Raw genomic sequence first — 57,671 nt, forward strand, 5'->3', positions numbered from 1 at the left:
AGACGAATGACCCGGCTATTCCTTCGACATCCAGACGAATGACCCGGCTATTCCTTCGACATCCGAGGAGATCGTGTTCTTTTCCGCGAAGGCTCTGGCCTCGACCGCGGACATCCTSAGCGGCATCGGGCTCGGAGCCCCCGACCCCACCGAAGCCGCGCTACAGACCAACCCCCTGCCGTCGTACATCGACCCTGCATCCATGAACGTCAGCACGTCCGGCATCGGCGTCGGCAACAACGTCTTCCAGGGCGATAACCTGGCGGCCATCAGCGCCGCCGATGAAAGYTTCGTGATCAATCCAGAGACCCTGCTGACGGGCATGAAGGTCTTCATCGACAACTCCGTGGCGGGTTACAACACGGCGACCGAAGACCTGTACTACAGGATCTACTACGCCGATGGCACGTTTTCGGACCGCGTCGAGGTGAACACCCTGACGCCGGAGGCTGGCGGACAGGTGTCCTTCCTCGTCGAGAAGGCGGGTGCGTCACTGATCGACGCCGTTCAGCTGACGATGGGCCGGGGCGATATCAAGATCCCGGTGATCCAGTTCATTCAGCAGAGCGAGAGTCTGGCCAGCGATGTCCAGCTGGCGTTCAGCGCGACGCTGACGGACAAGGATGGGGACTCGGCGACCAGTACATTTGACGCCAACCTGTTCGCCAACGACCCGGCCAACGCCCCCTTCGACTTCACACTGGTGGGCACGATCGGTGAGCAGGATGCGTTCAACATCGATCTGTCAGTCAATGAAAACCTGTACCAGGTCACCGGCTTCGATACGGGTTCAGGCGTGCAAGACAAGCTGGTGCTCAACGGCGACCCGAACGCCGTTGTCCAATCGATCGATAACACCGGTGCAGACGGCGTCGTGACGGTTGCCGAGACTGGCGGACAAACAACGACCATCACCGTGGTCGGGGCCCATGTCGAGAGTACCGATATCTTTTTTGGCAGTGCTTGAGGCTTTGCGCGTGAACAGATGCGAGGGAGGCCTAGGAAACCACCCTCGCATTCTTTTTGCGGTCCGATACGAGATTCGCATGATCGCATGATCGCATCCGCTAACGCAGAGAGGTGAAATGCGTCGCCCCTCAAGGTGACGGTAGATAGCCCATCACACGTGACTCGCCCATCAGCAGCGGACGATTCAGTTCCGCGCAAGCGCGCAGGTACTCGGCCACCAGGGTGACCCGCTTCAGCTTGCGCAGGTCCTCGCTGTAATACATCCAGAACTGCCGCGTGACCTCCACTTCACCCGGCAGCACTTCGCACAGGCGGGGATCGGGGCCGGCGAGGAAGCAAGGCAGGATGGCCAGCGCCCGCCCTTCCAGGGCTGCGTGGTAATGGGCGACCACGCTGGTGCTGCGCAGGCGGCTGTTGGCGCCGGGCATCAGGTCGTTCAGGTAGAGCAGCTTGAAGCTGAAGGCCAGGTCCTCGACATAGGTTACGAACGAGTGGCCGGCCAGGTCCTCGCGACAGCCGATCGGCGGATGATTGGCCAGGTACTCCGGCGTCGCATACAGGCGCAGGCGGTAGTCGCACAATCGCGAGCACACATAGGGACCGCGCTCGGGGCGTTCCAGGGTGATGGCGATGTCCGCCTCGCGCCGTGACAGGTTGATGAAATGCGGGACCGGCAAAATGTCCACCGAAATATTCGGATAGTGCTCGAGGAAGTGACTCATCTGCGCAGTGATGAAACAGGTCCCGAAGGCTTCGGTACAGCCGATGCGCAGATGCCCGGAGAGCCCCCCCGTGGTGCCGAAAACCTGCTCGCAGGCTACCAGCAGCGTACTTTCCAGGGATTCGGCGTGGCCGACCAGACGCTGCCCCTCCACGGTCAGGACAAAACCGGAAGTCCGCGATTTCTCGAACAGCAGGGCGCCCAGGCACTGCTCCAGGGCGCGGATGCGCCGTGACACCGTGGTGTAGTCCACTCCCAGGCGGCGGGCCGCACCGCTGGCGGTGCGAGCACGGGCAACTTCGAGGAAGAAGCGCAAGTCGTCCCAGTTCAGTGGGGGCTGCGTTGTGCGTTTTTGCATATCCATCGGGCTTTTCTGCCAATACATATGGGAAATATGCACTTATATACTCGCATCTCACCCAGCTTGGCCAGCGTCGTTTTCGGGCCAGGAAAGCCCCCCACCCCAATAATAAATATCGAGGGCTGACAGCATGAACGCATGGATAAAAACCGGCTTTCACGCCGGACACAAGCAGCTGCGCAACAGCGCAATCGCGGCCACGATTCTCGTCTGCCGTGGGCCCGCCCTCCTGCACCGCCCTCTCTGCACCACAAGGTCAACCGGGCGGCAATAACTCCAGCACATCAGCATTCAGGCGGCGTCCCGCATCGGGTCGCTGCCCGGGTACCCGTACGCCCCTCAAAAGGCCGAACAACAAAAACAACTAGAAATGCGGAGCCTCACCATGACGACCGACCATCCGAACCACGTCCTGACCTGTGCACTGGTCAGGGCCAACCCAAAGTTCCAGCGCCTGGCGCGCCAGCGTGCACTGCTGGCCTGGTCACTGAGCGGCGCGGTACTGGCCATCTACTACAGCTTCATCATGGTGGTGGCTTTCGCCCCTGCCTGGCTGCACCTGCCGCTGTACGACGGCAGTCACCTCAGCCTCGGCATGCCAATCGGCGTGACGATCATCCTGTTGTCCTGGCTACTCACCGCCTGGTACGTGCACAGCGCCAACACCCGCTTCGACGTACTCAGTTCGCAGATCCTGCAGGAGTCCCGCGCATGAAACGCCTGTCCGCCCTGCTCGCCCTCAGCCCTGTGCTGGCCCATGCCGAGCCCATCATTGCGCAGAAGCAACCACTCAACTTGCACGCCATCGGCATGTTTTTCGTCTTCGTCCTGGCCACCCTGCTGATCACCTGGTGGGCGGCACGACGCACCCGTTCCGCCGCCGATTTCTATAGCGCCGGTGGCGGTATCACCGGCTTCCAGAATGGCCTGGCCATCGCCGGTGACTACATGTCGGCGGCCACTCTGCTGGGCCTGTCGAGCCTGGTATTCGCCAAGGGCTACGACGGTTTCGTCTACATCATCGGCTTCTTCGTCGGCTGGCCCATCGTCACCTTCCTGATGGCCGAGCGCTTGCGCAACCTGGGGCGCTACACCTTCGCCGACATCGTCTCCTACCGCCTCGATCAAACCCGCGTGCGCAGCTTCGCCGCCCTCGGATCGCTGACCGTGGTCTGCTGCTATCTGGTGGTGCAAATGGTCGGCGCCGGTCAACTGATCAAACTGCTGTTCGGTCTCGACTACCGCACGGCGGTGGTGGTAGTCGGACTGTTGATGCTGGTCTACGTGATCTTCGGCGGCATGCTCGCCACCACATGGGTACAGATCACCAAGGCGGTCCTGCTCCTGGCGGGCGGCACCACCCTGGTGCTGATGGCCCTGAGTCGCTTCGACTTCAGCTTCGAGAACCTGGCCGCCCAGGCGGTGGCCGCGCATGCCAGCGGCGTGCAGATCATGGGCCCGGGCACCTTGCTGGCCGACCCGATCAACGCGGTGTCCCTATCCCTTGGACTGGTCTTCGGCATTGCCGGCCTGCCGCACATCCTGATGCGCTTCTTCACTGTGCCCAATGCCAAGGAGGCGCGTAAATCCGTACTGTTCGCCACGGTGTTCATCGGTTTCTTCTTCCTGGTGGTCTGCGTCCTGGGCTATACCGCCATCGTCATCGTCGGCACGGATCCTCAGTTCTACGTCGATGGCAAGATCGGCGGGGCCATGATTGGCGGCGGCAATATGGTGGCCATGCACCTGGCGAAGGCGGTGGGCGGCAACCTTTTTCTCGGTTTCCTCTCTGCCGTGGCTTTCGCCACCATTCTCGCCGTGGTGGCCGGCCTGGCCCTGGCCGGTGCCTCGGCCATCTCCCATGACCTTTACGCGTCGGTATTGAAGAAGGGCTGCGCCGACGAGAAGAAGGAAATGCGCGTGTCGCGCATCGCCACCATCTGCCTGGGCATCGTTGCGATTGCCCTCGGCATTCTGTTCGAGGGCCAGAACATCGCCTTCCTGGTCGGCCTGACGTTCGGCATCGCCGCCTCGGCGAATTTCCCGGTACTGATCATGGCGATGTACTGGGGCGGCCTGACCACCCGCGGCGCCCTCTATGGCGGCCTGACCGGCCTGATCAGCGCACTGGCCCTGGTGATCGGTTCGCCGTCGGTGTGGGTCGGTGTACTGGGGCATGCCCAGGCGCTCTTCCCTTACGACCAGCCAGCGCTGTTCTCCATGCCACTGGCCTTCCTGGTCATAGTGGTCGCTTCCAGGCTGGACCGCAGCGAACGCGCCGACCGCGAACGCGCCGCCTATGCCGACCAGTTCGTCCGTGCCCAGACCGGCCTTGGAGCTGCCATGGCCAGCAGTCACTGACGCTGCTTTTTCCGGGGCTGACACCCCGAGCGCGAGTCCGCTCCTTTGCTTCGCGCTTTTTTACGCCCGACCTGCGCCGCTCGGCGCAGGACACCCCAAAAGCGCCCTTCCCTCGCCAACTCCAAACGGCGCGGGAGCGGCTCGTCGACAACAAAAACAACAAAAGGCAACCCATGAAACCCACCACCCTCACCCTGTTCCTGGCCGGCACCGGTCTCGCCGCACAGGCTCACGCCGACTTCTTCGCAGACAGCACGGCCAGGCTGGAAACGCGCAACTTCTACTTCAACCGCGACTTCCGCCAGGCAAATGCCGCCCAGTCCAAGCAAGAAGAATGGGCCCAGGGTTTCCTGCTGCGCTACGAATCCGGTTATACCGACGGCATGATCGGCGTCGGTGTCGATGCCCTTGGCCAGCTCGGCGTCAAGCTCGACTCCAGTCCCGATCGCTCCGGCTCCGGCCTGCTCAAACGCGATAACGAGCCGCCCAAGCGTGCCAAGGACGAGTATGGCGAACTGGGCCTGACGGCCAAGTTCAAAGCGTCCAACAGCGTACTCAAGCTCGGCACCCTGACCCCGAAGTTGCCGGTACTGCTGGCCAATGACTCGCGCCTGCTGCCACAAACATTTCGCGGTGGCCAGTTGAACGTCCAGGAGATCAAAGGCCTGAGCGTCGATGCCGGGCGCGTGGATCGGGTCAACCAGCGCGACTCCTCAAACTACGAAAAAATGTCGATCACCACCACCGGCGCCAAGGGCATTGTCAGTGGCCAGGCCCGCAGCGACGCCTTCAATTTCGCCGGCCTTGCCTACCAGTGGAGCGACCGGCTGAACACCGGCTACAACTATGGCGGCCTGGACGACTTCTACCACCAGCACCAGTTCAGTCTGGTCCACGTGCTGCCGCTGGGCGCAGGCCAGACGCTCAAGAGCGACCTGCGCTACGCCCGCTCCACCGACGACGGCAACAGCAACATCGACAACAACGCCTTTGGCGCCATGTTCACCTATTCCCTCGGCGGCCATGCCTTGGGTCTGGGCTACCAACGCATGAGCGGCGACACCGGCTTTGCCTACGTCAATGGCAGCGATGCCTTCCTGGTCAACTTCGTGCAGATCAACGATTTCGCCAACAAGGACGAGCGTTCCTGGCAGGCGCGCTACGACTACAACTTCGCGGCGCTGGGCATTCCCGGCCTGACCTTCATGACCCGCTACCTGTCCGGCGACAGCATTGATCTGGGCGCCGGCAAGCCCGACGGCCGCGAATGGGAGCGCGACACCGACGTCGGCTACGTAGTGCAGAGCGGCCCGCTGAAAAACGTTGGTCTGAAGTGGCGCAACGCTACGGTGCGCAGCGCCCACTTCGGTAACGATCTCAACGAGAACCGCCTGATCCTCAGCTATACCCTGGCGCTCTGGTAAGCCCCCGCACAAGGCGGGCGCTGCTTGCATCGTTTGACGGTGCGGGCAGCGCCCGCCTTGTGCATTCCTGGCGCATCGGGGATGCCGCAAGCCTGTGCTTTTTTGCACAACGCACGGGACTTTTTGAGCATTCTTATTTGATTTATGCCTGCCTATACTCGATTCAACCGCCTGGTCATGAACCAGGTCAGTCCCAATAAAAATAAACAGGGCACCCACCGTGAAGCCATTCTTGCTTGCCGTTGTCTCCCCACTTTCAGGTACTCGCGCGCGTCTCGGGAGACTGCAATGAACAACAACTGCCAACCCTTCCTGGCCGCTCGCGACTTCCTGCTGGCCCACCGTACCGACTACGCCACCGCCGTGCGTGACTTCCGCTGGCCGCAGCTGAGCGAATTCAATTGGGCGCTGGATTACTTTGACGCCATGGCCGAGGGCAACCAGGCCAATGCCCTGTGGATCGTCGAAGAGGACGGCAGCGAACAACGCTACAGCTTCCAGCAACTGGCCGCGCGCTCCAACCAGGTGGCCAATCACCTGCGCGCCCTGGGCGTGCGCCGCGGCGAACGCATCCTGCTGATGCTCGGTAACGACGTGGCCCTGTGGGAAACCATGCTGGCCGCCTTCAAGCTCGGCGCCGTGGTCATTCCCGCCACCGCCCTGCTGACCCCCGAAGACCTGCGCGACCGCATCGAGCGTGGTCATGTTTCCCACCTGGTGGTCGGTAGCGCCCATGTCGACAAGTTCGTCGGGCTGGGTGAAGGCTGCAGCCGCATCTGCGTCGGTCCGTCACCCGCCGGCTGGACCCCGCACAGCGCCGCCAGCGAACATTCCGAGCAGTTCGAAACCGAGGGCCGCACGCTGGCCACCGACCCGATGCTGCTGTACTTCACCTCCGGCACCACCTCCAAGCCGAAGATGGTGCTGCACAGTCACCAGAGTTACCCGGTCGGCCACCTCTCGACCATGTACTGGATCGGTCTGCAGCCGGGCGACCTGCACCTGAACATTTCGTCCCCGGGCTGGGCCAAGCACGCCTGGAGTTGCCTCTTCGCACCCTGGAATGCCGGTGCCTGCATCTTCATCCACAACACCGCACGCTTCAGCGCGCCCGCCCTGCTCGGCGTGCTGGAACGCTACGGCGTTACCAGCCTGTGCGCGCCGCCAACCGTGTGGCGCATGCTGATCCAGGAAGACCTGGCCAGTTACAAGGAGCGCTTGAAACTGCGAGAACTGGTGGGCGCCGGTGAGCCGCTCAACCCGGAGATCATCGAGCAGATCCTGCATGCCTGGGGCCTGTTGCTGCGCGACGGCTTCGGTCAGTCGGAAACCACCGCCCTGGTCGGCAACACGCCTGGCCAGCGGCTCAAGCCGGGGTCCATGGGCCGTCCGCTGCCAGGCTACCGGGTGACCATGCTCGACCCTGATGGCGTGCCGGGCAACGAAGGCGAGGTGGCCCTGCCGCTGGACGTGCGTCCGCTCGGCCTGATGCTGTGCTACGAGGACAGCCCGGAAAAGACCGCCGAAGTGATGCGCGACGGCTACTACCGCACCGGCGACACCGCGCAGATCGACGAAGAGGGCTACATCACCTTCGTCGGCCGTGCCGACGACGTGTTCAAGGCTTCCGACTACCGCATCAGCCCCTTCGAGCTGGAAAGCGCGCTGATTGAGCACCCGGCGGTGATGGAAGTGGCCGTGGTGCCAAGCCCCGACCCGGTGCGCCTGGCAGTGCCCAAGGCCTATCTGATCCTGGCCCATGAAGCCCAGGGCAGCCACGAACTGGCCGGCAGCATCTTCGCGTTCGCCCGCGAGCACCTGGCGCCCTACAAGCGGGTACGGCGCATCGAATTTGTCAACGAGCTGCCCAAGACCATCTCCGGAAAGATCCGCCGGGTGGAACTGCGGCAAATGGAAATGCAGCGCCGCCAGAGCGACGCACGTGGCCCGCGGGAATACTTCGAAGAAGACTTCCCGCAACTCAAGGGCTGAACCCCGGGCCGGCACGCCGGCCCTTCCTGACCTAAACCCGACCGCTCGGCCAACCACGCCGAGGGGCCTCATTCGACCTAAAGAAAGCAGACAGGACCCGTAAATGACCTCTTCCATCATTCCCAGCGTCAAGCTTCTGATCAACGGCGAGTTCGTCGAATCGCGCAGCACCCAGTGGCGCGACGTGGTCAACCCGGCTACCCAGGAAGTCCTGGCCCGCGTCCCCTTCGCCACCGCAGAGGAAATGAACGCCGCCGTTGCCAGCGCCAAACAAGCTTTCAAGACCTGGCGCAAGACCCCGATCGGTGCCCGTGCCCGTGTCTTCCTCAAGTACCAGCAACTGATCCGCGAGAACATCAAGGAACTGGCCGCCCTGCTGACCGCCGAGCAAGGCAAGACCCTGCCGGATGCCGAAGGTGACGTGTTCCGCGGCCTCGAAGTGGTCGAGCACGCCGCCAGCATCGGTAACCTGCAGATGGGCGAACTGGCCAACAACGTGGCCAACGGCGTCGACACCTACACCCTGCTGCAACCCCTGGGAGTGTGCGCCGGCATCACCCCGTTCAACTTCCCCGCGATGATCCCGCTGTGGATGTTCCCGATGGCCATTGCCACCGGCAACACCTTCGTCCTCAAGCCGTCCGAGCAGGACCCGCTGGTGACCATGCGCCTGGTGGAACTGGCGTTGGAGGCCGGTGTGCCCAAGGGCGTGCTCAACGTCATCCACGGCGGCGTCGACGCGGTGAACCTGATCTGCGACCACCCGGACATCAAGGCCGTGTCCTTCGTCGGCTCGACCAAGGTCGGCACCCACGTCTACAACCGCGCCACCCAGAACGGCAAGCGCGCGCAGTGCATGATGGGCGCGAAGAACCACGCCATCGTCCTGCCCGATGCCAACAAACAGCAGACTCTCAACAACCTGCTGGGCGCCTCCTTCGGCGCCGCCGGCCAGCGCTGCATGGCCCTGCCGGTGGTGATCCTCGTGGGTGAAGCGCAAACCTGGCTGCCGGACCTGATCGAACGGACCAAGACCCTCAAGATCAATGGCGGCACCGAGCCGGGCACCGACATCGGCCCGGTGATTTCCTGCGCCGCCCTGGACCGCGTCAACGGCCTGATCGCCAGCGGCGTCGAAGAAGGCGCCAGGCTCGAACTGGACGGACGCAACCCGAGCGTGCCGGGCTACCAGGACGGCAACTTCGTCGGCCCGACCATTTTCTCCGGCGTCACCGCGCAAATGTCCGTGTACCGCGAAGAGATCTTCGGCCCGGTGCTGTGCGTCATGCACGCCGCCAACCTGGACGAGGCGATCGAGATCATCAATGCCAACCCGAACGGCAACGGCACTGCCCTGTTCACCCGTTCCGGCGCTGCCGCGCGTCACTTCCAGGAAGAGATCGACGTCGGCCAGGTCGGCATCAACGTGCCGATCCCGGTACCGGTCCCGCTGTTCTCCTTCTCCGGTTCGCGCGCCTCCAAGCTGGGCGACCTGGGTCCCTATGGCAAGCAAGTGGTGACCTTCTACACCCAGACCAAGACGATCACCCAGCGCTGGTTCGACGAGGACGACACCGGCGGCGCGGTGAACACCACCATCACCCTGAAATGACCTTGGCCGGCCGGCGCCCGGCGTCGGCCGACGACAAGCGTGCAGGATTTCCTGCGCCACTGCCCCCCTATCGTAAAAGGTAGCCAACATGCATATCGGATTTCTCGGCCTCGGCAACATGGGCGGCCCAATGGCCCGCAACCTGCTCAAGGCTGGCCACAGCCTGACCGTCTTCGATCCCTTCCCCCAGGCAGTCGCCGCCCTGGTGGAGGCCGGCGCCCGCGCCGCCGACTCGCCCGCCGCCGTGGCCAAGGCCGGGGTTGAGGTGATCATCACCATGCTGCCGACCGCCGACCACGTGAAGCAGGTCTATCGCGGCAAGGACGGCCTGCTGGCCAATATCGGTCCAGGCGTGTTGCTGATCGACAGTTCGACGATCGACCCGCTGAGCACCCGCGAGGTGGCCAAGTACGCCCTTGCCCAAGGCAACCCAATGCTCGACGCACCGGTTTCCGGCGGCACCGGCGGCGCCGCGGCAGGCACCCTGACCTTTATGGTCGGCGGCCCGGACAGTGTGTTCGACCAGGCCCTGCCGATCCTCTCGGCCATGGGCAAGAACATCGTGCACTGCGGCGCGGCAGGCAACGGCCAGGTGGCCAAGATCGCCAACAACATGCTGCTTGGCATCTCCATGGTCGGCGTCGCCGAAGCCATGGCCCTGGGTGTATCCCTCGGGATGGACGCCAAGGTACTGGCCGGGATCATCAATACCTCCAGCGGTCGCTGCTGGAGCTCGGAGGTCAACAACCCGTTCCCGGGCGTAATGGAAAACGCGCCGGCCTCACGCGGCTACAGCGGCGGATTTGGCAGCGACCTGATGCTCAAGGATCTGGGCCTGGCCACCGAAGCGGCCAGGCACGCGCGTCAACCGGTGGCGCTCGGTGCCGTAGCCCAGCAGCTGTACCAGACCTTCAGCCTGCAAGGTAACGGCGGCCTGGACTTCTCCGCCATCATCAACCTGTTCCGCGGGGAAGCCTGAGCATGAGCGAGCAGCAAGCCCCGGTGCTGGCCAGCGTACGCAACCGCGTCGGCCACCTGACACTGAATCGGCCAAGCGCGTTGAACACCCTGGACCTGCCCATGGTGCGCCTGCTCTGCCGGCACCTGTGGGCTTGGGAACAGGACCCGCAGATCGTCGCCGTGACCATTCGCGGCGCCGGTGAAAAGGCCTTCTGCGCCGGCGGCGACATTCGCATGCTGTACGACAGCTACAAGGCCGGCGATAACCAGCATGAGCTGTTCCTCGAGGAGGAATACGCCCTCGACGAGTACCTGCATGGCTACACCAAGCCCGTGCTGGCGCTGCTCGATGGTTTCGTCCTTGGTGGTGGCCTGGGCCTGGCCCAGGCCGCCTCGCTGCGGGTGATCACTGAGCGCACGCGGATGGGCATGCCGGAAGTCGGCATCGGCTTTTTCCCCGATGTCGGTGGCAGCTATTTCCTGCCGCGCCTGCCGGGGGAACTGGGAACCTACCTGGGTATCACCGGCTGCCAGGTGCGTGCCGCCGATGCTCTCTATGCGAACCTTGCCGACTACTACCTGCCCAGCGAACGGCTGGCCGAACTGGATGCCTGTCTCGACCACCTGAACTGGACCGCTGCGCCCGACGAAGACTTGCACGACCTGCTTGCCGACATGGCCACAGAGCGTCTTGCCGGGTCCGAGCTCAAGGCCTGTCGCCTGGCGATCGACGAATATTTCGCCTTGCCCGATGTCCCGGCCATTCGTACCGCGCTGCAGCGTGAACAACGCCCCGAGCTGCAAGACTGGGCCGAGCAGACGGTGAAACTGCTCGACAGCCGCTCGCCACTGGCGATGGCCACGACGCTTGAGTTGTTGCGCCGTGGTCGTTACCTGAGCCTGGCCGAGTGCTTCGCTCTGGAGTTGCACCTGGACTACCAGTGGTTCGACAAGGGCGACCTGATGGAGGGTGTGCGCGCCCTGATCATCGACAAGGACAAGTGCCCGCGCTGGAACCCGCCAACCCTGGCAGAGCTGGTACCTGCCAGGGTGCAGGCCTTCTTCAACGACTTTGAACGCGCCTCCGGCAAGCCCGTACGCACCGCCTGATCGGCAGGAGACTTTGCAATGCACGATATCGAATTGACCGAACTTCGCCCGCAGCGAAGTCGCGCCACATGCCCAGGCCTGGGAGAAGGCCGGCTGGATCGATGACGCCGTGGTGGCGCAGATGGGCGAGCTGGGGCTGCTGGGCATGGTCGTGCCGGACACCTGGGGCGGCAGCTACACCGACTATGTGGCCTACGCCCTGGCCGTCGAGGAAATCTCGGCTGGCGACGGTGCCCTCGGCGCGCTGATGAGCATCCACAATTCGGTGGGCTGCGGCCCCCTGCTGAAATACGGCACCCCCGCGCAACAGGACAGCTGGCTGCCGCTGCTGGTCAGTGGTCAAGCGATCGGCTGCTTCTGCCTGACCGAGCCACAGGCCGGCTCCGAAGCGCACAACCTGCGTACTCGTGCCGAACTGCGCGACGGCCAATGGGTACTCAACGGCGCCAAGCAATTCGTCAGCAACGGCAAGCGCGCCAGTCTGGCCATTGTCTTCGCCGTCACCGATGCGCAGTTGGGCAAAAAGGGGCTGTCGGCCTTCCTGGTACCCACTGACAACCCCGGGTTCGTGGTCGACCGCAGCGAACACAAGATGGGCATCAAGGCCTCCGATACCTGCGCGGTGACCCTCAACGACTGCACCATCCCCGAGGCCAACCTGCTGGGCGAACGCGGCAAAGGCCTGGCCATTGCCCTGTCGAACCTTGAAGGCGGCCGCATCGGCATCGCCGCCCAGGCCCTGGGCATCGCCCGCGCCGCCTTCGAGGCTGCCCTGGGCTATGCCCGCGAACGCGTCCAGTTCGGCAAGCCGATCATCGAGCACCAGAGCGTGTCCAACCTACTCGCCGACATGCACACCCGACTCAACGCCAGTCGCCTGCTGATCCTGCATGCGGCGCGCCTGAAAAGCGCCGGGCAACCGTGCCTGTCCGAGGCCTCCCAGGCCAAGCTATTCGCTTCGGAAATGGCCGAACGCGTGTGCTCCAGCGCCCTGCAGATCCATGGTGGCTACGGCTACCTGGAGGACTACCCGGTGGAGCGTTACTACCGCGACGCGCGCATCACCCAGATCTACGAAGGCTCCAGCGAGGTCCAGCGCCTGCTGATCGCCCGCGAACTGAGCCACTACGCGCTCTGACTCCCTCCCGCCGGACGCGACTGCCGCGTCCGGCATTTCCCTGTCTTGCCCGTTGTGGAGTTGCCCATGTTCGGCTTGCGCAATATTTCCATTAGCAGCCGTCTGTGGCTGATCTTGCTGACATCCATCCTGATGCTGATGATTCTCGCCGGCTTGATGCTCAAGCAGAGCCATGACGACCTTTATACGGCCAAGGCGCTGAAAACCCGCCACGTGGTCGAGACCGCCAGCAGCATCCTGCGCCACTTCCAAGGCCTGGAAGGCCAGGGTCTGAGTCGTGAGCAGGCCCAGCAGCAGGCCATCGCGGTCATGCGCGACTTGCGCTACGACCGTGAGGATTACTTCTGGCTCGAAGACCTCGACACGCGAATGGTCATGCACCCCAATGCCAAACTCGAGGGCAAGCGCATGGCCGGTACACTCGATCCGGACGGCAAGGCGCTATTCGACGAAATGGTCGCCACCGCCAACCGCGATGGCGCCGGCCTGGTGCACTACCGCTGGCCCAAGCCGGGTTCCGACGCGCCGGTGGAGAAAGTTTCCTACGTCGAATTGTTCAAGCCCTGGGGCTGGATTGTCGGCTCGGGCATCTACATCGACGACGTGCAAGTCGAGTTCCGCCGCCAGCTGATCCAGGCCTTCGTCATATTGGTGACGATCACCCTGCTGCTCAGTGCGCTGATCCTGCTGATTGCCCGCAGCATCGCCTCGCCACTGGCGCGGGTGGTCGATGCCATGGAGAACATCGCCAGCGGCGAGGCCGACCTGACCCGCAATCTGGATAACCGCTGGCGCGATGAACTGACAGACTTGAGCAGCCATTTCAACGTTTTCACCAACAAGCTGCGTGGCGTGATCGGCCAGTCCATACAGTCCGCTGACAGCCTCGACCAGGCTTCGAAGTCACTCGGCGAAATCGCCGCCGATAGCCAGAACCACAGCCAGCAGCAATCGCAGCAGATGGAGCTGGTGGCCGCCGCCATCCATGAGGTCTCCTACGCCGTGCAGGAAGTGGCCAGGAACGCCGAGCACGCGGCCAACGAAGTTCGCCAGGCCGAAGAACAGGCACGCCGGGGCCAGCACAACATCGACAGCAGCCTGCTCCAGATCGACCAGCTATCCGATACCATCGGCCAGGCCGTCGAGGTGATCCAGAGCCTGGCCCGGGAAAGCACTCAGATCGGCAGCGTGCTGGAAGTGATCCGCGCCATCGCCGAGCAGACCAATCTGCTCGCGCTGAACGCCGCCATCGAGGCAGCGCGCGCTGGCGAACAGGGGCGCGGCTTCGCTGTGGTAGCAGACGAAGTGCGGCTGCTGGCCCAGCGCACCCAGCAGTCCACCGCGCAAATCCAGGACATGATCGAGCGCCTGCACGGCAACTCGGAAGCCGCAGTGAATGTCATCAATGCCAGCAGCCTGGCCGCTCGACAAACCGTGGAACAGGCCCACCAAACGGCAGAAAGCCTGCACCAGGTACTCGGCGCACTGCGCAATGTCACTGAATTGAACGCCTCGATCGCCAGCGCCACCCTGGAACAGTCGCACGTGGTCGAAGACATCAACCAGAACGTGACCCTCGCCGCCTCTCTGGCCCACGAAAATGCCCAGGCAGCGGACCGGTCCAACGAGGCGAGCCAGGAACTGGGCCAACTGGCGGGTCAGCTCAATCGGCTATTGGGACAGTTTCGCGTATGAGGTGGATGAGCAACATGCAGCCCTCCAAAAACCTTTTTGCGTTGCCGGTCGACGAAGAGCGCAACACGCGTTACCTGGAAACGCGTCACAAGGCTGTCGAACTGTTCGCCAGGCATGGTTTCAGCCGAGTCAGCATGCGCGACCTGGCCACTGGCCTGGGGATCACCGCCGGCTCCCTTTACAACCACATCGACAGCAAAGAAGCACTGCTGTTGGAACTGATCGAGGAGCTCTACGAAGCGTTGCTTGACGGCGCGAGCCTGGTGACCCGGCGCAAATCCGCCCCCACTGTACGACTGCACGGCCTGCTTGAGGCGCACCTGCGGCTCCACGAGCGGATGGCCGCGCATTTCCGCCTGGCCGAGTACGACCTCCATTGTTTGAGCGGCGAACAGCAAGCCTCGATTCTGGCCCTGCGCCGGCGCTACGAGGAACATCTGGTGGAGACCCTGGAGCAACTCACCGGTAAACCGGCTGGCGCCACCCGGCGCGCGACCGTAAGCGGCATCGTTTCCCTGCTCAATCAATTGCCGGCCTGGGTCGGGCAGCCCAAGACCGGCATTGGAGCTCGCCGCAAACTGCTGCTAGAAATGGTGATGAGTACTCTGCAGGGAGCATTGCGGGCAACCGAGACCGCAGACCTGGCGGCAGTCGTTCACGGCGACGGCAGGTAGGCCATCTTGTATGACTCGCCCATCAGCAGCGCACGATTGAGCTGCGCGCAGGTGCGCAGGTAGTCGGCCACCAGGGTAATCCTCTTGAGGTTGCGCAGGTCCTCGCAGTAGTACATCCAGAACTGTCGAGTGACCTCCACTTCACCCGGCAGCACCTCGCACAGGCGCGGGTCGGGACCGGCGAGGAAGCAAGGCAGGATCGCCAGCGCGCGCCCTTCCAGTGCCGCATGGTACTGGGCGACCACGCTGGTGCTGCGCAGGCGACTGCGCGCGCCGAGCATCAAGTCGTTCAGGTAGAGCAGCTTGAAGCTGAAGGCCAGGTCATCGACGTAGGTCACGAACGGGTGAGCGGCCAGGTCCTCGCGACAGCCAATCGGCGGATGACTGGCCAGGTACTCCGGCGTCGCATACACACGCAGGCGGTAATCGCACAACCTCGAACACACGTACGGACCGCGCTCGGGCCGTTCCAGGGTGATGGCGATATCCGCCTCGCGCCGTGACAGGTTGACGAAGTGCGGGACCGGCAAAATATCCGCCGAGATATGCGGGTAGTGCTCGAGGAAGTGGCTCATCTGCGCGGCGACGAAACAGGATCCGAAGGCTTCGGTACAGCCGATGCGCAGGTGTCCGGCGAGCCCCCCTGTGGTGCCGAAAACCTGCTCGCAGGCTACCAGCAGCGTACTTTCCAGGGTTTCGGCGTGGCAGACCAGACGCTGCCCCTCCACGGTCAGCACGAAGCCTGCGGTTCGCGATTTCTCGAACAGCATGGCACCCAGGCTCTGCTCCAGGGCGCGGATGCGTCGCGCTACCGTGGTGTAGTCCACCCCCAGGCGGCGGGCTGCACCGCTGGCGGTGCGGGCACGGGCGACCTCGAGAAAGAAGCGCATGTCGTCCCAGTTCAAGTGACCTTGCGTTGTACTGGCTTGCATATTCATCAGGCTTTCCTGCCGTACGTTGAGAGGGCCAGTGAATAAAAAGCGCGGGCCAGGGCGTAGGAAGGCGCCGCGCAACACTCAATCGTCAGAACTGTTCGTCAGCAAGTCCGTACAGGGGCGCACTGCCGGCACGGATGCTGGCTTCCAGGCTCAGCGTGCGTGGCAGCAGGCGGGCGAAGTAGAACTCGGCGGTGGCCAGTTTGGCAGCGTAGAACGGCGGGTCCCGGTCGAGTCTGGAGCGGGCCACGGCGGCCATGCGCGACCACATGTAGGCGTAGGCGACATAGCCGAACAGGTGCAGGTACTCCACGGAGGCTGCGCCGACTTCGTTGGCGTTGGCTTTGGTCCGCTCCAGCAACCAGTTGCTGAGGCCCTCCAGGCGCTCCAGGGCCTGCAGCAGTTCGCTGCCATAGGCGCTTTCGTGGTGCAGGGCGAAGTGGCGGACTTCCCGGGCGAACAGGCGTAGCGCGACGCCATCGTTGGCGAGCACTTTGCGTGCGAGCAGGTCCAATGCCTGGATGCCATTGGTGCCTTCGTAGATCTGTGCAATGCGCACATCACGGACCAATTGTTCCTGGCCCCATTCGCGGATGTAGCCATGGCCGCCGAACACCTGCTGGCCGTTGATGCAGCTTTCCAGGCCGGTGTCGGTAAAAAACGCCTTGGCCACTGGCGTCAGCAGCGCAACCAGGATCTGCGCGCTGTCGCGCTCGCCGGCATCGTCGGAAAACTTCGACAGATCCAGTTGTTGCCCGACATAGCTGGCGAACGCGCGACCGCCTTCGGTCATGGCTTTCATGCCCAGCAGCATGCGCCGCACATCCGGGTGAGCGATGATCGGGTCGGCCGGTTTACCCGGGGCCAAGGCACCGCTGGGAGCCCGACCTTGAATGCGGTCGCGAGCATAGGCGACGGCGCTCTGGTAGGACGCCTCGGCGCAGCCGATGCCCTGAATGCCAATCGACAGACGTTCGTAATTCATCATGGTGAACATCGCCGCCAGGCCTTTGTTCTCCTCACCGACCAGCCAGCCACTGGCGCCGTCGAAGTTCATCACGCAGGTGGCCGAGGCCTTGATGCCCATCTTGTGTTCGATCGAGCCGCAACTCACCGCGTTGGCCGCGCCAAGGGAGCCGTCGGCATTGACCAGGACTTTAGGCACGATAAACAGCGAAATGCCTTTCGGACCGGCAGGCGCGTTCGGCAGTTTGGCCAGTACCAGATGCACGATGTTCTCGGTCAGGTCCTGATCGCCCCCGGTGATGAAAATCTTGCTGCCGGTGATCCTGTAGCTGCCGTCAGCCTCAGGTTCGGCGCGGGTGCGGATCAGCCCCAGGTCGGTACCGGCATGGGCCTCGGTGAGGCACATGGAGCCAGCCCAGCGGCCTTCATACATTGGTGGCAGATAGAGGTTTTTGAGGGCGTCGCTGGCGTGGGCGTCCAGCGCCAGGCAGGCACCGGAACTCAATGCGCTATACAGCGCAAAACTTGAGTTGGCGCCGTAGAGCATCTCTTCGAACTGCACGGCCAGCATTTTCGGCATGCCCATGCCACCGAACCCGGGGTTGCCGGACAGCCCCACCCAACCGCCTTCGATGTAGGTCGCGTAAGCCTGTTTGAAACCGATGGGGGTGGTGACCCGGCCCTCATGCCACTGCGCGCCTTCTTCGTCGCCGCTGCGATTGAGGGGCGCAATCAGGTGCGAGGTGACTTTGGCCGCCTCCTCGATTATGGCGTCAGCCGTATCGGTGTCGATGCTCTCGGCCAAGGCCGGCAGGCGCGCCCACATGGCCGGAGCGTCGAACACTTCGTGCAGCACAAAGCGCATGTCGCGCAGCGGGGCTTTGAATTGGGGCATAACGTAAACCTCGTTGGGACGGTTGTTTCATGGGCAAGGCACAGCCGGATTCGGCGTGCACGAACCCGTAGCAGCAGGTAAACACCTGCTGCTCGATGGATGCGATGTCAGATCGGGTTAGAGCGCCTTGGCCCGGTCGCGCAACACGTACTTCTGGATCTTGCCGGTGGACGTCTTCGGCAAGAGCGTGAAGACCACTGTGCGCGGTACCTTGAATCCGGCCAGGTGCTCACGGCAGAAACTGATGATGTCTGCCTCGCGAACGTCCTGGTGATCGGCCTTCAAGGTGACGAAGGCGCAGGGCGTTTCGCCCCATTTCTCATCGGGACGGGCGACCACGGCTGCTTCCAGCACACCCGGGTGACGATAGAGCACCCCTTCGAGTTCGATGGTGGAAATGTTCTCGCCGCCCGAGATGATGATGTCCTTGAGCCGGTCCTTGATTTCGACATAACCGTCGGGATGCCAGACGGCCAGGTCACCGGTGTGGAACCAGCCGCCTTCGAACGCTTCGGCAGTGGCGCTCGGGTTCTTCAGGTAACCCTTCATGACGGTGTTACCGCGCAGGAAGATCTCGCCGATGGTCTGGCCGTCGCGCGGGGTTGGCTCCAGCGTTGTGCAATCGCCGACCATCACGCCTTCCAGCGTCGGGTAGCGCACACCCTGTCGCGACTTGATCTGCGCCCTCTCCTCCAGGGAAAACTCATCCCATTCGGCGTGCCAGGCGCAGACCGTCACCGGGCCATAGGTTTCGGTCAGGCCAAACACGTGAGTGACCTTGATGCCCATCTCTTCGACGGCACCGATGACTTTGGCCGGTGGCGCAGCACCCGCGACCAGGGCATTGACCGGATGATCGATGGCCGCCTTTGCTGATTCGGGCATGTTCACCAGTGCATTGAGCACGATCGGCGCACCGCACAGGTGAGTGACCTGATGCTCGCGGATCAGCGTGAGGATTTTCTGTGGATCGACCCGGCGCAGGAAAACGTGCACACCCGCCAGGGCGGTGATGGTCCATGGGTAGCACCAGCCATTGCAATGGAACATCGGCAGGGTCCAGAGGTACACCGGATGATTGCCTATGGCCCAGGTCATCTGGTTGCCCAATGCGCTCAGATAAGCGCCGCGATGGTGGTAGACCACGCCCTTGGGGTTGCCGGTGGTGCCTGACGTGTAATTCAGCGAAATGGCCTGCCACTCGTCGCCCGGCCATTGCCAGTCGAATGCCGGGTCGCCTTCGGCCAACAACGCTTCGTAGTCCAGGTCGCTCGCGGCCTGACCTTCACCGTATTCCGGGTCATTGACGTCGATCACCAAAGGCGGGTGATCGAGCATGCCAAGCGCCGCCTGGATCACATCATGGAACTCGCGGTCGGTGATCAACACCTTGGCTTCGCCATGCTGCAGCATGAAGGCGATCGCCTCGGCATCGAGACGAACGTTGAGCGGGTTGAGCACGGCACCGATCATCGGCACACCGAAATGCACTTCAAGCATCTCGGGAATGTTGGGCAGCATCACCGCGACCGTGTCGTCCTTGCCGATACCGCGACCGGCCAGCGCCGAGGCCAGACGTCGGCAACGGGTGTAGGTCTGCGCCCAGGTGCGACGAATCGAACCGTGGATCACGGCGGGGTGATCAGGATAAGTGCTAGCGGTGCGCTCGATGAAACTGAGCGGAGACAAGGCTATGTGGTTCACAGCCGAAGGGCCTAGGCCTTGGTCATAGATAGACATGTGCGGGTACTCGATGGCTGATTGTTAGCTCTATGGTTGACCTCGCCGAGGCCACCTTCAAAGTCCGGATTACCTTATATAACATTTTGCTTTGAATATGGAAGTACAACCTATGTTATATAGTATATATACTATATTTTATTCTTTTGACTCCAAATCGCCGCCGCCAGCCCTCCAAGGCTGGTATATGCTTGGTTTCCCTGACGAAGTGGACCCGCAATGATCCTGACTCCCGTTCGATTGCACAGTTGGTTGCGCCTGCAGCGCGAGGGTGTGTCTCTGGCCGCCCGGGCCGATGCATTGTGTCGGGCGCTGCAGGATTGCCCTGAGGTGCAGCGGGCGGTTTACCTGAGCTGGCAGCCCAATGCGCGAATCTACAGCCATGAGGGCGCCGCCCAGCATTTACCGCCGGGACTTGGCGACCCGGCGCTGGCCAGTGACCAGTTGCTCTTCGAGCATCTGGTCGAGGCAGGCCGCCTGGACCTGGCTCAAGTCCGTCAACTCGATTGCTGGTTGTCCGGACGTTTGCGCCGGGCCGCGATCAGCCATGGCCAGGTATTTGATCTGGCCTTGCAGTCGGGGCAGCCGGGCTTGTTGCTGGTGGAAGTGCGCGAGGGTGTGAGTCTCGATTGGCTGGGCTGGGTTCAGGATCTATTGACGACGCTGCTGAGCAGCGTCAACGGCCTGCTGCGTGGTTCGCCGCTGCTGGGCCACGATCCGCAACCGAGCCTGTTGCTCGATGCGCAAGGTCGACCGCTGGAGTTCAACGCGGCACTGATGGCGCTGCTCGCCGAGAAGTCGCTGACCGATGTGTTGGGTTTTTTACCGGTCAATCATCGGGTGCTGGTGCGTGCCTGCCTGGACCAGCAACGCGCCGTCGAAGGTGTCGAGGCTCAGTTCGAAACGCAGATCCTGATCTGGACGTTCATTCCCGATCCCCAGGACAACCGAGTGCTCGCCCGTTGCCGCGACGCCACGGCGCAAGTGCTGGCCGAGCGTGAAGCGGCCACCGCACGACGGCTGTACCGGCTGATCATCGAAAACACCACCGACCTGATATCCCGTCACACCCCCGAAGGGCGCGTTATCGATGCATCACCGGCGTCCTGGACCCTGCTCGGTTACTGGCCCGAAGAGTTGCGCGGGCAAATGGCCCAGGGCCTGTTTCATGGCCAGGACCTGGCCGGCCTGGTGCAGCGCGCGCGCGATGCGCTGGAGCAGGATGGCTATCACACCATGACCTATCGCATCCGCCATCGTGACGGCCATTACCTGTGGTTCGAAACCGCCAGCCGGGCGATCCGCGAAACCTACACTGGGGCGGTGGTCGAAATCGTCAGCATATCCCGGGACATCACGGCCCGGGTGCAGGCCGAGGAAAACAAGCGACGCCTGGCCGAAGTGGTCGAGGCCAACATCGACCCAGTGTTGTTCATCGCTCCCGAGGGCCTGGTCACTTACCTCAATCCGGCCGCGCGACGCATCCTCGGGATCGGTGAGCAACAACCCATGCCGGCCCTGGCCGCGTTGTTCGCCAGCGGCGACTTTGCGCGCCTGCAACGCGATGGCTGGAGGCGCGCCGAGCGCGATGGTGTCTGGAGCACCGATGCGCGGTTGCAACCACCGGGTGGCGGTACATCGGTGCCAGTGTCGCTGGTACTGCTGGCGCACCGTTCCGCCGGCGGCGAGCGTTATTACTCTTTGGTCGCGCGCGACATGACCGAGCGCGAATTGCGGGAAGTGCAACAGCGCCGTCATCAGGACGAACTGGCACACACCGCACGGTTGGTCACGCTCGGTGAACTGGCCTCGGGGATCGCCCACGAAATCAACCAGCCGCTGGCTGCCGTGGTCAATTATGCGAATGCAAGCCAGCGCTATCTACAGACACTGGATTCCAATCCCCAGGCCGCTGCCAGAGTGACCCAGGGCCTGGAGCGCATTACCCATCACGCCACCCACGCCTCCGAAGTGATCCGGCGGCTACGCTCCTTTTTGCGCAAGGGACAGCGTCGCATGCAGGCGCTGAACTTGACCGACGTCGCCCGCGAAGCCGTGCGCTTGTGTGCCTGGGAGGCGAGTAATTGCCAAGTGACAATCGAGGATCGACTGCCGGATAATCTGCCACCCGTTTATGCCGACCGCGTGTTGCTGGAACAGGTGCTGCTCAATTTGTTGCGCAATGCCATCGATGCCAACCGTGAGCAACACCCCGGGCAACCCTCTGTAATCGTGATGGCCGTGGAGCATGGCAGTGACGCCTGCGTGGAAATCAGTGTGCGAGACCAGGGGCCGGGCGTCAGCGAGCCGGAGCTGGAGCAGATATTTACCCCGTTCTACACCAGCAAGGCCGATGGCCTGGGGCTCGGTCTGTCCATGAGCCGCAGCATCATCGAAGGTTTCGGTGGCGAACTGAATGCCCGGCGCCAGCCTGTCGGGCTGCTGATGGGTTGCCGCTTGCCGCTTGCCGGCCCAACAAAACAACAATAGGAATCAGGTAATGGCAGGTGTAACAGAGCACGTTGTGTACGTGGTCGATGATGACCAGGGCATGCTCGATTCGACGGTCTGGTTATTGGAGTCGGTCGGGCTCAAGGCCTTGCCGTTTACCAGTGGCGTCGCGTTCCTCGACGCCTGCGATGCAAGCCTCGATGCCTGTGTGCTGCTGGACGTGCGCATGCCCGGTATGGGCGGGTTGAACGTGCAGGAAGAAATGCGTGTGCGCCAACTGAACCTGCCGATCATCTTCGTCAGCGGGCACGCGGATGTGCCGATCGTGGTGCGTGCGTTCAAGGCCGGCGCCCATGACTTTATCGAGAAGCCCTACAACGAACAGCTGTTGCTGGACAGCGTGCAACAGGCGCTCAGCAACTGTGCCGCCAACCGTTCGGGCAACCAGGGTCACGAAGCCTTGCAGGCGCGCTTGCTGACCTTGACCCCGCGCGAGCGCGATATCCTGTTACCACTGGTGCAGGGTTACACCACCCGCGAAATCGCGGAGCAACTGGGCGTGAGTGCAAAAACCATTGATCTGTATCGCGCGCGCGTCATGAAACGCATGCAGGCCAACACACTGCCGGACCTGGTGGGCATGGCCATCGCGGCGCGGATGGTCGATCCGCTGAAGTTGCGTTGATCCCTCAGGACAGGTTCTCCAGCAGCTCCAGCGCCTGATCGAAATCGAAGCGCTCCGCTTGCCGCACAACCCGAAGCAACTGCTCGGTCATCATCGGGTCTGAAGCCAGCCCCTGCAGTTTGAGCAAGGCCGTCAGCGCCTGGGTGTCGCTCTCGGCCAGCAGAGACCGGACGTGGGCCAATTGTGCATGCCATTCGCTGCCCGCTGGCGCGCTTGATGAGCCTGCTGACGTTGTAGGCTCGCCGAGCACCGATAAGCCTTCCAATACGGTTGTCAGGCAACGCTCGACTTCCACCAGCCGGTCAGCCAGGTCCTGCTCCGCCCCATCGCTCGCCCCATCGTTCAGGCAGGCCAGTTCCAGTGCGGCGGCTGCATTCGCCACTTCAACGGCACCAATGTTGCCCGCCGTCCCGCGCAGGGTATGGGCCAGCCTGACCGTCGCCGAAGGATCGCCCTGGCCTCGGGCAGCCAGGAACTCGGCGCAAAAAGCCTGGTGGCTGGAGCGAAACTTGCGCAGCAGGCGCAGATAGAGCTCGACCTTGCCCATGCAGGTGCCCAGGCCCGCTTTCAAATCAATGCCGGGAAGGCTGGCTGGCAGGCTCGCCACCGACTCCGTGGTGACCGGCGAAACGTCGGCCGGGATCGTGCCACGGTCAGCTCGCGGATGTATCCACCTGGCCAACGTGGCGAACATGTCGTCGACGTTCAAGGGTTTGGAGATGTGGTCGTTCATGCCGCAGGCCACCGCCCGCTCACGATCCCCCGCCATGGCGTCGGCAGTCATGGCGATCACCGGCAGATTCGCCCAGCGCGGCTGCTCACGTATCTTGCGGGTCGCGGTATAACCGTCCATCACCGGCATCTGGCAGTCCATCAGCACACCGTCGAAGTCTGCGTCGCGCTCCAGTTGGTCGAGCGCTTCTGCGCCGTGAACGGCCAGGCGCAATTCGATCCCGGCGCCCTCCAGCAGTTCACAGGCCAGCTCGCGGTTCAGCTCATTGTCTTCGACCAACAGCAGTCGCGCGCCACGCAGGCTGGCCATGGCGCCGGTGCTCTGGCCCAATCGCTCACTGGCCCGGGTATCGGCCTGGGGAGTCTTACCGAGCACCCTGCCCAGCGCCTCAAGCAACGTAGACGGCGTCACCGGTTTGGTCAGTACCACCGGCAATTGAATACCCTGTCGACTAGCCTCTTCGCGGGCCTCCTCGCGCCCGAACGCCGTGACCATGATCACCGCTGGCGTTTGCACCAGTTTGGCGGCCTGCATCTGGCGCACCGTTTCCACGCCGTCCATGCCAGGCATGCGCCAATCCATCAGCACCAGATCATAGGGCAACACCTTCGCTTCGGCGTCCACCAGCATGGCCAGTGCGGCCCGGCCACTTTGCGCGACATCCACCTCCACGCCAAAACTGCGGGCCATGCTGGAGAGGATCTCGCGCGCGCTGGCGTTGTCATCGACCACCAGCACACGGCTGCCGAGCAATTCGTCGGCGGTCACCATGCGCCGCAAATGGCTGTCGCGCTGCACCCCCAGGCTCACCTCGAAATGGAAAGTGGAACCCAGGCCCGGCTCGCTCTCTACCCAAATGCGCCCGCCCATCAATTCCACCAGATGGCGGGAGATGGCCAGGCCCAACCCTGTGCCTCCGTACTTGCGGGTGGTGGTGCTGTCGGCCTGGCTGAAGGGTTGAAACAGGCGCGAGCATTGTTCGGCGTTCATGCCGATGCCGGTGTCACGTACCCAGAAATGCAACAGCGCCTGCTCTCCCGCCGAGCCCCGCTGCTCTACGCCGAGCACGATCTCGCCCTGCTCGGTGAACTTCGTCGCATTGTTGCCCAGGTTGATCAGCACCTGGCCAAGGCGCAGCGGATCGCCGATCAAGGCGGTCGGCAGCTCGGCATCGGTGCTGAACAGCAGCTCCAGGCCTTTGTCCTCGGCTTTGAGGCCGATCATGCTGGCAAAGCCGTCGAGCACGGCCTCAAGGTGGAAGGGAATCTGCTCCAGGTGCATCTTGCCGGCCTCGATCCTGGAGAAGTCGAGGATGTCGTTGATGATCACCAACAGGTATTCCGCCGAGCGATGGACTTTTTCGATGTAGTTACGCTGGCGGTGGTTGAGCTCGGTGCGCAATGCCAGGTAGCTCATGCCGATGATGGCGTTCATCGGTGTACGGATCTCGTGGCTCATGGTGGCCAGGAAGTTGCTCTTGGCCCGGGTCGCCTCTTCGGCGGCCTCCCGTGCGCGCTGTACCTCGGCCTCGGCGGTCTTGCGGTCGGTGATGTCAAAGTACCAATTGGCCCCCATGCCCCGCTCCCCCAGCGTCATCGTGACGGCCGAAACCAGTACGTCGAAGCGCTCGCCGCCGGCGCGCTGCAGGGTGGTCTCGAAATTCAGCACGGCACCTTGCGCTGCCGCTTCAAGAAAGCGCTGGTGTGCCTGCGGGTCGACCCAGAACTGCGCCGGATCCGCACCTTCGAGTTCAGCCAGGCGAGTCCCGAACAAACTGTCGAACTGCGGATTGCAGTAGGTCGGACGGCCATCGACGTCCCTGATCACCATGGCCACCGGGCTACTGTCGAGTACCGCGCGCAACTGTGCCTCGTTGGCCTTGAGTGCCGCCTGCAGATGACGCCGTTCACTCACGTCGCGCACCGACGCGCACACGCAGACGCCGCCCCCTTCCAGGCTCGGCAAGCGCGACAGGCTGATCTCCGCCGAGAACAGACTGCCGTCTTTGCGCACGCCTTGCAGATCGTCCAGGTTGGCCCCCATTTGGCGAGTGGTACCGTGGGCCATGAAGCCCTTGCGCAGCGCCTCGTGGCGCCCTCTGCTGGCCAACGGCACCAGGCGATCGATGGTCTCTCCAATCAACTCGCCGGCGTTATAGCCGAACAGCTGGTCCAGTTGGCGATTGGTGCGCAGGATCTGTCCTTCGGCATCCACCACCAGCATGCCGTCCGGCGCCGCTTCGATAATCCCGCGATACCAGGCCTCGGTGGCGCGCAACGCCGATTGCTGGCTTTCCAGTGCCTGGGCCTGCTGCTCAAGTTGCAGTGCCTGTTCGGCCATTTCATTGGCCTGGCGCCGGGTCTCCGCCAACAGGGTCTTGACCGCCTGATTACGCTCCAGAATCGCCATGGCCGCGGCCAAACGTGGGGTGGCTTCCTGCAGCAGCAATAGTTCACGCTCGCCCAAGGGTTCCAGCCCGGCCAGTTCGAGCACCCCCAGCAAGCGCTCGCCACGGACAATGGGTTGCAGTAGCAGGCAACGGGCCGGGACCTCGCCAAGGGGCGAGCGCAAACGCCAGTATTGCTCCGGCATCGACTGAAACTGACGCGGCACGCGATCCACCGCGCACTGCCCCAGCAGGCCCTCGCCGAACATGACTTGCGCCTCGGGTGGTCGCTCGGAATCGGTGGCATAACGCCCCATCAACAGCAGCGTGCCGGAATCCTCCTGCGCGCTGTACAGCACCCCCTGGCAGATTCCGTGCAGGCCGGCCATGCATTGCAGGAACACCTGCGCCAGTTCGGCCGGGGTTTCCGCCTGCTGCAGATCGACCTGCAATTGAGCGGTATGGGCCTTGATCCAACGCTGACGCTCAAGTTGTTGGGACTCGGTCTGCAATTTGGCGATGGCCCGCGCCAGATCGCCGGTTTCGTTGTTAAGGTCGGTGTGGGGAATCGGTTGATCGAGCTGCCCGGCGGCCAATTGATCTACCGCCACCCGTACTCGGTTGAGCGGATTGCGAATCGACTGGCTGACGACCCAGGACAACAGCAATGCCAGCGACAAGCCACCGAACAACAGGACGTAGGTCAGCATGGTGCTGTGTTCGGCAAACTCGGCAATGTCCTTGGCCGTGTCGCGAATCGAGGCTTCCTTGACCTGGGCGATCGCGTACAACAGGCCGTCGGCCTGCTGGGCAAGTTGTTGGAATTCACTGCTATTGAGCAGCACCAACGCCTTGTTCTGCTGGCCCTGGTCGATCAGTACAAAGGCCTGGTCGCCAAGACGCTGCAACTGTTGCAGCAACAGATCGAACTCGGAGAGACGCGCCAGATTCTCCGCACGCTTTAAGGTCACTTTGGCCTGGGCCACGGCCTGCTGCAGGCCTTCGCGGATTTCCTGCAGTTGCTGCAGGGATTCGACACGAATCTGCGCGCTGTCGGTGCCCACCGCGCGTTGCAGCGCTTGCAGCATATGGGGCAATTGCACACGTGCTTCCTGCAAGTGCTCCATGCCGACCAGTTCCTGCAGATAGAGGTTCTGCATGTCCTGCTTCAGCGATTGCTGGGTGCGCAGGCTTTGCACGCCGAGCACCAGCACCAACAGCAGCAGCGCTGAAAAACCCAGGATCAGTTTGTGAAGCAGCGCGAGGCGCTCAAGCAGGGTACGCAAACCAGCCATGACTATCCTCGTGGACCTGATGAAATTACTGACAAAGGGACAGTTGCCGGTTCACGGAGTCTGGCCGAGACGCTCCAGGGCCGCCCGCTGGACGGCCATGTCCTGGTCGGTATCGGCGAAGCGCTCGGCAATGGTCTGGAATTGTTCGAGGCAATCCAGGAAGGCATCGCAGATATCGGGGTCGAAGTGCGTGCCGCGCCCCTGACGAATAATCTCGACGGCTTGCGCGTGGGGCATCCCCGCTTTATAGACCCGACGGCTGATCAACGCGTCATAGACGTCCGCCACCGCCATCAACCGGGCGCTGATAGGGATGTCGTCACCCACCAGCCCTTGCGGATAGCCACTGCCGTCCCATTTTTCCTGGTGACTGTAGGCAATCTCCTTGGCCAGGCTGAGGAATTCGGCGCGAATGCCGAGCTGATCCTCGGCATGCTGGATGGCGTCACGCCCCAGCGTTGTATGGGTCTTCATGATCTCGAATTCTTCCTCGGTATAGCGTCCCGGCTTGAGGAGGATATGGTCGGGGATGCCGATCTTGCCGATGTCATGCAGCGGCGCCGACTTGAACAATAATGCGATGGTGGCCTCGGTGAGAAAGTGACTGAAGCGCGGATGACCGCGCAGATGCTCCGCCAGCACCTTGATGTAATGCTGGGTCCGCCGGATATGGTTGCCGGTTTCGTTATCGCGGGTCTCGGCCAGTGAAGCCATGGCCTGGATGGCCACATCCTGGATCGCAATCACTTCGCGGGTCCGGCGCGCCACTTCCTTTTCCAGATAGTCGTTGTGATCGCGAAGGAAGTCTGCCGCCGCCTTGAGCTTGAGCTGGGTATCCACCCGCGCCAGGACCAGCGCCGGCCTGATCGGTTTGGTGATGTAGTCGACGGCCCCCAGTTCCAGGCCATGAATCTCGTCTTCGGTGCCGGCCATGGCCGTCAGGAAGATGATCGGAATGTCGCGGGTACGCGGGTCGCGCTTGAGCTGCCGGGCCACTTCATGGCCGGACAGCCCGGGCATCATCACGTCCAGCAGGATCAGGTCCGGGAGGGTGTCGCCCTGCAGTACGCGCAAAGCCTTTTCACCGCTATTGGCGGCCTTGACCCGGTAGCGATCCTTGAGCAAATCCGTCATCAGCATCAGGTTGTCGGGCGTGTCATCGACCACCAGCAGGGTCGGCGGGCTGTAATGACTCTGTTCGGCGCTCATGGCGGGTGGCTCCCTTGCCGGAAATGGACCTCCCGGGGCAACGCTTGCACTGCCACCCCGGCGCAAGAGAGCTTAGCTGCTCTTTTCCATGGCTGCCCGGCGTCGAGCGGCGCAGTCATTGCCCTCATATTGTGAGTCAATAGTCTGTTTGAAGTATTACCCGGGGCTGACCTTGATTGACTATGACGCCAGGGATTTTCGGTCATCCGGATGGGCCAGACAGCACGACCGCGACCCCATCCATCAACCGCAACGAGGAGCTTGATAGCTATGGAAAAAGTCATCTATCTGCTGTGGCGTGATACCCAAGTCAGTCCTGATACCTTCGCCCATCGCCTGCGCAGCGAGGTCGCCGGGCAATTGCAGGCACTCGGTGCCCGAGGTGTGCAATTGAACCTGGCCGATGCCGATGTCCAGCCGGCCAGCGGCCTGCGCCAGGAAAACAACCGACCGTTGCCCGATGGCAGCCTGTCACTGTGGCTGGACAGTGCCAACGGCCCGGCCCGTCGCCCGTTCGACCAATTGATCAGCGCGGCAACCGCGCGCATGGCCGCCTACCTGGTCTGCGAGTCGGTCGCCATCGCCAATACCCGGTTCCCGGCAACGCCCGGTGAGCGTACCCACGGATTTGCCCAACTGGCCCTGCTGACCCGCCCTCCACGGCTGACCCCCGAGGCCTGGCTGGACATCTGGCGCAACCATCACACGGCCGTGGCCGTGGACACGCAAGCCAACTTCCAGTACGTGCAAAACCTGGTGGTGTCGGCACTGACCCACGGCGCCCCACGGATCGACGCCATCGTCGAGGAATGTTTTCCGCCAGCGGCCATGACCGATCCCATGGCCTTTTTCGATGCGGCGGGCGACGACGCGAAATTCCAGCGCAACCTGGCGGCGATGATGGACAGTTGCAGCCGCTTCATCGATTTCGACAAGATCGACGTGCTGCCCACCAGCCAGTACTGCCTGTAGGACTGGGAAATCGTAGCGTGAAGCGTGTCAGGGCCCGGCCTCCAGGCCCTGATGCTCAGGCCTGTTTCAAGGCGCCATCGAACGCAGGCGTCAGCCCCGACAACTCCAGCTTGCGAACAAAGTCGCCAAGGCGCTGCTGCTTGTAGGCGTCTACGTCCATGTCGCGGTAGTCGTAGAAACCCTGGCCATCGCGCAAGCCATTGCGGCCGTTTTGCATGTTGTCGGCGATTACCTGCGGCGATTCGAAGCGCGGTGACAGCGCACCACTCAGGTAGCGCGAGGCGTAGTAAAGGATGTCGCCGCCGCCCCAGTCGATGAACTCAAGCAGGCCTAGCACCGAGAAACGTAAACCAAAGCCGACGCGTACCGCCGTGTCGATATCCTCTGCACTGGCCACGCCCTCTTCCACCATCCGTGCCGCTTCGTTCATGACCAATGCCTGGATGCGCGGCACGATGTAGCCAGCCACCGGGTTGCACACCACGGGCACCTTGCCGATGCGCTTGAGCAGTTGCAGCAGCCTCTGGACCACCTGCGGGCAGGTCGCATCGCTGCGGCTGACTTCCACCAACGGCATCAGGTACGCGGGATTTAGCCAGTGCGCGTTCACGAAGCGCTGGGGCTCACTGACCATTTCGCTCAGTTCGGTGACCAGGAAAGTCGAAGTGGTCGAGGCGATGATGGTCGAGGCCGGGACATGCTCGCTGACCCAGGCGAAGGTCTCCTGCTTGACTGCGATGACTTCCGGCACCGCTTCGAACACCAGGTCGCACTGGCGCAAAACCTCTGCGGCTTGGGATCTGGATTGCAGCGTCAACCGGGCTAGCGCGATGTCCGCCTGATGCCCTTCGAGCACACCAAGGCGTACCAGCATCTGCAATTCGCTGTGGATGTTGTTGCGCACACGCTCGAAATAGCCGTGCCGCTCATCCTCGGCGCGATCCTTGATATCGATCAGGGTCACCGGCAGGCCCGCATGGATGAATGCCAGGGCAATGCCCTCGCCCATCCGCCCGGCACCGACCACGCTGACTTGGGGCAGCGCGGCGTTCATCAGTTGTAGCCCTTGGTCAGCAGCTCGGTCATCTGCGCCCGACTCAGCGTGGCCAGACCGAGGTTTTCCAGGGTGCGGCCTTCGGCGTAGAGATCACGCGCAGCGACGACCGAGGCAATGCTCAGCAGGCCTTGCGCAACCGGAGTCGGCACACCGGCCCAGCGACCGACGGACACCAGGAAGGACAGGCCCAGGCGGGTGTCTTCGAGCATGTAGCGATGCTTCTGCAGGTCGATGTCTTCGCGCCAGTCGCCGCTGTCGGTCAGCTTGCCATGGGCACCGCGACCGTACATCCACTCGTCGCCTTCAGTGGTGTTGTAGTGGTCGGACAGCGGGAAATGCGGCGCGCCGTAGGTCAGTGCTTCGCGCACGGCCATGCGCTCGGCATCGAGCTGGTTGGTCACGCGGCGAATTGACGGTTGGGTGCCTTCGTTGTGAATGTCCCAGGCCTCGAAATGCTCCAGTGGACCTGCGTTCATCATGATCAGCGGCGGGTGGATGATGGGGCCTGCGTTCATCAACGCACCGCTCAGGGCGTCTTCAATCGGCTCGACGCTCGGGTAGGCTTCACGCAGCACCGCGAAAGCATGCTCGGACAGGTTGCTGGGCAATACCCCGGTCGGCAGGCGGGTAGCATAGCCGCTGATCACCAGGTCGCTGGCGCCGTGTTTGCGTACCAGGTACGGCAGCGTACCGGTTTCTGCGAAGGCGACCTTGCTGCGGTTGCCCGCATCGGCCATGGCCTTGGCGAACACGAAGCTGCCGAAGGTGCCCGGCGGCAGGAACACCACCTGACCGTCGTGCAGGTGCGGCGCAACATGTTTGGCCAGGTCTTCGTGGGAGGTCGACGGCAGCGGGATGATCACCAATTGTGCGTCGGCCAGGGCTTCGGCCAGGTCGTCGCTGAACGAGAGCTTGTCGCCCTGCTGGCCGACGGACAATTTGCGAGTGCCCTTGTAGTCCTTGATGGTCAGGCTGCCGATGGCCAGCAGTTCCTTGAGCGCGGCGCCGTCTCGACGCCACAGGCGGGTCTGGTGGCCCTTTTCAGCCATTTCGACAGCAGCGGCGTAACAGCCGTGACCACCACCCAGCACAGTAATATTCATGCAGATACTCCTTTTTGTCAGAGACTCGATCCTATCGAGCCGCACCGCCACGGACTCATCCGATTGCGCAGCCGAATGACGGATTGCGCAGGAGTCTCAATGCTTGCGCCGCCGCAGGGTGTCCGACGGCAGGCAACCATAGCGCTGCCGGTAGGCGCTGGAAAAATGCCCGAAGCTGTTGATGCCATGACGCAACAGGATATCGGTGACGGTCTCGCCGGCCCTGCCCTGTTTGAGCGATTCGTGGATCACCGCCAGGCGACGGTCGCGGATGTACTCGACCGGCGCCTGCTGGAGGAACTGGTTGAAGCCGTTCTGCAAGGTGCGCACCGAGACGCCACACAGTTCGCTCAGGGTCGTCAGGCTGATCGGTTCGTCGAGGTGTTCCTCGATGTAGTCACGGGCCTTTTTCACGTGGTGCGGCAGCGGCGCGCGCGAGTCGATCAACAGATCCGCCGAGTAGTTGTGCGGCAGCTGAGTGAGCAGCAACTGCATCAGGTATTCGGACAGGCCGCTAGCCAGGCGCGAACCGTCAACGCCGCTGCCGTACAGCCGGCAAATGTAGTCCAGGGTGTGATAGAGGCTGACGACCCCGACGCCCAGGTGGTCGACGCTGACATCAAAGATCACCGACTGTCGCAGGCTGCGGCCAAGCAGGCGTTGCAGTTGCGTCTCCAGGGCATCACGGTCGACGCGCAGGATCAGGTTGCGGCACTCGCCATCGGTGACGATGCGGCTTTGCGCGAACGGCGAGGAAACGCTCAGGTAGCCCGACTGCATCGCCGCGCTGCGCCGCCCGTGGGCCACTTCGCAATGCCCCTGCAAGGTGATGCGAAACAGGTACTGATCGGCAATGTCGCCGATGGTGATCTCCACCGGCGCGCCATAGCGCAGGTCGAGCAGTGCCGAATCGCCGAAGAATACGCCGTTGAGCCGGGTGTGGATCGGCTCGTCACACAGCACGTTGAAGCTGTGGGGGCACAGGTATTGGCTGACCTTGTCCTTGATCTCGCGGTAATCGGCCGAGCTGAGCAGGCTGTGCCGTTCAAGCAGGTGTACGTCATTCAACATCAAGGGTTCTCCTGACCTGGAGCACCTCGGCCCCGCTCCCTTTAACAGGAGCGAGGCCGGGGCGCCGATCGTGGACTATGACCAATCAGGCCCGGGTCGGGTGCTCACGGGCATAGCTTTCGCGGAAATGACGGCAACCACGCCACAGTAGAAGTACGGTCAATGCCGAGGCGCCGGCGATCACCAGCGACATCGACGAGCCGACTGCCGCAGGCGATCCGAAGTAGCGGTCGGTCAACAGCGCCACCAGCGTGGTGCCCAGGCCCAACCCCAGCAGGTTGCTGATCAGCAGGAACACCGCCGATACCTGCGCACGTACCTGGTTCGGCGCGAGGATCTGCATCGCTGCCGTGGACGCCGGCATCGGGAACGAAGCGAAGAACATCGCCGGCACCAACAGGGTCACCGACAGCCAAAGTTGATCGACTTGCGAGAACAGCACGGCCGGCACCGCCATGCCGAGGGCACCGATGACGCCAGTGCGCATGGCAGCGTCCTGATGACCTTTCTTGGCCAGGTAGTCGGTGAGCCATCCACCGAACAGCACCCCGGCGGTGTTGGCCACCAACAGCACGGTGCCGAGCATGTAGCCAGCCTCCATCGGCGACAGGCCAAACTTGCGGATGTACAGCGCCGGGCTCCAGCTCATCAAGCAGAACAGGGCCATGGCGTAGAACGAAAAGCCCAGGTAATGGCAGGTGAAAGTGGCACGGTGGCGGCCAAGGAAGCGCAAGCCATCGCTCATCGCGACCTTCTTCGCCCGACCCTGCGCATCGACCTGCAGGCCTTTGCGCGCCGGATCGCGCACGGTGAGCCAGATCAACAGGCCGACCACGATGCCGGGCAGGCCGACAATGAAGAACGCCAGCTGCCAGGCCTTCATCGCGCCGAGAACGGCGACCTCAATGGTGTTCATGTCCTTGAGCATCGCGATCACATAGCCGCCCACCAGGAAGGCCAGGCCACCACCGACGAACGAGCCGATCGAGTAGATGCCCACGGCGCGGCCGAGTTTCTCCTTGGGGAACATGTCGCTGAACATCGAATAGGCCGAGGGCGACAGGGCCGCTTCGCCGACGCCAACGCCAATGCGGGCGAGGAACATGTGCAGGAAGTTCTTGCTCAGGCCGCAGGCCGCCGTCGCCAGGCTCCAGAACACCACGCCGACGGCGATGATCTTCGGCCGGGAGAAGCGGTCGGCCAGATAGGCGATGGGCATGCCCATGAACGCATAGAACAACGAAAAGGCCAGCCCGTGCAGCAAGCTGAACTGGGTGTCGCTGATCTGCAGGTCGGCTTTGATCGGCTCGATCATCAGCGCCAGGATCTGCCGATCCACAAATGAAAAGATGTAGGCGATCATGCACAAGCCGACCACGTACCACTCGTAAATGTAGGTTTTCTTCTTCTGCTGCTGCAGGACCGCGTTATCGACCTGGATATTCACTAGTGTTTGCTCCTCTTGGAATCCGCTCATGCGCGCAGCGCGCCGGGTGACGGTGCACAGCACACCGACTGGGAAGTTGCGGGGCAGATGCAAAGGACAAAGGGTTCGAACATGGTCAGGCCTCTTATTGTTATGGGGTCAATCCCTGGGTGGACCGGGCTTACCAGAACTTCCAGGTGTAGGTCGTGGCGACACGGAATTCGTTGTAGTCGTAGCCGTACTTCTGTTTCACGTCGATGTTGCGCAGGTCCAGCCCCAGGCCTTGCAGCGCTCCGCTCTGGACCACGTAGCTGAGCCCCAGGAAGCGTTCGCTTTCCTGGTTGTCGCTCAGGTTGTTGCCTCGGTCCCAGTTGGTACCCTTGATGTAGCGGGTGTAGAGCTTGAGCCCCGGCATGCCCATCCCGGCAAAGTCATAGCTGTAGCGCGCGCCCCAGGACTTTTCATCCGGGCGGACAAACCCCAGGGACGACCAGTGCACCAGGTAAGGTTGCGGGATATAACCGTTCATCGTCGGGAACACGCTGTCACCAAGCATGCGCTGGTAACTGAGGCCAAACATGTGCGCGCCTTTGAGCAAAGTGAACAAGCCACCGTAGGAACGGTTGTCGATCTCACCGTTCAAGGCATTGCCATCTTCATTGTTATTGAAGTAGCGCAAGTCGGTTTTAAGTTTGTAGCCATTACCCAGGTCAGCCATATGCATCAGGCCAAAATAGTGTTGCTGATAAATATCGTGCAACACGCCGTAGAAATAACTGGCTTGCAGGTTCTTGGTAATGTCGTAAGTTGCGCCGCCGAAATCCAGGCCGTCACTGTCGAGATTATCGGTGGAGCCAAACTTGTACAGTTTCTCGTGGTTGGAAGATTCCCGCGTCACGGCAGACCAGAACCGGCCACCGGTCATCGTCAACCCGTCGACTTCCCTGGACTCGACCACAGCCCCTTGATAGATCGTATCCAGTTGCCGGCTGGTGTCATCGTACGCCACCGGCAATTGTGGGCGAAGGTCACCCACCTTCAGCTCGGTCTTGCTGTAGCGCATCTTGAAGGTTGCACCGGCGCGACTGTAGTCATCGGCCGTCTGCTGGTCACGGACGCTGTAGGGCAGCGAACCGTCGTTGCCCGACGAATCCAGGCGCACGGCGTACTGCGCATCCACATCAAGGCCGATGGCCAGGGCCGTGTCGGTATAACCGGACGTAAACTGCGCATCGAAACCCTGAGACCAACTATGCACTTCAGAAACCGGCGCGTTGTTATTGGTGTAGTTACGGTGCAAGTAGAAGTTGCGCGTATCCACTTTCAAGTGACTGTCATCGACAACATCGGCATAGACTGCCAATGGTGAACAGATCATTCCCAACACGCCGGCAATACCGAGCCCACGGCAAGATTGTTTTACCTGATACATCTAACTTCTCCACACTTGTATGTGCTGGGCACTGTATTTATAGGAGCAGATTCGAACTGAAAATTAAAAATGCCGGCAGCCGAACACCGAGCCTTCTTGCGCAGGAAGGCGGATTGCATCAGGGATATAGAGAACGATGGGTTCGAGCATTGTCAGGCCTATTGTTGTTATGGGGGTAAAACGCCAGGCGGGCTCAATGGAACAGTCCGCCACGACGACACGCCTCTTGTCTAACCAAGGTAAGTCAGCAGGCGCCGCGCCGATATCGAGATGAACAGCATCCTCTGGGGGGAAATCTTCAACCCGGCTAAAGGTTTCCCTTAGTCGACTCAAAAGCGCAGGGCCCACAGTGGGCGATGGCAAGCCTGTATTGCATAAGCCTTCCTTTAGCGAGGTCTTGTTGCTGAATGGACCCTAAACTAGCGATTGCACTGCCCGCCAACCTCCCCGATTGCGCAGGCGACTCTCCAATTGCGCAGTCAGATGCAGACCGGCCGGGTACTGCAGCCCGCGAGCAACTTTGTTCGTTCTCCTCCTCTCCAGCGTCCCAATATGCGAAGAAACTGTCCCGCCATGCCCATGACATTGCGCCCTGGACACCTACTATTGGACCTGCATCCCTGCCCCACTGGCAGGGACCCGCTACCTATACCGGATGTGCACAGCGCACCCGGACAAGCACGGATTGGAGACAACAATGACAACAGTCGCCGCACCCCAAGACGCTCCTTCACCTCTTCCCGCCTCGGCACCCGCCATTATCCGCTCGTCAGTGCGCCAGCATTCGATCAAGGTGCAGATTTGCTCCCCCGCCATCGGTGCCGAGCTCAGCAACGTCAACCTGGCCGACGCTGCCCAGGACCCCGAACTGATCGCAGAAATCAGGGCACTGTGGTTGAAGCACAAAGTGCTGTTCTTCCGCGACCAGGACATCACCCCCCTGGAGCAACAGCACTTCGCCGCGCAATTCGGCGAACTGGAAGCCCACCCTCTGGCACCGAGCCATCCGGAGGCGGACAAGCTGCTGATGCTGTATCGCAATCTCGATCCGGGTAAACCCAAGAGCTATGTCGAAAAGGCCAGCCGCGAAAACCTCTGGCATGCCGATGTCACCTACAAGCCGGCGCCGCCCCGCGGTGCGGTTTTGCGCTGCGAGATGGGGCCGGAGGCCGGCGGCGATACCTTGTTTTCCAACATGGTGATGGCTTACGAAAAACTGCCGCAGGCCATCAAGCAACGAATCGACGGTCTGTATGCAAAGCATGGCGCCGAGCAGACTTTCGGCGCCCAGTTGCCACGCGAAGAGCGTCATGGGATGGCCGCGAAGAACCCCGCCGTTGAACACCCGGTGGTGCTTACCCATCCGGAGACCGGCGAAAAGGTCTTGTTCGTCAACTCCGCGTTCACGACCCACTTCTCGAACTTCTTCAACTTCGAGGATATCCGCTACGGCCAGGACTTCATGCCAGAGGCTCATCACCTGATGAACTACCTGATGTCCCAGGCTGCCATTCCGGAGTACCAGGTACGCCTGAAGTGGCGAACCAACACGATTGCCATGTGGGACAACCTGCAAGTCCAGCACTACGCGGTGGCGGACTACGGCAATGCACCCAGAAAGATGCTCCGCGCCACCCTTGCGGGCACCCCGCTTGCCTAATCCAAACGGGTTCCCTCCGGGAGAATTTAGGGCACCCGACCGACCATCTGAGTCAGTCGGGCAGCCCTGGCCGCTCACAAATGCTCGACCTCAAACAAAAACAATGGAGATACCTATGCTCTACGAACACGTCGACACCGCAGTCATCGATGGCGAATCGCTGCCGTGGATTCCCTTTACGCCCTATGCCGAAAACGTCCTGCTGAAGTACTTCAAGCTTGACCCGATTCGCGGTGAATGGATTGTCATGATGAAGGCGCCGCTGGACATGCAACTGCCCAAGCACCACCACACGGGCACGGTCATGGTCTACACGATCGAAGGCCAGTGGAAATACAAGGAACACGACTGGATCGCCGGCCCCGGCAGCATCGTCTACGAGACGGCCGCGTCGACTCACACCCCTGAAGTCGTCAGCACGGGGACCACAGACGGGTATTCGCTCATGCTGGTTCAAGTGACGGGCGATCTCGCGTTCCTTGACGGCAACGACAACATCGTCGCGCTGGAAAACTGGAAGACCGGGTTGCAACGCTATCTGGCTTATTGCGAGCAACATGACATCGCGCCGAAGGACCTGACGGCATTCAACTGACCCGGATCTCACGGGAAACCCCGGCGCCTCTGGTTCAAGGGGCGACCGGGCCAGTTGCCGGTTAGCAATCATTCAGGGGAGGGAAACAGGCTGTGTCGGGGCGCGGTCTTGACGCGACATCTGACCCGGGCCTGGCCGCCTGCTCGCTCCCCATCACAGACAAGCGAACGGAGCGATGCCATGAAAGGCCTGATGATGCAAAAGCAGCTTTTGATTTCCTCACTCATTGAACATGCCGACCGCCATCACGGCGATACGCAGATCGTATCCCGTCGGGTGGAGGGCGATATCCATCGCTACACCTTCCGTGACTGCCACCGCCGCGCGCGCCAGCTGGCCAGCGCGCTGACCCGCCTGGGCGTCAAGCCTTCCGAGCGAATCGGTACACTGGCATGGAATGGCTATAGGCACCTGGAGTTGTACTACGGCGTTGCCGGCATGGGTGCCATTGTGCATACCATCAACCCTCGCCTGCATGAAGACCAGGTCGCCTACATCGCCAATCACGCCGAAGACCAGTACATCTTCTTCGACTTGACCTTCCTGCCACTGATCAAGGCCATCGCCGGGCGCTGCAATGGGGTCAAGGCGTTCATCGCCATGACCGATCAGGCGCGTATGCCCAAGGATGCCGGCATCGACAACTTGCTGTGCTATGAAGACCTCCTTCAACAGGGATCCGCCGGCTACGCCTGGCCGGTTTTCGACGAGGATGCCGCCAGTACGCTCTGCTACACCTCTGGCACGACGGGCAACCCGAAAGGGGTTTTGTACAGTCATCGCTCGTCGGTGCTGCACACCTATGCCGCCGCGCTCCCCGATGCCCTGAATTGTTCGGCGCACGACGTGATCCTGCCCGTTGTGCCGATGTTCCATATCAACGCCTGGGGACTTCCCTACATCGCGTGCATGGTCGGGGCAAAACTTGTATTTCCCGGACCGGCCCTGGATGGAGCATCGCTGTTCGAACTGCTCGAAGCCGAGCAGGTGACACTGTCCGCGGGTGTCCCGACCGTGTGGCAAGGCTTGCTTGGTCATCTGGAAAAAACCGGCCGGCAATTCTCCAGCATGAAACGCAGCATCATTGGTGGCGCGACCTGCCCCCCGTCCATGCTGCACACCTTTGAGCAAACCTACGGCGTAGCGGTATTGCACGTCTGGGGGATGACGGAGCTGAGCCCTATCGGAACCGTCGGCGCCCTGAAGGCCAGGCACCTCGAAATGTCCCCGGCAGAGCGTCATGTCGTGCAATCCAAGCAAGGCCGGGCGGTGTTTGGCGTCGACATGAAGATCGTTGACGCCGATGGCATGGAATTACCCTGGGACGGCGCAACCTCGGGTGAGCTGTTGGTGCGTGGACCCTGGGTGGTGCGCGATTATTTCAGGAACGAAACGAACAGTTCGCCGCTGCTCGAGCACGCAGGCCAAGGGTGGTTCCCAACCGGCGATGTAGCGACCATCGACGTCGATGGCTTCATGCAGATCACCGATCGCAGCAAGGATGTGATCAAGTCGGGCGGCGAATGGATAGGCTCCATCGAGCTGGAAACCATTGCGATGGGCCATCCGGCAGTCTCCCAGGCGGCCTGCATTGCCGCCAGACACGCCAAGTGGGACGAACGCCCATTGCTGATCGTCGTCAGGAAGCCGCAAGCGACACTGACGCGAGAAGAACTGCTCGCATTTTATGAAGGCAAGATCGCGAAGTGGTGGACGCCGGATGATGTGATCTTTGTCGATACGATTGCGTTGGGTGCTACGGGCAAGATCCAGAAGAACCGTCTGCGCGAGCAGTTCGGTGACCATCTGCTGGTCAAGGTTGCCGGCTGAACGAGTGTAAGCACTGTGCGTGGCCGCGAGTGATCGCGACCACGCACAGTGCACTTGTTTCTAGCGCTCCAGTTGCTCGAGAAAGGTCAGGAGTAATTCATTGACTTGATCGACGCTTTCTTCCGCGGCGCTGTGGCCCACGCCGGGTAGCAAGACCTTCTTCTGCAGCCCGGGCAGATAAGTGTCGAGCCGTTCGTAGAGCGCGCGGATTTCGTCCGGTTCCAGCGAAGGGTCGGCGGCACCGCCAATGAACATACTCGGCTGGCGTACCAGCGCACCGTCGAGAAACGCGGTGATCTCCCAGTTCCGGTCACGACAGCGGTAGTAGTTCAAGGCGCCGGTAAACCCTGTGCGCGTGTATTCAGTAACGTAGTAGTCGAGCGCCCGTGGGCTCAGCCATGACGGGAACTCGCCCTTCGGCTCAGTGAACGCGTTGAGAATGGGTTCACCAGGTTCGACGAACAGGCGCCAGCGTTCAGCCCCGACAGCGCTGCCGGAGATCGAGTAGAAGACGCTGCGCAAGGTCTTGCGCGGATCGCTGGCCAACTCGCGGTCCGGCTTGTGGAGCTGCTGGAAATACAGGTGGTGATACACCCTGCCCTTCGCCATTGCCTGCAAGCCTATGGTCGGCTTGACCTTGCCCCGCGGCGGCACTGGCGTATTGAGCATCACCAGGCCACGGAACAGATCCGGCCGCAGCATGGCCGCCGCCTGGGCCACCCAGGCGCCCAGGTCGTGCCCGATGATCACAGCCGATGTTTCGCCCAGCGTCGCCATCAAGCCGACCATGTCGCCGACGGCCTGACTCATGTCATAGGCTTCAATGGCATCGGGTCGATCGGTTTGGCCAAACCCCCGTTGATCAGGGACCACGACTCGATAACCGGCCTCGGCCAGTACCGCGATCTGGCGCCGCCACATGTACCAAAGGTAAGGAAAACCGTGCAGCAGGATGACGAGAGGCCCTTGTCCCTCGTCGATGTAATGCATGCGAATGCCGTTGAGTTCGGCAAAGCAGTGGTTGAATGCATCGGGGTCATCGGCGTCCACCTGCACCCTTGCCGCGAGCGGCTGGCCGATACCTGTAGCGGTGCGCGTGTCCATTATCTACCTCCATCTTTGTTGTCATTGTCGGCGTGAAGGTAGCCTTGGGCGGCTGTCCTGCACTAAGCTTCCCGGGACACAATCTGGTGAAACTGGGACACGAGGCCAAGCATGTATACCTTGACGCGAAGCGCCAGCCTTACCGACTTTGAGCAGGTTGCCCGTTCAGTGGGGCTCGATCCATTTCGCATGCTGCGCATGACCCGGCTACCGGCCAGTGTCCTCGACGATCCCAACATCATGATCAGCAGCGATTCGGTAGGCTGGCTGCTGGAGGAGTCAGCCCGCCTGTCCGGCCAGGAGGCCTTCGGGCTGCTGCTTGCGGAAACCCGGCACCTCTCCAACTTTGGCATGCTCGCGCTGCTCATCCGCGAAGAGCCAACACTTCGCGCAGCGCTGCAATCGTGCTTTCGCTATACGCGCTTGCATAACGCCGGTGTACAAATGTGGCTCGAGGATGCAGGCGACCTGACCCTGCTGCATGTGGGTGTAAACATGCAGGGCCATCGTGGCGTCTGGCGCCAGGCGATTGAACAGGCAACCGGTATTATGCTTCGCACGTTGAGCATCCTGAGCGGCCATGCCTTCCGGCCGGTAAGGGTCAGTTTCACTCACGAGCGACCTTCCAGCCTCGAAGTGCACCACCGCGTGTTGGGTACCAACATCGAGTTTTCCCAGGAATTCAATGCCATCGTATGCCGTCGGCATGATCTGGACCTGCCTATTCCCACGGCCGACCCCGCGTTGCATCGTGAGGTGAAGCGATCGCTGGACATGCAGTTGGCCAACCTGCGCGACGAACCGGCGCAGCGGGTACGCCAGATCGTCAAGATGCTACTGCCAAGCGGACTGTGCTCCGTCGATGGCGTGGCCCAGCATCTCGGAATGCACCGACGCACCCTCAACCGACACCTGGCAGCCGAGGGAGAGAGTGTCACGACCATCATGAATGCCGTACGCGCCGAACTCGCCGAAGAGTATCTGGCCAACAGCAAGCGCCGATTGTATGAAGTCGCCGAACTCCTCGGTTTTTCCTCTGCCGGTGATTTTTCACGCTGGTTCCGCAGCCGTTTTGGCAAGACACCCTCGGCTTGGGCCGTCTCCTACCGAGCGAGCAAAACGGCATCCGGGCCCCTGTCGCCTGAATAAGAAAGCAGGTTAATGGCCGACTCAAGCCTGTTGGCCAGCCACATTGCCTGAGCCTCGCACCCCCGACGTTTATGACCCCGCCACCCTTGCGCAAGCGTCCCAATACGCGAAGATTCTGTCCCGAAATGCTCCTTGCACCGCGCTCGTGCAACCTACTATGAGTCAGTGGCCCCTGCTCCGTTGATGGGGGCCACAACACCTACCGGATACACGTAGACCGCCCAGGATCCTGGGTCCTTGATGGCTCCAGCGGTTCGTGAATTCGGGCCCAGCAACCCATTCGATGGTGATGCAAAAAATACGATCCTGGATCTGATCGCGCTACTTGCAGTCCCCCACCGGGATCGTCCCGGGAGCAGCGCAAACGTCATCAGAACAGCACCCGATCGCGCAACACATCTTCACGTCACCATCGGCCGAGGGAAGTCCTACGCATGCCCACGCTTGTTCGCGCCGCCGTTTTGACCAAATACCTGGACGTTACCCAGGACCTGGGATTCAACCCGCTCGACGTCATGGCAGTCGCAGGCCTGAACAAGGCTCAGCTGCAAGACCCGGAATCGCGCATTCCCATCGATGCCGCCGTGCGTCTGCTGGAAGATTCGGCCATCGCCAGCGGTTGCCAGACCTTCGGCCTGAGCATGGCCGAGTCGCGCCAGTTATCGGACTTCGGCGTGGTCAGCCTGCTGCTCAGCCATCAACGCACCCTGCGCGAAGCGCTGCAGGTGATGGTGCGCTACCGTCATCTGATGAACGACTCGCTGGCCATCTTCGTTGAAGAGTGCGGCAAGATGGTGATCATCCGTGAAGAAATGGTCACCGAGTCGCCGATGCCCAGTCGCCAGGCCACGGAGCTGGCCATCGGCGTGACGTTCGGTCTGTGCTCGGCCCTGCTCGGCTCGCACTGGCGCCCTTACAGCGTCAACTTCATGCACCAGCCGCCGGACAACCTGTACCTGCATCGACGCGTATTCGGCTGCAACCTGGAATTCGGCAGCGAGTTCAATGGCATCGTTTGCCCTGTCGCCAGCCTCGACATGATCAACCCCGATGCCGACCCGACCATGGCCCGTCATGCCCAGAGCTACCTGGACTCGCTGCAAAGCCCCGAGACCACCTCGACGCTGTTCGAAGTGCGCAAGGCCATCTACCTGTTGTTGCCCATGGGCCGCGCCACCATTGAGCAGATCGCCCAGCACCAGGGGATGAACGTGCGCACCCTGCAACGTCGCCTCAAGGACCATGGCTGTGCCTTCAGCGACCTGATCAACGATGTGCGCCGCGCCCTGGTACTGCGTTATATGGAAAACCCGAACCACTCGCTGAGCCACATTGCCGACATGTTCGGCTTCTCCATGGCGAGCTCCTTTACCCGCTGGTTCATCAACCAGTTCGGCATGCCGCCGGCGGTGTGGCGCAGCGCGCAGAAACAGTCCGGTTCGGACGCTGCCGCCTCCAAGTCATTCTGAACACACGGCAAAAAAAACGGCGACTGCTGGTACAGTCGCCGCAAAAAACGGTGTTTGTGGCACAGGTCGGGATGTTAACGACGACTCACAGTTTCACCTCCAGCCCGAATTCGCTCATGGACTCAGGAACACTCTGCCCCTGAAGGCGGGCAATGTCTTTGTGGTAATGACACTTGGCATAAAAGAACACCGCCGCCGCGACGAGGCTGATCAATGGCACCAGTTGAAACGCGGCATGCAGACCGATGAGGTCCGACACCCGGCCGGTGATGAACGGCCCCGGCGCCAGCCCCAGCAGGTTGTTGGCCAGGGTCAGCGTGGCGAACGCCGTACCGTGCACCGAGTAATGGGTCAGGTTGGCAACCATCGCGCCACTGGGGCCTGTAGTGCCGGTGGCAATCAACATGCCCAGGCAGATCAGCAGCAGTTGCACCGGCCCTGCCTGCAAGGCAAAGGCCGTCGACAGCAACAGGCAACTGCCCAGGCAGAAGCCGATGGCCAGGCTGACCTTGCGCTCCGGTGAGTGCCGACATAGGCGGTCGCTGAGCATGCCGCACACAATCATCCCCACACCGCTGCACAACACGATGCCCGCCGCCATGCCACCGGCCTTGTCGGTGGGCATGTCGTAGTAGCGATTGAGGTAGCTGGGAATCCACACCATCACCGTACCGCCGACGAACAACTGCAAGCCGCTGCCGATGTAGGTCGACACCACCGAACGGCTGGACCACAGCGTGCGCAGCGGACGCTTGACCGCCACCGTTGCCTTGTTCGCCACTGGAGCGACACGTGATGGCGCAATGCGCGCTTCCTTGACGATCAGCGGATAAAGCATCGCCAGCACCAGGCCAAACAACGACATGCCGGCGAACGACCAGCGCCAGCCCAGCTTGGCCGCGATGGCGCCGCCCAGGGCCATCCCTAAGACAGCGCCGAACAATCCGCCGGCCATGAAGGCACTGGTCAGGGTGGCCCGCATGTGTTTGGGGAACACCGAAATCACCACGGCGATACCGACGCTGCCGTAGGCAGCCTCACCGACCCCGACCATGAATCGCGCGATGAACATCTGCTGGTAGTCCTGAGCCAGCGCGCAACCCAGGGTCGCCACGCTCCACAGCAACGCCATCAGCGCCAGGCTCTTGACCCGGCCGAAACGGTCGGCCAGCAACGACAGGGGAAACGTCAGCAGGCCCACCATCAAGGCAACGATGCCACTGAGCAGGCCGAGCTGTCCGTCGCTCAACGCCCACTCGGTCTTGAGCAACGGGAACACCGCGTTCAGCACCTGACGCGACATGTAATCGGAAATCAACAGGCCGAACGTCAGTGCAAAAACGATCCAGGCATATTGGCGCGAAACGCTGACGCAACCAGCGTCGTCATCGTCGGCGACGATTGGATGAAAGGCCATGCAGCCTCCTCGAAGTCTTTATTTTATTGTTGTTATCAAGCGTGTAGCCGGACGGCGAGCGATAGTCTCTTCAAAGCCCGCACGGGAGTGCATCTACATGGCCAGGGTCATGTTGTTGCCCGGCAGAACGTTCTTGAGCAGGGGGTCGGCGGTCAGGATTGACCAATGCGCATTGCAGTGAGTGCATCCACTTTCTACCTCCATCTATTTTCAGTAGTCGGCTTGAAGGTAGCCCTCGGAGGGCGCCTTGCACTCAGCTTTTCAGGACACAATATTGTGATACTGGGACAAAAGACCGTTCAGTTTGGGCATGCTCGCGCTGTTTATCCGCGAAGAACCCGCCGATGCTCCGGGTCAAAGCGGTCGGTAGACAGGCCAATGGCAAACAGGTGGTGCCCTGCTACCCTCTTTTTTACCCGGGTCGGGCATACCGTCAATAGCGACTGAGGAGAACTTCGCGGTGTCGAATCAGCTGGTCATACGCAACATGACCCGTCCCGAGCTGGACGAGCTCGTCGATTGGGCTGCCCGTGAGGGTTGGAATCCCGGCCTTCACGATGCCGAGCTGTTCTGGGCGACGGACCCTGCCGCCTTCATCGCGGCGTCCCGGGGCGGCGAATTGATCGGCGGCGGTGCCATCACCTCCTACAATGGCGAATTCGGCTTCATGGGTTTTTTCATCGTCCGGCCTGAATATCGCGGTCAAGGCCTGGGCGATACCCTCTGGCACGCACGCCGCGAGCGACTCCTCGCCCGACTGCGCCCAGGCGCGAGCATCGGCATGGACGGCGTCTTCGCGATGCAGGACTACTACGCCAAGGGTGGTTTCGTCTTCTCCCATCGCAACATGCGTTTTCGCGCCGATCTCACCGCCCGCCCGACGACTTCGCAGGTAGACGGCCAGGACATCGTCCCGTTGGCCTCCTTCCCGTTCGATCAGGTTGTCGATTACGACCGCACCTGTTTTCCCGCCGCGCGCGCAAGTTTCCTGAGCGGGTGGATAGCCCAGGCCGATGCGCTCGCCGTGGGTTGCCGGCGCGCGGGCAGGCTAAACGGCTATGGCGTAGTAAGGCGCTGCCGGGAAGGCTACAAGATCGGCCCCTTGTTCGCCGATGACGCCCTGGCAGCCAATGCCCTCTATGCGCGCCTGGCGGAATTTGCCGAGGGTGGCCCGCTGTTTCTCGATGCCCCGGAGAATAACCCCGCCGCGATGGCACTCGTGCACCAACAGGGCATGCTCGAGGTTTTCGGCTGCGCACGCATGTACCTCGGCCCTCCTCCGGCGATCGCGCACGAACGTGTGTTCGGCGTCACGACCTTCGAGCTGGGCTGATGTCCGCTCGCGACCTCATCGGATATGGCGGCTGCCCGCCCCACCCGCGTTGGCCCGGTGAGGCGCGCGTCGCGGTCCAGTTCGTACTCAATATCGAAGAAGGCGCGGAGTCATGCCTCCTTAATGGCGATGCCCAGTCGGAGGCCTGGCTTCACGAGCTGCCGGGCCGCCCGCCACGTGTGGGGGAACCGGACTTGAGCGTCGAGGGCATGTACGAATACGGATCGCGCGCGGGGGTGTGGCGCATTCTGGATCTGTTCAGCGCCCGCGGCCTGCCGCTGACCGCCTTCGCCGTCGGCCGGGCACTGGAACTCACCCCGGCCATTGGCCTGGCGCTTTGCGCTGCGGGGCATGAGATTGCCGGGCATGGCTACCGTTGGCTGGACTATCGCGACATGCCTGAAGACCAGGAGCGGCGCCATATTCGCCTCACTCTCGACGTGATCGAGCAGATCTGCGGTAAGCGCCCCGTGGGTTGGTACACAGGAAGGGTCAGCCAGAACACCCGCCGTCTGTTGCGTGAGGAAGGTGGGTTTCTCTATAGCTCGGACGCCTACAACGATGACCTGCCCTATTGGCTCCCAGGCTCGCCCGCTCACCTGGTGATTCCTTACACACTGGTCAACAACGACGCCCGCTATCTGCTGCCCAATGGTTTCGCCTGCGGTGAAGACTTCTTCCAGCTGCTCAAGGACGCTTTCGACCTGTTGTGGCAGGAGGGCGCGCAACACCCGAAGATGATGAGCATCGGCCTGCATGGGCGGATCAGTGGCCACCCAGGTCGTGCGATGGCGCTGGCGCGTTTTCTCGATTACGTGCAATGCCACGATGCGGTGTGGATCTGCCGGCGCGAAGAGATTGCCAGGCACTGGATAGCCCGATTCCCCGCGTGAGTGGCAAGTGGTTCGCAACGGCCCGCATCACTGACCTGTCTTATCCCGAATGTGTCACATTGTGCCGTTACCGCTCGTCCCTGAACCTCGGAATCGGCACCTGTCTGTCGGCCTGGGTAACGACCGCAGCTGAGCTTGGCGTATTAGTTGGAGGAGTTGCAATGACAACAATCGATGTGAAATCCCGATTCGAAGCAAAGCTTCTTCGTCCGGCAAAGCCTGGTAACGATACGTCGTGGGCGTTCGTAGTACTGCCAAGAGACGCGAGTGAACAGCTTCCGAGGCGAGGAAGGACGACAGTTGAAGGCACCATCAATGGACAGCATTTCCAGGCAACCCTTGAGCCCGATGGTCAGCTGAGCCATTGGCTGCAGGTAAGTAGAGCGTTACTCGAGGCCGCAGGCGCGGCCGTTGGGGATATCGTTACACTAGAGCTAACCCCTGTGAAGAAGGAACCCGAGCCTGACATCCCGGCAGATTTTCAGGAGGCACTGGCAGCCGCTCCCGAGGCTCGTAACGTTTGGAACAATACGACGACCATCGCACGAGTAGACTGGATTCACTGGATTACTTCAGCCAAGCAACTTAAGACGCGCGCAAAAAGAATTGGTGATGCCTGCGATATGCTTGCATCCGGCAAGAAGCAGGTTTGCTGTTTCGACCAGTCCGGCTACTACAGTAAGGCCTTCCGTGCGCCCGAGGCAGAAAGTTGTTAAATGGAACATTCCGTTAAATACACCTGACAATGCGTTCAAGTTGTTCACCGGGACGGTTTTCGGGGCGTCCGTCTACCGCGCGGTCATTGACTACCGGTTAACTGAAATCCAGGCCGCATGGCTGGATGTTTCTTCGCGCATGCCCACTTGAGTATGGACATTCAGGCTGCAGCCATTAATTCCATTGGTTATGTGGGTGAGGAGCATTCGTTCTATTGCGCGCGGCATGGGTGGCTAATCTTCGGAGGTTAAGGAGGGGCAGCCTCCGGGAAGGTGTAACCTTATGGACGCAAATCCTATCGAAACCGACTACCTGGTCATCGGGGCTGGCGCGTCGGCCATGGCCTTCGTCGATACGCTGCTCAAGGAAACGAATGCACGCATCGTGATGGTGGATCGACACGGTCGACCTGGCGGGCACTGGAATGATGCCTACCCCTTTGTCCGATTGCACCAGCCCTCGGCCTTCTATGGCGTCAACTCACGGGAACTGGGCAGCGGAACGAAAGACACGACGGCACTGAACGAGGGCTTGTATGAGCTAGCCTCCGGCGCCGAGGTGGTGAGCTACTTCGATCAGGTGATGAACCAGCAGTTTCTGCCGTCAGGTCGGGTCCGTTACTTCCCCATGTGCGACTACACCGGCGACCGCATTGACGACCACCGGTTTACCTCCCTCGTTAGCGGTGTAAGCCATCAGGTGCGGGTGTACAAAAAGGTGGTGGACGCCACCCATGCCCAGACGGCGGTGCCCTCGACCCACCCGCCCAGATACACGGTGGAGCCCGGCGTGCAATGCGTGCCACTGAACGACCTGCCGAAGATCCGGCACCCACACACTGGCTACGTCGTGGTGGGATCGGGCAAGACCGGGATCGACGCCTGCCTGTGGTGCCTGCAAAACGGTGTTGCGCCCGAAAAAATCTGCTGGATCATGCCGAACGATCCGTGGTTGATCGACCGGGCCAACCTGCAACCCGGCCTCGACGGCTTCGAACGAACAATCGGCGGCCTCACGGCACAGTTCGAGGCCATCGCCGCCGCGGACTCGATCCCGGACCTGTTCTCCAGGCTTGAGGCGGCGGGCCAGCTCCTGCGCCTGGACAAGTCCGTCGAACCCACTGCTTACCGCTGCGCCACCGTCACACAGGCGGAACTGCGTGAGCTGCGACGCATCGACAACATTGTGCGCCTGGGGCGGGTGCGAGTGATCGAGCCAACGCGCATTGTGCTCGAGCAGGGAAGCATCGCCACGAGCCCAGGCGTTCTGCACATTGATTGCAGTGCCAGCGCCATTCCGTCACTGCCTGAAATGCAGGTGTTCGACGGAGGCAAGATCAACCTGTTGATGGTAAGCACCTGCCAACCGTTGTTCAGCGCGGCCTTGATCGCTTATGTGGAAAGCCACCTGGAGGATCAAACGCAAATGAACGCGTTTTGCACAATGGTCCCCCCGCCTCACCTCCCCACGGACTGGATCAGAATGTGGGCGGTCAACCTGGGTAACCAACTACGCTGGGGAGAGCATGAAGGCCTGGCCCGCTGGGTCAGGCAGTCGCGTTTGTACTTCATGACGGCGGTGGTCAGGGGCATGCAAGAGGCCGACACCGAGAAACTGGCGCAGCTGCATCGGCTCTCTGTCAGCAAGCAGCAGGCTCTGGCGAATCTGCCGCGGTTACTGGAGGCCATCGCTTGAATAGCAGGAAGCGCACATGAACGAGCCACACCTCGAACTGCTCGACATCAATGGCATCCGCATGCAGGTCGCCATCCAGGGCTCCGGTCCGTTGGTCTTGCTGTGCCACGGATTCCCGGAGCTGTGGTACTCGTGGCGCAACCAGCTTGCTGCGCTGGCGGCCGCCGGCTACAGAGCGGTAGCGCCCGACATGCGCGGCTATGGCGGCACGGATGCGCCAGCCGAACCCGACGCCTACACCACGCTCCACCTGGTAGGCGACATGGTCGAGTTGGTCAATGCACTCGGCGAACAGCAAGCAGTGATCGTTGGCCATGACTGGGGCGCGCAGGTGGCCTGGAGCGCAGCATTGATGCGACCCGATCTGTTCCGCGCCGTGGTCGGCATGAGTGTTCCCTTCTCGCCACCGGGGCGCGTGGAGCTCCTCAGTGCGCTTGTCTCACGGGGTATCAGCGACTTCTACATCCAGTATTTCCAGACGCCGGGTGTGGCCGAGGCCGAGCTGGAAAGGGACATCGAGTCGTCGATCCGGCGCATCTACTTCAGTGGCTCGGGTGACGGGCCCGATTGGCCGGTTTTCGGCAGGCTGCAGCCAGGCCAGGGCTTCCTGGGCGCGATGATCGAGCCCGAAACCCTGCCAGACTGGCTAAACCTCGAGGATATTGCCTACTACACCCGCGAATTCACCCGCAGCGGATTTCGCGGCGGCTTGAACTGGTACCGCAACATGACTCGCTCATGGGCACTGCTGGCACCTTGGCGCGGTTGCATTATCCGGCAGCCGTCGATGTTCATTGCGGGCAGCCGCGACGGCGTGCTGAAGTTTCCGAGCTCCCCGCGGCAGATCGAAGCCTTCGCGCAGACACTGCCGGAACTGCGCGGGTGTCATATCCTCGAAGGTGCCGGCCACTGGATACAACAAGAGCGCGCGACAGAGGTCAATGAGCTGCTACTGGACTTCCTGAAAAAACTCTGATCAGAAGGTTGAATTTTTATCCATAATTGAAATGCCATAGACCGGTCCATCCCGTATTTGGGTAGTGATGCGAGTGACCGTGGGCATGCAGGCGGCGCCAACACCGGACCGGTGTTGGCTGTATGGATTCAAGATTGGAGGGAACCATGAGCAATCTCATCGCCACCGACGAACCACCTGAAGCCGTTCGCCTCATGGTCAGGGTTTACGCCTACTTGCTGCTCGCAGGATTTGCGTTTGTTCCGGCCTATCTGATTGGCTACTTATACTTTTTCCAGGACCCCACGCTTTTATTCGAGAATCACCTGTTCCATATAGTTGCGATCACGACAGCCACCTTGGCAGGCTTGTTTGTTACCTACGTAACGTGGCGCTGCTATCAGTCATCGGGAGATCCGCTGCTGCGATGGATGACGCTTGGATTTCTCGGCTTTGTACTGATCTACGCGTTGCACGGTGCGTTCACCGAACAAGCACACCACAATATCTGGCTCTTCCTGCTTTATGGACCAGCCTCTCGACTGGTCATGTCGATTCTGCTGTTAGTCGCAATGCTGTCGTACCACCGCCCACCTGATACCGCGGACCAACGAATGAAGGCCCGCCCGTGGTTGACCTGGATAGGACTGTTCCTGGTGGTTGACGGGGCAGTGGCGTACGTCGCGAATTCGCCGATCGCCAGCGATCTCGCGGTGCGCCTCTCGATGGAGGGTGGTGCCCTCGTTCTTTCCACATTGACCGTGACAATACTCGTACTGCGCCGTATCCGTTCGCCGCTGATGACAATTTTCATCATCTCGGTCACCGCGTTCGCGCTGTCCTCTCTTGCCTTCATCCTTGCACGTCCGTGGAACCATATGTGGTGGCTCGCCCACGCGATCTTCGCCGGTGGATTCTTCATGCTGAGCTATGGGGTAGTGCAAGCGTTCCTCACCACGCGGTCGTTTTCGAAGATTTACAGCCAGGAGGAGTTGATGGTGCGTCTTGCCGAGGCGATGGCGTATACCGAGAGCGCCCTGCAGGAGCTCCAGCGCACCAATCAAAAGCTCGGGCACCTTGCGGCGACCGATCCACTGACAGGCGCTGACAATCGGCGTCGGTTCATGGAGCGGGTCGAAGCCGAAATTGGCCGGACCAAACGCGGCGGTGCGCCATTCTCCGTGTTGGCACTCGATCTGGATAATTTCAAGTCCATCAACGATCGCTTCGGGCATCAGGTTGGCGATGACATCCTGAAGAGTTTCGTGGAGAAATGCCTCGATTCGATCCGGCCGTATGACGGTGTAGCCCGAGTGGGCGGGGAAGAATTCATGATACTGCTACCTCAGACTTCACTTGAAGGCGCGCACGAAATCGCTGAGCGTCTGCGAAACACCGTTGCAAACAGTTCCTTTCATGGCCTGCAGCGGTCAACCGTGGTTACAGTGAGCATCGGCGTATCGCAATCCGGTCGCGATGGCGACACCATCGAGGCAATTCTGCGTATAGCCGATCAACGCCTGTATCACGCTAAACACGAAGGCCGTAACCGAGTGGTCACTACCTTCAAAACCAGCCTGCAACCTCTGCCCTGACCATCGTCTCGAAGTCGCTGAACTACCGGTCTGAGGTACGGCCCCAGGCAATTTTGTCCGCCCCCCCCTGAAACGGAGACGCCAGCATGAGCACCTTGCAACTTCACCCCGCACTGGACAACGGTATCCAACCCGCCGCCGCGAATTTCACAGGTGGCACCCTGCAATGCCTGTGTGCGACCGACAAGGTCGAGGTCAAGATCGACGCACAAACTCTGTATAACCACGCGTGCGGATGCAGCAAATGCTGGAAACCACAAAACGCGACATTCGCCGTCATCGCGGTGGTGCCTCGAGATAAGGTCAGCGTCATTGCCCACAGCGAAAAACTGGCAATTGTCGACGAAACCGCCACCATCCAGCGCCACGCCTGCAAGCAGTGTCACGCTCATCTCTTTGGGCGCATCGAGAACAAGGACCATGCGTTTTATGGCCTGGACTTCGTCCACACCGAACTTTCGCCACAGAGCGGATGGGCGGCGCCGGGATTCGCGGCGTTCGTGTCCTCCATCATCGAAACCGGCACACCGCCAGCGCAAATGAAGGCTATTCGCGAGCGCCTGCGCTCGATCGGCCTGGAACCCTATGACTGCCTGTCCCCGGATTTGATGGACGCACTGGCGACTCATGTTGCCAAACAGAAAGGCCTGCTCCCCTCCGCCTGATTGATCGGTTGCCGCGGTTTCTTTTTCGGACCGCGGCCATATCCGGTCGCTCGTGACTAGCCACAGTCCACCCGTTGCAGGCAGTCGGCTAGCCTGGAATAAATTTGCTCCCTTCCTTGCGGATGGGGATTATCCACGCTGAGTCGAAGCAGATCCGACTCATCACCCACCGTGAGAGCCAAATCTTTTCGTGTGAGTAAAGTCGAACTAACGAGCAGCACAGTGACAGCACCGGACAAGGCAATTACAATTTGATTAACATCTAGCGACTTGAGCGATTGAATACCCCATGGAAAGCAAGACTGCGCGCCTCACTGTGCTCATTGATCCCGTCAAGAAAAAAGCCTTCGAGAAACTCTGTGCAGCACAAGACCTGACGCCTTCTCAGGTGGTCCGTCAACTGATTCGTGACTACCTGGACACCCACGGCGCCACCTATTCAACCAAAAGTAAGCATGCCGCCAGTACCAAGTCATAACCTGACACGGGCAGCAAGCCTCTAAAGGATCGACGGACCCTCTGCGAGGCTGACCGCTTTAGCCAGCGCGGTGTTGAAGTCGGCGTGGTAATGCTCCGTGCCGATTTCTTGCAAGATACCCACCCTATCGAGCTTGTTGAGCACCTTCGTGTTCGCTTCGCAGAGTTTCACCACGATATTGCGCTTGTGCAGTTGCTGAATGACCTCCTCCAGCACCTGCAAGCCAGTGATATCCATGAACGGTACACGCTTCAAGCGAATAATCAGCAGACGTGGATCGGTATGGGTCTGTGCCAAGACTCGCTCGAAGGTCTCAGCCGCGCCAAAGAACAATGGCCCTTCAATCGTATAAATCAATGTGCCTGCCGGCAGGCGAGTGTGCCCATTGGCCCTCAACTCTTCTTCTAGCTCATGTTCGACTACCTGTTGTACCTCAACAGATGAGGCCATGCGGCGCATGAAGTGCAGCATCGCAAGGATGACGCCGATATTCACAGCGATCACCAAGTCACTGAACACTGTGAGACTGAAAGTGATGAGCAGAATAGCTACGTCTGCGCGAGGGGCCCGCTGGACCATGCGTTTGAAGTGCTTCAACTCGCTCATGTTGTACGCGACCACGAAAAGAATGGCGGCCAGAGCGCACAGTGGAATGTTTGAGGCCAGAGGTGCCAGAAACAGAATAATAAGCACCAACGTGACCGCGTGCATAATGCCGGCCAGCGGGCTCGTGCCGCCGTTACGGATATTGGTTGCAGTACGGGCAATCGCTCCGGTAGCTGCGAAACCGCCAAACAATGGAGTGACCAGATTAGCCACTCCCTGACCGATCAGCTCCTGATTGGAATCATGCTTAGTGCCCGCCATGCCATCGGCCACCATCGCCGACAGCAGTGATTCGATCGCTCCAAGCATGGCGATAGTGAACGCCGGACCGATCAAATCGATGACGCGAGACAGCGTGATTTCAGGCAGGCTCAACGCTGGAAGGCCTTGAGGTATGCCACCAAATGCGCTGCCAATCGTGGCTACCCCCTCGAAATGAAAGGTTGACTGTATCGCTGTAGCTACCGCCATTGCGACTAATGGACCAGGTACCCGTTTGAGTCCGGGCATTTTGGACGCGGTGATGACCAGGAAAAGACTAAGTACCGCCAGCAGGGTCGTGGCCAAATGAAGATCAGGGAGCGCCTGGAGCAAATGCCAGAGCTTTTCATGGAAATGCTCTCCACTGATCCTCGGTAAACCGAAAAAGTCTTTCCACTGTCCGACCCAGATGATCACGCCGATGCCTGCGGTGAATCCGACGATCACCGGATCGGGGATAAACTTGATGATTGCACCGAGCCGGGTCATCCCCAGCAATAACAATATGGCACCTGCCATCATCGTGGCGATTTGCAGACCGTCAACACCATGCTCGGCCGTGACTCCCGCCAAAATCACGATGAACGCGCCTGTCGGCCCGGCAATCTGCAAGCGGCTTCCCCCAAAGAGCGAAACCAGCAGGCCACCGATGATTGCGGTGTAGATGCCTTGCTCAGGTTTGACGCCAGATGCAATGGCAAACGCCATTGCCAGAGGAAGCGCCACGACCCCGACGATCACGCCAGACACCATATTGCGCAGCCAATGCTCTCGCCCCAACAACCCCGCCTTCCATGCCTCAACTATCGCAATCATGGCTAGCTCCTCAGTGGATGCATGTGCATAATATTAACATACAGTGATAATTTAAATGCCCTTGATCCACTGCTTCGGGCGGCTGGAAATGTTTATAGAGAAAGTTCAGATGGAGCTGGGCGGGCATGCACTGCAAATAGAGAATCTTGAGAGCGCGTGTAGCGTGGTGACTGACATGAATCGTAAAGCTGTGAAATGCAAACACGCCGAAGGCGTGACCTTTGACACCCATGTGATCGCAAACCCGACCAACCCCAAGGAGTGGATCGTGTTTTTCAAGAAGGACGCCGGGAGAAGTTATTTCTTGGTAGATGACAACGAGGAAGTCGAGTCTTTCGGGCATCTGGATGACCTGATCGCAGAGCTTCGAGACTTGGGCCTCAAGACCGCTGAAATCCACTTTTAACCCTTGGATCGCGCCTTGGAGACATGATCATGTCAGTGAAAATCGAGTACCTATCCAGTCAAAGAGAAGCTCTTTGGTCTGTATGTTTTGGCATCAGACGAGTTCAGTTTCGGCATGAAAAAAGTGCTCACGACTTTGCTGCCAAGCTCAAGGAGAGAATCGAGGCTCCGCATGTTTACCCTCAACGTGATCCGCCAGCGAAAAATCATAGTTGATCGGTACAGGCAGATTGAACATCGCCCTGCATATCTACCTGCTTGTTCTACATAACGGATCCGATTGAACTCGTGACCTCCGGTAAAAAGGCCGAGTAGCTCAATCACCGGTCAATTGGCCTTGATCCAATTGGTGACGATCGGTCAGTCCGCATTTGATAGCGTTTTCGGCAGGTAACTTTATCCCGATCACAGTTGTTTGCAGCCCCTCGCGACGGACACCCCCCTAGCCAGAAGTGGACACTCAGAACTCAGCCGCGCACCAGATAGGCTCCTGACGGAACCCGATGTCGCAGCTTCTTGCATTTGCCGGGTGCAGGCTGATGCCCCGGCGGACGATCAGGAAACCAGATTCGGCATTTGCCCGGAGGCGGCATATGGTCGCGCGGGATCTCAACCTCAGCGTACGCCCGCCCCGGCTCGACATTAGCCATTTGTAATTTTCCTTCGGGCCCGGTTCTGCCAGCCATCGGCGCAGCCGGAACCCGATCTGCCTCTGCGCGAGCGAAGTTGCCAGCATCGTGCCCAGTGTCGGAAGTGGATTGCTCGGCAACGGCCATTTCCGCTTCGCGGCGCCTTTGGGCCTCCTCTTGCAGCCCCTTCTGTGCTGCGACCAGGTCCTCTTTGGCATTGGGTGGAATACCCGAAGCCTGGGCCTGCTGCGCCGCCTGGATCAATTGGAAGTTGCGGTTGCGTAACGCGACATTGCCACCAACCCGCATGTTCGAGCGCGCCGCCAGGGTTTCGGCCTGCTGGTACTGCCCCTGCTGAAGACGCAACACACCGAGGTAATGCAGGGTCGCGGGATTGTTCGGCTGGATATGCAGGGCACGCTCCAGCGTGGCAGCAGCCTGGTCCAGTTGGCCATTTTCATACTGTCGCGAGGCGGTTTCGATCAGGGTGGTTGATGCGCTGTTGCTTTGCGCGGGCGCTCTTCGCTCGGCGGCAACCGAACAAAGCGACGCGACGGCGCAGAACGCCAGGATGAGTCCCGACAGAAAACTCTTGGTTGGCATCAGGGGGGCGAACTCGACTGATCTCGGACGACACTGAAGTAAAACAGGCCAAGGCGCTGCTCGGCATCTGCGATACGGGGCCCCAATTGACCTGGCCAGCACCCTGAAGTTCCCGCTGCAACAGCCACTGCAACCAGGACTCTACCGTCCGCAAACCCCATCGCGGATTTGTTCGCGATGAGGTCTGCAACCGCATAGCAACGTGCGGCCAGTAGCAAAAGCATCATGTCATCAGGATAAAGTCCGTCTGATCGATACCTGCACTGTTAACACCGACAAGGCGAATAGTGTCCACTCCGATCCCGATCACCGTGTCCGCCCCGTCAGCGGCAATGCTCACGTTGGCAGCGAACGTCTCGCTGCTGATCCCCAGCCCTGCGATATTGAGCAAGTCCTGCCCTGCGGCCGGATCAATATCGAAGTCCTGGATCGAGTCGTTGCCGAAGCCTGCCGCAGCAAACATGAAGGTATCGTTGCCGAAGCCGCCATTGAGCGTGTCGTTGCCCAGCCCGCCGAAAAACAGATCGTCCCCCGCACCGCCGACCAGAATGTCGTTGGCCTGGCCGCCCAGCATCGTATGGCTTGCCGCCGCTGCATCGTAGGCCAGCTCACTGCCGCTGCCCTCGGTGTTCGCCTGCAAACCCGCGGCCGCGTATTGGCCATTCAGCGCGACCTGCGCCACATGCGCACCGTCGCTCACGCTCAGCATGCCGCCGGTGCCCGTGTCATTCGCTGCATAGGAGATCTGCGTATTGGCGCCGAAAGCAACATCGCCGAAGTCCAGCTTGTCACCTGCGGCAAAACCGCTGACGCTGCCACTGAATGCCGTCGACACATCGAGCTTGAGCGTGCCTGCCGCCCCGCTGTCGAACGTCACATGCTGATCGGAGGCTGCACCGAACTCCAGGATCGCCGAACCGCTGATAGTCGCGCTTCCCGCGCCACTGGCGTCGCCGTGGACCGTGATGTTGCCATCGTTCGCCCACAGGCTGCCGCTGTTGATGACCGCACTTTCAATCACCAGTCCGCCGCTGCCGCTGGCTTGCAGCACACCCGTGTTGGTGACGGCGCTGCTGCCGGTATCGATCACCAGTGCATTCATACCGCTGGCAAGGATCAGGCCCGAGTTGACCAGCATCATCTGCCCCGCTCCCAACTGGCCGGCACCCGAGAGGGTGTTGTCGGCATTGGTGAGCACCGTGTCCGCGCTGCCACCAAAGATCACGTTCTGCGCGCTGTCGGACAGAACCACTTGCCCACCACCGCTCAACGTCGCGCCACGGAACAGAATCTCAAGGCTGGTCGCGCTGCCGGTGGAGCCGAGCTCGATGGTGCCGCTGTTATGGATGCTGCCACCGAACGGCATGATCGCGCCGTCGGCAATGGTGATGGTGCCCGTATTGGTCGTGACCGGGTCCACATC

The 57,671-nt window shown here is 61.4% G+C and carries 42 protein-coding genes and 2 pseudogenes (1 of these 44 running past the window's edge); 28 read left to right on the forward strand and 16 right to left on the reverse strand.

Annotated elements, in window-relative coordinates:
* Window positions 1-37 precede the first annotated feature (37 nt).
* Window positions 38-967 (forward strand): annotated as a pseudogene (locus tag ASD95_RS04595) (DUF5801 repeats-in-toxin domain-containing protein); the annotation flags it as partial.
* A 130-nt stretch (window positions 968-1,097) separates the two neighbouring features.
* Here ASD95_RS04595 and ASD95_RS04600 read toward each other — a convergent pair.
* Window positions 1,098-2,048: a LysR family transcriptional regulator gene (locus tag ASD95_RS04600; protein ID WP_201783876.1), complete on the reverse strand. Its 951-nt coding sequence runs from the start codon at window positions 2,046-2,048 to the stop codon at window positions 1,098-1,100.
* Window positions 2,049-2,436: 388 nt separating this feature from the next.
* Between ASD95_RS04600 and ASD95_RS04605 the strand changes: the two genes are divergently transcribed.
* The 10 genes and pseudogenes from ASD95_RS04605 to ASD95_RS04650 all read left to right on the forward strand — a co-directional run bounded on the left by ASD95_RS04605 (window position 2,437) and on the right by ASD95_RS04650 (window position 15,017).
* Window positions 2,437-2,766 (forward strand): DUF485 domain-containing protein, encoded by a 330-nt coding sequence (locus tag ASD95_RS04605; RefSeq protein ID WP_056722759.1) that lies wholly within the window; start codon window positions 2,437-2,439, stop codon window positions 2,764-2,766.
* Window positions 2,763-4,412, forward strand: a complete 1,650-nt coding sequence (locus ASD95_RS04610) for a cation acetate symporter (RefSeq protein WP_056722761.1) — start codon at window positions 2,763-2,765, stop codon at window positions 4,410-4,412. The genes ASD95_RS04605 and ASD95_RS04610 overlap by 4 nt, the downstream gene beginning before the upstream one ends.
* A gap of 173 nt (window positions 4,413-4,585) precedes the next feature.
* The gene (locus tag ASD95_RS04615; RefSeq protein WP_056722763.1) at window positions 4,586-5,836 is read left to right on the forward strand and encodes an OprD family porin; all 1,251 of its coding nucleotides are present in this window, start codon (window positions 4,586-4,588) and stop codon (window positions 5,834-5,836) included.
* Window positions 5,837-6,124: 288 nt separating this feature from the next.
* Window positions 6,125-7,828: an AMP-binding protein gene (locus tag ASD95_RS04620; protein WP_056722765.1), complete on the forward strand. Its 1,704-nt coding sequence runs from the start codon at window positions 6,125-6,127 to the stop codon at window positions 7,826-7,828.
* Between the two features lie 103 nt (window positions 7,829-7,931).
* Complete coding sequence (locus ASD95_RS04625; RefSeq protein WP_056722766.1) at window positions 7,932-9,440, forward strand: CoA-acylating methylmalonate-semialdehyde dehydrogenase; 1,509 nt, start codon at window positions 7,932-7,934, stop codon at window positions 9,438-9,440.
* Window positions 9,441-9,528: 88 nt separating this feature from the next.
* A complete protein-coding gene (gene mmsB / locus ASD95_RS04630) occupies window positions 9,529-10,419 on the forward strand; it encodes a 3-hydroxyisobutyrate dehydrogenase (RefSeq protein ID WP_056722768.1) in 891 nt (296 codons plus the stop codon).
* Window positions 10,420-10,421: 2 nt separating this feature from the next.
* A complete protein-coding gene (locus ASD95_RS04635) occupies window positions 10,422-11,510 on the forward strand; it encodes an enoyl-CoA hydratase/isomerase family protein (RefSeq protein ID WP_056722771.1) in 1,089 nt (362 codons plus the stop codon).
* Between the two features lie 40 nt (window positions 11,511-11,550).
* Window positions 11,551-12,648: pseudogene (locus ASD95_RS04640) on the forward strand (acyl-CoA dehydrogenase family protein); the annotation flags it as partial.
* Between the two features lie 66 nt (window positions 12,649-12,714).
* Window positions 12,715-14,343 (forward strand): methyl-accepting chemotaxis protein, encoded by a 1,629-nt coding sequence (locus ASD95_RS04645; RefSeq protein WP_056722773.1) that lies wholly within the window; start codon window positions 12,715-12,717, stop codon window positions 14,341-14,343.
* Window positions 14,340-15,017 carry a TetR/AcrR family transcriptional regulator gene (locus tag ASD95_RS04650; protein ID WP_056722775.1) on the forward strand — a complete coding sequence of 226 codons (678 nt, stop codon included), beginning with the start codon at window positions 14,340-14,342 and terminating at the stop codon, window positions 15,015-15,017. Before ASD95_RS04645 ends, ASD95_RS04650 begins: the two co-directional genes overlap by 4 nt.
* Here the strand turns inward: ASD95_RS04650 and ASD95_RS04655 are convergent.
* The 3 genes from ASD95_RS04655 to ASD95_RS04665 form a co-directional block, all read right to left on the reverse strand.
* Window positions 14,999-15,955 carry a LysR family transcriptional regulator gene (locus ASD95_RS04655; RefSeq protein WP_156385727.1) on the reverse strand — a complete coding sequence of 319 codons (957 nt, stop codon included), beginning with the start codon at window positions 15,953-15,955 and terminating at the stop codon, window positions 14,999-15,001. The genes ASD95_RS04650 and ASD95_RS04655 overlap by 19 nt on opposite strands.
* Before the next feature lie 85 nt (window positions 15,956-16,040).
* Complete coding sequence (locus ASD95_RS04660; protein WP_056722777.1) at window positions 16,041-17,813, reverse strand: acyl-CoA dehydrogenase C-terminal domain-containing protein; 1,773 nt, start codon at window positions 17,811-17,813, stop codon at window positions 16,041-16,043.
* A gap of 117 nt (window positions 17,814-17,930) precedes the next feature.
* Complete coding sequence (locus ASD95_RS04665) at window positions 17,931-19,553, reverse strand: acyl-CoA synthetase (RefSeq protein ID WP_056722780.1); 1,623 nt, start codon at window positions 19,551-19,553, stop codon at window positions 17,931-17,933.
* A 219-nt stretch (window positions 19,554-19,772) separates the two neighbouring features.
* Here ASD95_RS04665 and ASD95_RS04670 point away from each other — a divergent pair, with 219 nt between their 5' ends.
* Both ASD95_RS04670 and ASD95_RS04675 read left to right on the forward strand, forming a co-directional pair.
* Entirely contained in the window at window positions 19,773-22,043 is a 2,271-nt protein-coding gene (locus ASD95_RS04670) for a PAS domain-containing sensor histidine kinase (RefSeq protein WP_056722782.1), read from the forward strand.
* Between the two features lie 10 nt (window positions 22,044-22,053).
* Entirely contained in the window at window positions 22,054-22,689 is a 636-nt protein-coding gene (locus tag ASD95_RS04675; protein WP_056722784.1) for a response regulator transcription factor, read from the forward strand.
* Window positions 22,690-22,693: 4 nt separating this feature from the next.
* On the opposite strand, the gene ASD95_RS04680 is transcribed toward ASD95_RS04675, so the two are convergent.
* Both ASD95_RS04680 and ASD95_RS04685 read right to left on the reverse strand, forming a co-directional pair.
* A complete protein-coding gene (locus ASD95_RS04680) occupies window positions 22,694-27,103 on the reverse strand; it encodes a response regulator (RefSeq protein ID WP_056722786.1) in 4,410 nt (1,469 codons plus the stop codon).
* A 51-nt stretch (window positions 27,104-27,154) separates the two neighbouring features.
* Entirely contained in the window at window positions 27,155-28,312 is a 1,158-nt protein-coding gene (locus tag ASD95_RS04685) for an HD-GYP domain-containing protein (RefSeq protein ID WP_056722787.1), read from the reverse strand.
* Between the two features lie 270 nt (window positions 28,313-28,582).
* Here ASD95_RS04685 and ASD95_RS04690 point away from each other — a divergent pair, with 270 nt between their 5' ends.
* The gene (locus ASD95_RS04690; RefSeq protein ID WP_056722789.1) at window positions 28,583-29,284 is read left to right on the forward strand and encodes an EthD domain-containing protein; all 702 of its coding nucleotides are present in this window, start codon (window positions 28,583-28,585) and stop codon (window positions 29,282-29,284) included.
* A gap of 55 nt (window positions 29,285-29,339) precedes the next feature.
* On the opposite strand, the gene ASD95_RS04695 is transcribed toward ASD95_RS04690, so the two are convergent.
* The 5 genes from ASD95_RS04695 to ASD95_RS04715 form a co-directional block, all read right to left on the reverse strand.
* A complete protein-coding gene (locus ASD95_RS04695; protein WP_056722790.1) occupies window positions 29,340-30,338 on the reverse strand; it encodes a 3-hydroxybutyryl-CoA dehydrogenase in 999 nt (332 codons plus the stop codon).
* Window positions 30,338-31,444: an NAD/NADP-dependent octopine/nopaline dehydrogenase family protein gene (locus ASD95_RS04700; protein ID WP_056722792.1), complete on the reverse strand. Its 1,107-nt coding sequence runs from the start codon at window positions 31,442-31,444 to the stop codon at window positions 30,338-30,340. The genes ASD95_RS04695 and ASD95_RS04700 overlap by 1 nt, the downstream gene beginning before the upstream one ends.
* 96 nt (window positions 31,445-31,540) lie before the next feature.
* Window positions 31,541-32,515 carry an AraC family transcriptional regulator gene (locus tag ASD95_RS04705; RefSeq protein ID WP_056722794.1) on the reverse strand — a complete coding sequence of 325 codons (975 nt, stop codon included), beginning with the start codon at window positions 32,513-32,515 and terminating at the stop codon, window positions 31,541-31,543.
* An 85-nt stretch (window positions 32,516-32,600) separates the two neighbouring features.
* On the reverse strand, window positions 32,601-33,962 hold the full coding sequence (locus tag ASD95_RS04710) for a spinster family MFS transporter (protein ID WP_056722797.1): 1,362 nt from the start codon (window positions 33,960-33,962) through the stop codon (window positions 32,601-32,603).
* A gap of 160 nt (window positions 33,963-34,122) precedes the next feature.
* Window positions 34,123-35,373 carry an OprD family outer membrane porin gene (locus tag ASD95_RS04715; RefSeq protein ID WP_056722799.1) on the reverse strand — a complete coding sequence of 417 codons (1,251 nt, stop codon included), beginning with the start codon at window positions 35,371-35,373 and terminating at the stop codon, window positions 34,123-34,125.
* A 787-nt stretch (window positions 35,374-36,160) separates the two neighbouring features.
* Between ASD95_RS04715 and ASD95_RS04720 the strand changes: the two genes are divergently transcribed.
* The 3 genes from ASD95_RS04720 to ASD95_RS04730 all read left to right on the forward strand — a co-directional run bounded on the left by ASD95_RS04720 (window position 36,161) and on the right by ASD95_RS04730 (window position 39,458).
* The gene (locus ASD95_RS04720) at window positions 36,161-37,033 is read left to right on the forward strand and encodes a TauD/TfdA dioxygenase family protein (protein WP_201783877.1); all 873 of its coding nucleotides are present in this window, start codon (window positions 36,161-36,163) and stop codon (window positions 37,031-37,033) included.
* A gap of 115 nt (window positions 37,034-37,148) precedes the next feature.
* Complete coding sequence (locus ASD95_RS04725; RefSeq protein ID WP_056722803.1) at window positions 37,149-37,628, forward strand: 2,4'-dihydroxyacetophenone dioxygenase family protein; 480 nt, start codon at window positions 37,149-37,151, stop codon at window positions 37,626-37,628.
* 180 nt (window positions 37,629-37,808) lie between these two features.
* Entirely contained in the window at window positions 37,809-39,458 is a 1,650-nt protein-coding gene (locus ASD95_RS04730; protein ID WP_056722805.1) for a 3-(methylthio)propionyl-CoA ligase, read from the forward strand.
* 60 nt (window positions 39,459-39,518) lie between these two features.
* Here ASD95_RS04730 and ASD95_RS04735 read toward each other — a convergent pair whose 3' ends face one another.
* Window positions 39,519-40,562, reverse strand: a complete 1,044-nt coding sequence (locus ASD95_RS04735) for an alpha/beta fold hydrolase (protein WP_201783875.1) — start codon at window positions 40,560-40,562, stop codon at window positions 39,519-39,521.
* A 111-nt stretch (window positions 40,563-40,673) separates the two neighbouring features.
* On the opposite strand from ASD95_RS04735, the gene ASD95_RS04740 reads away from it, so the two are divergent.
* Both ASD95_RS04740 and ASD95_RS04745 read left to right on the forward strand, forming a co-directional pair.
* Window positions 40,674-41,711, forward strand: coding sequence for an AraC family transcriptional regulator (locus ASD95_RS04740; protein ID WP_056722806.1), 1,038 nt, complete (start codon window positions 40,674-40,676; stop codon window positions 41,709-41,711).
* 434 nt (window positions 41,712-42,145) lie between these two features.
* On the forward strand, window positions 42,146-43,180 hold the full coding sequence (locus ASD95_RS04745) for an AraC family transcriptional regulator (protein ID WP_056722808.1): 1,035 nt from the start codon (window positions 42,146-42,148) through the stop codon (window positions 43,178-43,180).
* An 85-nt stretch (window positions 43,181-43,265) separates the two neighbouring features.
* Here the strand turns inward: ASD95_RS04745 and ASD95_RS04750 are convergent, their stop codons facing one another.
* Window positions 43,266-44,597, reverse strand: a complete 1,332-nt coding sequence (locus ASD95_RS04750; protein WP_056722811.1) for an MFS transporter — start codon at window positions 44,595-44,597, stop codon at window positions 43,266-43,268.
* Window positions 44,598-45,057: 460 nt separating this feature from the next.
* Between ASD95_RS04750 and ASD95_RS04755 the strand changes: the two genes are divergently transcribed.
* The 8 genes from ASD95_RS04755 to ASD95_RS04790 all read left to right on the forward strand — a co-directional run bounded on the left by ASD95_RS04755 (window position 45,058) and on the right by ASD95_RS04790 (window position 52,928).
* A complete protein-coding gene (locus ASD95_RS04755) occupies window positions 45,058-45,930 on the forward strand; it encodes a GNAT family N-acetyltransferase (protein WP_056722814.1) in 873 nt (290 codons plus the stop codon).
* The gene (locus tag ASD95_RS04760; RefSeq protein WP_056722816.1) at window positions 45,930-46,823 is read left to right on the forward strand and encodes a polysaccharide deacetylase family protein; all 894 of its coding nucleotides are present in this window, start codon (window positions 45,930-45,932) and stop codon (window positions 46,821-46,823) included. The genes ASD95_RS04755 and ASD95_RS04760 overlap by 1 nt, the downstream gene beginning before the upstream one ends.
* A gap of 161 nt (window positions 46,824-46,984) precedes the next feature.
* The gene (locus ASD95_RS04765; RefSeq protein ID WP_056722819.1) at window positions 46,985-47,539 is read left to right on the forward strand and encodes a YdeI/OmpD-associated family protein; all 555 of its coding nucleotides are present in this window, start codon (window positions 46,985-46,987) and stop codon (window positions 47,537-47,539) included.
* 283 nt (window positions 47,540-47,822) lie between these two features.
* Window positions 47,823-49,235 carry an NAD(P)-binding protein gene (locus tag ASD95_RS04770; RefSeq protein WP_056722822.1) on the forward strand — a complete coding sequence of 471 codons (1,413 nt, stop codon included), beginning with the start codon at window positions 47,823-47,825 and terminating at the stop codon, window positions 49,233-49,235.
* 16 nt (window positions 49,236-49,251) lie between these two features.
* Entirely contained in the window at window positions 49,252-50,211 is a 960-nt protein-coding gene (locus ASD95_RS04775; RefSeq protein ID WP_056722824.1) for an alpha/beta fold hydrolase, read from the forward strand.
* 146 nt (window positions 50,212-50,357) lie between these two features.
* Window positions 50,358-51,785, forward strand: a complete 1,428-nt coding sequence (locus ASD95_RS04780; protein WP_056722826.1) for a GGDEF domain-containing protein — start codon at window positions 50,358-50,360, stop codon at window positions 51,783-51,785.
* A gap of 86 nt (window positions 51,786-51,871) precedes the next feature.
* On the forward strand, window positions 51,872-52,450 hold the full coding sequence (gene gfa, locus ASD95_RS04785; RefSeq protein ID WP_056722828.1) for an S-(hydroxymethyl)glutathione synthase: 579 nt from the start codon (window positions 51,872-51,874) through the stop codon (window positions 52,448-52,450).
* Between the two features lie 289 nt (window positions 52,451-52,739).
* Window positions 52,740-52,928: a ribbon-helix-helix domain-containing protein gene (locus ASD95_RS04790; protein ID WP_056722830.1), complete on the forward strand. Its 189-nt coding sequence runs from the start codon at window positions 52,740-52,742 to the stop codon at window positions 52,926-52,928.
* 21 nt (window positions 52,929-52,949) lie between these two features.
* On the opposite strand, the gene ASD95_RS04795 is transcribed toward ASD95_RS04790, so the two are convergent.
* A complete protein-coding gene (locus ASD95_RS04795; RefSeq protein ID WP_056722832.1) occupies window positions 52,950-54,611 on the reverse strand; it encodes a SulP family inorganic anion transporter in 1,662 nt (553 codons plus the stop codon).
* Window positions 54,612-54,786: 175 nt separating this feature from the next.
* On the opposite strand from ASD95_RS04795, the gene ASD95_RS04800 reads away from it, so the two are divergent.
* Entirely contained in the window at window positions 54,787-55,017 is a 231-nt protein-coding gene (locus ASD95_RS04800; protein WP_056723133.1) for a hypothetical protein, read from the forward strand.
* A 466-nt stretch (window positions 55,018-55,483) separates the two neighbouring features.
* On the opposite strand, the gene ASD95_RS04805 is transcribed toward ASD95_RS04800, so the two are convergent.
* Window positions 55,484-56,248 (reverse strand): tetratricopeptide repeat protein, encoded by a 765-nt coding sequence (locus tag ASD95_RS04805; protein WP_056722834.1) that lies wholly within the window; start codon window positions 56,246-56,248, stop codon window positions 55,484-55,486.
* A gap of 223 nt (window positions 56,249-56,471) precedes the next feature.
* Window positions 56,472-57,671, reverse strand: partial view of a beta strand repeat-containing protein gene (locus tag ASD95_RS29545; RefSeq protein WP_236709711.1) — the 3' portion only. 1,788 nt of this gene lie beyond the right edge of the window; the window shows 1,200 of its 2,988 coding nt (coding positions 1,789-2,988); its start codon lies off the right edge, out of view; the stop codon is at window positions 56,472-56,474.

Origin of the sequence: Pseudomonas sp. Root71, assembly GCF_001429045.1 — a bacterium.
Taxonomy (GTDB): domain Bacteria; phylum Pseudomonadota; class Gammaproteobacteria; order Pseudomonadales; family Pseudomonadaceae; genus Aquipseudomonas; species Aquipseudomonas monachiensis.

Coding starts and splice junctions, on each gene's coding strand:
- ASD95_RS04660 (WP_056722777.1), bottom strand. CDS start 17,813: ATGCCCCAATTCAAAGCCCCGCTGCGCGACATGCGCTTTGTGCTGCAC.
- ASD95_RS04695 (WP_056722790.1), bottom strand. CDS start 30,338: ATGAACGCCGCGCTGCCCCAAGTCAGCGTGGTCGGTGCCGGGCGGATG.
- ASD95_RS04680 (WP_056722786.1), bottom strand. CDS start 27,103: ATGGCTGGTTTGCGTACCCTGCTTGAGCGCCTCGCGCTGCTTCACAAA.
- ASD95_RS04600 (WP_201783876.1), bottom strand. CDS start 2,048: ATGCAAAAACGCACAACGCAGCCCCCACTGAACTGGGACGACTTGCGC.
- ASD95_RS04625 (WP_056722766.1), top strand. CDS start 7,932: ATGACCTCTTCCATCATTCCCAGCGTCAAGCTTCTGATCAACGGCGAG.
- ASD95_RS04685 (WP_056722787.1), bottom strand. CDS start 28,312: ATGAGCGCCGAACAGAGTCATTACAGCCCGCCGACCCTGCTGGTGGTC.
- ASD95_RS04620 (WP_056722765.1), top strand. CDS start 6,125: ATGAACAACAACTGCCAACCCTTCCTGGCCGCTCGCGACTTCCTGCTG.
- ASD95_RS04770 (WP_056722822.1), top strand. CDS start 47,823: ATGGACGCAAATCCTATCGAAACCGACTACCTGGTCATCGGGGCTGGC.
- ASD95_RS04650 (WP_056722775.1), top strand. CDS start 14,340: ATGAGGTGGATGAGCAACATGCAGCCCTCCAAAAACCTTTTTGCGTTG.
- ASD95_RS04730 (WP_056722805.1), top strand. CDS start 37,809: ATGAAAGGCCTGATGATGCAAAAGCAGCTTTTGATTTCCTCACTCATT.
- ASD95_RS04675 (WP_056722784.1), top strand. CDS start 22,054: ATGGCAGGTGTAACAGAGCACGTTGTGTACGTGGTCGATGATGACCAG.
- ASD95_RS04690 (WP_056722789.1), top strand. CDS start 28,583: ATGGAAAAAGTCATCTATCTGCTGTGGCGTGATACCCAAGTCAGTCCT.
- ASD95_RS04765 (WP_056722819.1), top strand. CDS start 46,985: ATGACAACAATCGATGTGAAATCCCGATTCGAAGCAAAGCTTCTTCGT.
- ASD95_RS04790 (WP_056722830.1), top strand. CDS start 52,740: ATGGAAAGCAAGACTGCGCGCCTCACTGTGCTCATTGATCCCGTCAAG.
- ASD95_RS04725 (WP_056722803.1), top strand. CDS start 37,149: ATGCTCTACGAACACGTCGACACCGCAGTCATCGATGGCGAATCGCTG.
- ASD95_RS04715 (WP_056722799.1), bottom strand. CDS start 35,373: ATGTATCAGGTAAAACAATCTTGCCGTGGGCTCGGTATTGCCGGCGTG.
- ASD95_RS04635 (WP_056722771.1), top strand. CDS start 10,422: ATGAGCGAGCAGCAAGCCCCGGTGCTGGCCAGCGTACGCAACCGCGTC.
- ASD95_RS04665 (WP_056722780.1), bottom strand. CDS start 19,553: ATGTCTATCTATGACCAAGGCCTAGGCCCTTCGGCTGTGAACCACATA.
- ASD95_RS04805 (WP_056722834.1), bottom strand. CDS start 56,248: ATGCCAACCAAGAGTTTTCTGTCGGGACTCATCCTGGCGTTCTGCGCC.
- mmsB (WP_056722768.1), top strand. CDS start 9,529: ATGCATATCGGATTTCTCGGCCTCGGCAACATGGGCGGCCCAATGGCC.
- ASD95_RS04775 (WP_056722824.1), top strand. CDS start 49,252: ATGAACGAGCCACACCTCGAACTGCTCGACATCAATGGCATCCGCATG.
- ASD95_RS04740 (WP_056722806.1), top strand. CDS start 40,674: ATGTATACCTTGACGCGAAGCGCCAGCCTTACCGACTTTGAGCAGGTT.
- ASD95_RS04735 (WP_201783875.1), bottom strand. CDS start 40,562: ATGGACACGCGCACCGCTACAGGTATCGGCCAGCCGCTCGCGGCAAGG.
- ASD95_RS04605 (WP_056722759.1), top strand. CDS start 2,437: ATGACGACCGACCATCCGAACCACGTCCTGACCTGTGCACTGGTCAGG.
- ASD95_RS04800 (WP_056723133.1), top strand. CDS start 54,787: ATGAATCGTAAAGCTGTGAAATGCAAACACGCCGAAGGCGTGACCTTT.
- ASD95_RS04780 (WP_056722826.1), top strand. CDS start 50,358: ATGAGCAATCTCATCGCCACCGACGAACCACCTGAAGCCGTTCGCCTC.
- ASD95_RS04610 (WP_056722761.1), top strand. CDS start 2,763: ATGAAACGCCTGTCCGCCCTGCTCGCCCTCAGCCCTGTGCTGGCCCAT.
- ASD95_RS04795 (WP_056722832.1), bottom strand. CDS start 54,611: ATGATTGCGATAGTTGAGGCATGGAAGGCGGGGTTGTTGGGGCGAGAG.
- ASD95_RS04745 (WP_056722808.1), top strand. CDS start 42,146: ATGCCCACGCTTGTTCGCGCCGCCGTTTTGACCAAATACCTGGACGTT.
- ASD95_RS04655 (WP_156385727.1), bottom strand. CDS start 15,955: ATGAATATGCAAGCCAGTACAACGCAAGGTCACTTGAACTGGGACGAC.
- ASD95_RS04750 (WP_056722811.1), bottom strand. CDS start 44,597: ATGGCCTTTCATCCAATCGTCGCCGACGATGACGACGCTGGTTGCGTC.
- ASD95_RS04705 (WP_056722794.1), bottom strand. CDS start 32,515: ATGTTGAATGACGTACACCTGCTTGAACGGCACAGCCTGCTCAGCTCG.
- ASD95_RS04645 (WP_056722773.1), top strand. CDS start 12,715: ATGTTCGGCTTGCGCAATATTTCCATTAGCAGCCGTCTGTGGCTGATC.
- ASD95_RS04670 (WP_056722782.1), top strand. CDS start 19,773: ATGATCCTGACTCCCGTTCGATTGCACAGTTGGTTGCGCCTGCAGCGC.
- ASD95_RS04700 (WP_056722792.1), bottom strand. CDS start 31,444: ATGAATATTACTGTGCTGGGTGGTGGTCACGGCTGTTACGCCGCTGCT.
- ASD95_RS04615 (WP_056722763.1), top strand. CDS start 4,586: ATGAAACCCACCACCCTCACCCTGTTCCTGGCCGGCACCGGTCTCGCC.
- gfa (WP_056722828.1), top strand. CDS start 51,872: ATGAGCACCTTGCAACTTCACCCCGCACTGGACAACGGTATCCAACCC.
- ASD95_RS04760 (WP_056722816.1), top strand. CDS start 45,930: ATGTCCGCTCGCGACCTCATCGGATATGGCGGCTGCCCGCCCCACCCG.